This is a genomic window from Chitinophaga sp. W3I9 (assembly GCF_050434025.1).
Lineage (GTDB): Bacteria > Bacteroidota > Bacteroidia > Chitinophagales > Chitinophagaceae > Chitinophaga.
This window is the reverse complement of the sequence record NZ_JBNPWC010000001.1, coordinates 4924049-4981719: the sequence shown is the minus strand read 5'-3', so window position 1 is coordinate 4981719 and position 57671 is coordinate 4924049. Positions and strand designations below refer to the sequence as shown.

Here is a 57671-nt window from a genome sequence, read left to right as displayed (position 1 = left end):
CATAATTGGCGAGTTGTGATTTTCTTACAAAGTCGGCCAGGTTGGCTACTTCACCAAACCGTTTGGCAATCATGTTCCGGTAGTATTTTGTGGCGAGGTCATGTTCGGCCCAGTTGTCGTTGATCACTTCCCAGTCCTGCTGCGGCATCATGCCCTGCACGGACTCCATTGTTGGAATAGAGAAACTGCCGATTTCCGTTTTGAAAGATTCAGTGAAAACATAATACTCCGCCGGTTTGCGGGTGTAGTAAGGCCCGCCGGAGTGTACGCCGCGCCCGGAGGTAGAACTGGGCTGGTACAGCCGCAAGGGCTCCAGTTCAGCCATCAGGCTGCGAAGTGAATCGTCTATTACTTTAGGCGGGTTGCCTTCATTGCGGGCGCACCAAAGGATAATAGAAGGATGATTGCGGAAACGCAGCATTTTCTCCCGTACGTTGGCGAGGTACAAATTCACATCTGCGGGATCAGGTCCGTCGGAGGGGTTGGGCTGGAAAAATTCATCCCATACCATGAGGCCGTATTTATCGCAGAGGGCGTACAGGTCTTCGCTGGTGCTCTGGCCCACCCAGTTGCGGATGATATTGTAATGCGCCTGCTGATGCATGCGGATCTGTGTTTCCAGTCTCTCTTTTGGAATACGTTTCATCGCTTCATCCATACCCCAGTTGCCGCCTTTACAAAAAATCTTTACGCCATTCACGGAAATGGTGAGATCTTCTGAAGCCGGCGTGGTGTAACTGATTTCGCGGATGCCGAAATCCAATTGTTGTTCATCGGATATTTCTCCCCCGATGTTAAACTGTAGTTGCAGGGTATATAAATTTTGCGGACCGTAACCATTGGGCCACCAGAGTTTCGGCTGTTTTATTTTTAACTGCGGCAGTGTGGCGGGATCAAAGGTAATCCGCTGGCTGCTGTGTGGCGGCAATGCTACCGGCTTACTGAACACTACATTGCCAAAGGCGCCTTTCAATATGCCTTCCTGCGGCTGGTCTGTTATATTTTCTACGGTAGCGGCTATTTTAACATCAGCGGTATTTAATGCGGGTAATGGAAGATCGGTAGTTACCAATGGATCTTTTACAAGTACAGGACCGGTGGCATCGAGATATACGGATTGCCAGATGCCGGTGTTCCGGTCGCGGATAGCGGGTATCCAGTCCCAGCCCATAGAGCAGAGGAACGTAGGACCATCCAGAGCGGTGATGCCACCGTTTCTGCCCATGCCTTGTGCAATGGTATGCTCGTGTGGCACACCCGGATTGGGTTGCGGGGATACCAATACAGCTATGGCGGCGGTTGCTCCGGGCTTTACGGCCGCTGTGATATCAAAGATGCCCCTTGCAAAGGCGCCACGTATCTCCCCGGTATATTTCCCGTTTACCCACACCTGCGCAGTGTAGTTAATACCGTTGAAGTGCAGCCAGCAGTTTTTGTTTTTGTAAGATGATGGTATGGTTATTTCTGTGCGGTACCACCAGTTGGTGCGGCAAAGGGAATCAGGAATCCTGTCGGGGCGGTTATTTTCGCCATATAACGGTTCCGGGTATATGTTGTTATGTACCAGCGTGGTGAGCACTGTTCCCGGTACCACGGCGGGATACCAGCCATTAGCGGAGAAGCCGGGTTGTGCTATTGCTGCGCCCGGCTGCGGTATTTTTGAAGCGTTCTGCAGCCACCAGCCACCGACCGGCATCACCTGGGCAAAGAGGATTTGCGAAAAGAGCAATAACGCCACCATGGCCGGAAGGAAAGATCGGTTCATATTTAATCAGGGTAGAATTTTTAATGTCAGCTGTTTAACCTGGCTTTTGCTGTCTTCCAGGCTGTTATTAGTGGCCACAAAGGTGACCTGGTAAGTGCCTGCTTTGTTAAAAACGTATTTGAAGGTGGCCGACTTCAACGCAACTTCATTCTGTATCACCATACCTATATCGGGTTTGGTGGTTTTTAAGTCGATGGATGAAGTAATCAGCCAGTCGTCGTTGTCTTCATTATCAATATTGGTACCGGGATTGAACGTAATGGGATAACCGGTCCTGATAGGAATGCCGTTGCTGTTCCGGACACTGTCGGCCGCGGAAACGTTCCAGGTGCCCACGTTCCAGGCGTTGAAGCCAGTGTAGTTATTCTCCGCTGTTCCCGGTTCACTGTTGTTAAGCAAACTGGCCTGTACCCAGCCGGTGTTGGCAAAATTTGTAAACAGGGGCGTGGTACTGCTGTCGGGTAATAAATTATAGAGGGAAAAGCTTTGGATAACCCATTTTCTTTGCGGCATCACACCGGTCTTTTTGTTCAGCACGCGGAAAGCGATGTTCACTTTATCTGCCTTATTAAAATCTGATATATCGATAGAATCAGAAGTTGTAAAACCGGTGGACAATGACTTCGGCCATTTGCTGTTGCGATTGGTAATATTTGTCCAGGTGGCTTTTGTGATATGTGCGGCATCATATCCTTCCAGGTTGGTGGAGATCAGCAGCTGCAGTGAATCCGGGCAAGGCTTTGGTGGTACAGGGCCTTGCTGCATGGATGTTTGGAACACGAGTTTTTCCACGCCGGGCATCAACTTCCTGTCCCGGTTTTCATATGCTTTGCCGGTTTCGCCGGAAAAGAAAACAATGGCGCCGGCATTGCCGGAGAGATAAAAAGTAACAGTGTCGCCCGCCTGGTAGGCCAGCTGGTCGGTGTTTACGTTGAAGTCCGGTATGGTTGCTTCGTTTCTGCGGCAACCTGCAAACATAACAGCGGCGAGGAAATAATATATAATGGATCTCATACTATTTTGTTTAATCGGTTTTTATTGCCATCCGGGGTTTTGTGTTAATACCTGGTCCAGCACTATTTCATTGCCGGGGATTGGTAACAGTGAATACTTTTGCGGATCAACCAGGAAATTGGTCGCAGCCACACCAGCAGGCGTAACATAATTGGTAGGAGCGTAGTTGTCGTTGTTGGCAAGCACCTGTTGCATGGCCTGCGTCATTTTGCCCCAGCGTACCAGGTCCTGCCGGCGAACGCCTTCAAAGCAGAGTTCACGGGAGCGTTCATCCATAATATCCTGCATGGTAAATGTGGTTACATCAAAGCCTGGCGCAGGCGTGTTAGGCGGATATCCGTATGCCCGTCTTCTTACCTGGTTATAATATTCCACGGCCGTAGTGCCTGCGCTGCCATTGGCTTTCAGCTCAGCTTCCGCTGCCATCAGCAGCACATCTGCGTAACGCACAATGGGGAAGTTGCAGGAAGTATTGTTTTGGAGGCGGCTGGGTGGCAGGTTAATTTCGTATTCCCTTCTCCATTTACCCACACAGCGGTCGTATGTTGTTGGATAACCCGCACCGCCGGATATTACATTGATAGCCGTTACCTTTCCACTACTCACGGTGGCAGTGGCTACTGCTTCATTAGGCGTGGTAACAGAGGGGTTGGTAGACGAATTGGTACCGTAAGCAGTAAAACCGATGGTGGGAGGAGTCGTATAGCCGTTGCCGGGGTTGTCGATTACTACGGAAGTAATGGCGCCCTGTGCATCGGTGTAAGCAGTGGCCGCAGCGCCGGTACCCCCGCCACCGGTGATGTTCACGGTGAGCGTGTAGTAACGGGTGGTAGCAGCGCTTTTATACACATAAGGCGCAATGGCCCAATCCCTCCGCTGATCGCCGGAACCATAAAGATTGTATAAACCGGGCAAAACCCGGTAAGTGCCGGGAGAGTACCCGTTTACACCCGAAATGCCCGCATCGGGACAGTATACGCCCATTACTGCGCCCAGCTGCTGCGTAACAAGATACCCGGTGCCTGCATAGTTGCCGGTAACATTGGATTTGGATAAGAAAGCGGCGTCCCAGATGCTTTCCGAAGTGCCGTTATCATTCATGTTATTCTGCATCTTGTTGATGAAAATACGGGCATAGGCAGGGGTAGCGGGATAAAGCGGATGTGGTGAGCTGATTAAACTATGTACGTTTGAATTAATCAGCTTCTGCGCCCAGAACAGCGCATCTTTATAACGCGCCACGTCATTCATGGGATTGCCGGCCATAGAAAGATACACCCTTGCGAGAATGGCTTCCACGGCAGATTGTGTAACAATAGTGGGCGTGTTTACCTGCGACATTTTGGGCACCAGGCTGTCGGCTGCCACCATTTCTTTCACGATAAAAGCATAAATATCTTTTGATGGCGTACGCGGGAGATTGTAATTGGTGCCCAGGTCGGTAGCCAGCATTGTTTTAAGCGGCACGTCCCCGAAATGGGTCACCAGCAGGTAGAAATAATATGCCCGCAGGAACCTGGCCTGTCCTTTAATCTGCGAGCGTTTTGTTTCATCTATTTGTGGTTTGTCGGCCACATCGAGGATCACGTTGGCATCTTCAATACCCTTGTATAAGCTCCGCCATAACAGCAAAACATTCTGTTCAGTGTTACTGATATGATAAAACTCCGTGAGAGTGGTGCTGTAACTGGCGTTGTTACGGAAGCTTTCATCCGCACCGGCATTGATATATCCCCATAAACCAAAACCATACATCGGGTCTTGCTGGAGGATATTGTACATCCCGGCCACTTGTTCATCCAGTTGCGCTTCGGTGGTAAATGTGATAGGGCGGAAGGTGACAGGATCCAGGCTTACATCCATCTTACAGGAAGCTGCCAGTATGCATATGAGTGGAAGTAGTAATTGCTGAAAAGTTTTCATAACAACATTTTAAACATGGAATCAGAATGTAGCCGTAATACCAAAGCTGAGTGTAAAGGCGCGTGGATAAGCCGTATAATCGAGTCCGCCGGATAAGGCGGAGTAACTACTGCTGGGTTGAAGAAACGTATAGCCGGTGCCGCTGGTAGCGGTAACGCCGGGAGTGTTTCCCGGTGCATTGGCAGGGTTTTGCACCCTGAAAGAGGAAACCTCCGGATCAATGCCGGAGTAATGGGTGATGGTGAAAATATTCTGCGCTGCCACATATGCTTTCAAACCTTTAAAGCCTGCACGGCGGATCAATTCGGGTGGCAGGTCGTAACCCAGCGAAATTGTTTTGAGCCGCAGGAAGGAGCCATCTTCTATGTAGCGGGAGGTTACCTTTGGCGTAGTGCTGCCCGCATCGCCCCGGTTGTTATATTTTGCCCTTGGCACATCGTTAGTTGGATTATCGGGTGTCCAACGGTTAGCATATTCTGCAAACTGGTTGCCGTTCGGGAAATAACCTCCGGTGGAAGCAAAGGCCATCCTGTTGGCGTTTAGTATTTCATTGCCATAGCTCCATTGCAGGAAAATATTCAGGTAGAAATTTTTATAGTTAAAATTATTGGAGAACCCGCCGGTATGAATAGGAAGGGGGCTGCCCAACGTAGTTTGATCGTTGGCATCTACTATGCCATCGCCATTAATATCTTTGTATTTTGGATCGCCCGGCTGAATACCGGTGGCATAGCCAGGTACACCGTTTTTCAGGATGTAGGCGCCATTCCCTTGTTTAACAAAATCATCATACTGGTAAACGCCGGCCCACTTATAACCATAGAACTGGGAGATGGGGGCGTCCACTTTTGCAATCCAGGCAGTGGTGCTGTTGCCGCCGGGCAGGTTATAACCTGTTTGCATTACTTCAAAGCCATCATAAAATTTATCAATCTTTCCTTTGTTAAAACTGATGTTGAAGCTACTGCTCCAGTTGAAATTTTTTCCTTTAACATTAATGGTGTTGATGGTTAGTTCAAAACCTTTGTTGGTAATTTCCCCAGTGTTCTGGTATTGGGTATTGAAAGACGTGATACTGTAACCCGCGAAGTAAGGGATTTGCACCAGCAGCAGGAAGTTCTTTGTTTTCCGGTTGTAATAATCTGCATCCACGGAGATCCGGTCGTTGAAGAAGCTTAAGTTCAACCCGAGATCCAGTTCTGTAGTGGTTTCCCAGGTGAGGTTGGCATTGCCGTTTCCAAATGGCACAGTGCCTCTTGTATAGGAATTGTTGAAAGGGTAGGCGAACTGCGTACCACCAGCGAGGGTAGCCAGGTAGCTGAAGTCTCCCACCTTGTTGTTGCCTACGCTGCCATAACTGGCCCTGAACTTACCATCATTCAGTATGGATCGCAAGCCTGCTGCGAAGGGCTCTTCTGTAAACCTCCAGGCAAAAGCGCCGGAAGGGAAGTAGCCCCATTGCTTGCCTGCCGCAAACTTTGAAGAACCATCGGACCGCGCAGTGGCGGTGAACAGGTATTTATCTTCAAAAGCATAGTTCAGCCGGCCTAAAAAAGAAAACAGCTGCCAGCGCGAGCCGCCGGCATTGGGAGATGCGGCGGTGCCGCCGCCTATGCTTTTAATGCCCAGGTATTCGGTCGACTGTGGCACATTAATGGATCTGAAACCGGTATAATTGTTAGTGGCGTATTGATAAGTGAAACCTGCCAGCGCATCAATCATATGTTTTTTCCCGATAGTAGTTTTGTAGTTGAGAATATTTTCACTGAGATAATTACTGTTCAGCTGATTGTTGATAGTGCCGTTAATACCATTCACATTGGGCACTGCGCCTGCTTTGTTCTTGAATAAATTTCCCTGTTGTGTTTGTGAATTATAAAAGGTTTCCGATTTCAGGTTGGTGGCATTATAGCCGCCTGATATCTTCAGTCTGAATTTCTTCAGAAAAGTATATTCCAGGAAGGCATTAATAGTACCGGTGTTGTTGATGTTTTTCCGGTATTCATTCTGCGCCTGTAGCAGCGGGTTCACCAGGTTGTTTCCCAGGGTGGCATTGGAGGTGCCATTGTTGAAGTCTTCCAGCGCAAGACTGTCGATCACAGCGTTGAGCAGGTCCTGGTTACCTACGCCGGAAACGGGCCGGTATTGCCACATGCCCTGTACTACGCCGCCACTGAAAGATGCAGCGGGGATGGTGCCATAGGAAGAAGAATTGGAATACCCGGCGGTGATGCCCATCCGGAGATTTTTATTCAACCGTTGATCGAGCGTGAATTTGCCGTCATATCTTTTCAGGCCGGTATTGATAATGATTCCTTTCTGGTCGTAGTAGGAGCCACTGATGGAATACCGCGTGTCTGCGGTGCCTGCGCTGATATTCAGCGAATGGCTTTGGGTGAGTCCTGATTGCAGGAGGAGGTCCTGCCAGTCGTACCCGGGATTGTTTTTATAAGAGTCGAGCGTAATGCCTTTTGCAGGATCGAGGTAAATGCGTGCGTTGGTGTTAACGGGTGTGCCGGGCGTACTGGCCGCGCTGTCCAGTTCGAGCTGTAGTTTTACAAATTCGTAAGGACTAAGCATCTCCATTTTCTTCGTGATTTGCTGTATGCCCAGCGCATAGCTGTAAGTCACTCTTGGGGGACCTGGTTTTCCTCTTTTGGTGTTGATGATGATGACACCGTTGGCGCCTCTTGCGCCATAAATAGCAATAGAAGAAGCATCTTTCAATACTTCCAGGGAGGCGATATCATTGGGATTGATGGAATTGATATCCATATTTTCAATGGGGAAACCATCTATCACAAACAGGGGAGATCCGTCCTGGCTTACGGAGCTTCCTCTCACTACAATCCGGGAAGCAGCGCCTGGCTGTCCGTCGTTGGAGCTTACTTCCACGCCCGCAATGCGACCGGCCAGCGCCTGGTCAAAAGACGCTACGGGGGCTTTCTGCATATCCTCCACATTGGCTTTGCCCACTGAGCCCGTGAGGTCCCTGCGGGTGGTGGTGCCATATCCGATCACAATTACTTCATTGAGACCGCTGTTGGCAGGCTTTAGTTTTATGTCCTGGAAACGCATGTCTGTAAGTGGTACTTCCAGCGGTTCATAACCGACAAAGCCGATCTGTAAAATGCCGGCAGGTTCCGGCATGACGATGGAGAAGCTGCCGTTATCATCTGTCTGCGCCGCCGCGGTCGTATTTTTAATTCTCACGGATGCCCTGGCCAGGGGCTGGCCGGTGTCGTCTGTTACCCTGCCTTGCAGCTTTTCCTGTTTGGGGGAAGGAGCCGCAACATTGTCCTTTCTCTTCAGGATGATATAGGTATCGTTAAACGTCCACTCAATATTTTTATCTTTCAGCAGCGTATTAAGTACTGCCGGTAAATCGCTTTTGTTGAAGTCTACTTTTATTTTTTCCTTATCATTCAGGATAAGATTATTATAAAAAACAGTATAGCCGGTTTGCTGCCGGATGGCTTTGAATATATCTGCCAGGCTGATGGCGGCATTCCCGCTTTTCAGGGTTACCTGTTTTTGTCCCTGTGCAAAAACAACCGGCTGGTTAAGCCAAAAGAAGAGCACCAGTCCTTGCAGGAAAGGACTCCATTTGGGTGGAATTAGCTTCATAACGTAGCATTTGATATCTGTTAGAGACGTGATTTTATTTAAAACGGGTGAAGTGGGTCTGAGGAATCCTTCCGGGTCGCCATTTTTTCTGTTAGAAAATACAAAAAAATATAGGAGCCTATCTGTTATATTTACATACTGTAATATCTGAGTTTCAACATGAAAGTATTTCCTGAACTGTATACCAGTAGATTAAAACTGCGAAAAGTAGAAAGGGATGACCTGGGCGCCCTGTTAAAGTATGCCAATAACAAGAGGATCTCCGAAAACATATTAAATATCTCCTATCCTTATAAAGAGGAAGACGCTGCCTTTTGGATAGACCTTGCGCTAAAGGCATACGTGACCGGGGAACGGGTTGTTTTCGCGATTAATTTAAAAGAGCACAATGAATTCATTGGTGCAGTAGGATTGAGTATTGATACCCGTCATAACCATGCTGAAATGGGCTACTGGATCGGGGAACCATTCTGGGGAAAGGGACTCATGACGGAGGCGGTGAAGGAAGTCCTAAACTTTGGATTCAACACCTTGCACCTCCATAAAATTTATGCGACTGTTTTTCCAGATAACAGTGCATCAGAAAAGATTTTAATTAATAGCGGCCTGGTAAAAGAAGGGGAGCTGGTGGACCAATATAAAATTGGCGATGTTTATAAAACTGTTTTCCAATACCGGTTAATAAAGTATGAGTACGAAAAGTAAAGTGCATTCATAGTGCATGGCGAGTGCATGAGGAGTGCATTGGGAGTGCATGGGAACAGTATTAATAGTGCATGGATTACCCATGGTATACCCATGGATGAGGTACCCGGGAAGTATTCATGATATAACAAGGATACCAGGCTTATATTGGACAGACAAACTTAAATTGCCTTTAATGACCCATTTCCCAATAGACTATTTCCAGGTTGTATTACAGGAAAACATTCCTTTAAGCGAGGATGAGATAAAACATATTGACAAACAACGAAGTGAATTCTTTAAAGACGCCCCAGGTATTTTGATGACCGCCACACTTTTTATAATGGCGATCGCTTATTACTTTATACAACACGAAATTAATCTACAATATTACCATTACATTTTGTTTGTTTTTGCAGGAATAGCAATGTTCGGTCTTTTTTATTTATTTGTTTGGCTAACGTTCAGGAGTTTTAAAAACGATTGGAAGAAAGATATTATAAACGGGAAAAACAAATTGTCGAGTGTAATTATCAGCCGTCACAAAACAGAAAATGACGAATATATTGTGACCTTTGCAGGGCGGCATAAAGGTGAGAAATTCAGCCTGCCGGTTAAGAAAGCGGACTACTATCATTACCCAATAGGCACAAAAGTGCTCGTTTCCTATTTAAAATATAGCAAAGAAGTACTTGAAATTACGGAATTATAGCAAAGTATCAGTGACAACTTTAAGCACAAAAAACAGGACGATGCGTTTATTTTTTTGTTTCTTATTTCTTGTTACAATTAGCGTTGAAGCCCAGCATACTACATCAACAAAGGATTCGATTTACTCGAATAGACTGGGTGAACTACGTAAAATTGAGATTATTTTACCGGACAATTACGCAGCAGACACTACTCATTATGATGTGTGGTACGTGATTGATGGGGAGTGGAATACGCATACGTTTACGAATATCTTCAATTTCCTGGTGGCGATAAAGTTCGCTCCGCAGGCGATCATTGTGAATGTCCCCAACCGTTATGTCAACGGTTTCAACCTGCGCGACCGCGATTTCACCCCTATCCAATCGAAAGATGTGGACAGCTCGGGTGGTGCGGACAAATTTCTTGCCTTCTTTGAAAAAGAGCTGATGCCCTATATTAATCGCAAGTATCGCGTGAGTAGCGAGAGCGGGTTGTTCGGTACATCATTGGGTGGGGTATTTGCTTTTTACACCCTGCTTCAGCGGCCGGACTTGTTCCGTTTCTATACGCTCGGCGACCCGGCTTTCCAGTTCGGCGACCGGTACCTCGTGCGGATGGCAGCGCAAAAACTAAAGTCGGTTCAATTCCGCAACACCGCGCTGAATATCGGCGGCCGCAGTGGTTTTTCCTACGGCGACATGGCGCGTGATGCAATGGACAGCATACTGAAAGCGAATGCACCTTCAGGGCTGCACTGGCACTCGGCGCTCTACGACAATGAAACGCATGGCTCGAGCGTGTTCAAATCGAACTATGATGGACTTAAATATGCTTACCTGGGGTATTACGTTCGCAACGCCCGTTATCAACCGACCGGCGGCATTGTGGTGAAGGGCCGGTCGATCCGCCTGTTTTTGCCAACTGATAACGCTGAGATCCGCTATACGCAGGATGGTTCATTGCCCAACCGCAACAGTGCGCTGGTAGATGATCATTTGATCACAGATGATCCTTCAGGTATCCGGGCAATATCGTTTTCGCCGGGCGGGCGATACGACCATGAGCTGCCAATGAACCTGCGGACAGGTAACTATCTGACGCCGGAAAAAATGTTGCGTACCACCCGGCAATTGCCAAAGCTCGATCTGCAATCGAAACCTGTGGATGGGCAGCTGACCGGAGCCGTAGCTATTCCGCGTGATGGCTATTACGTATTTCAACTAACGCCTTCGGAAGGCACACAACTCTATCTTAATGATTCATTGCGGATTCAGTACAACCCGGCGGATGGTCATGCACGGCAAACGGTGATACTGCCACTGCGCAAAGGGAATTATATTTTAAAACTATTGCATCCCGCAAAAAAAGCGGATGATCCATCGCTGAACTTCGGACTCTATTACAGCGAAAACGGGCAGGACGACTGGTGGCGAAATCCGTTAGTGAAGTGGTGAGCACTACACGATCTCCCTCCTGCCGGTTTTTTTTGCATGGTCGATCGCCTGTTGCCCCTGTTGGGTCATAGCGCCTTTTTCAATCATTTTCCCGGCCCCATAGTGAGTTGGTTTGTTTTAACAAAAGTAAAAGGGAGATATGACAACCCATGTCAGCAGGAAATACATTTTTTTAAAAGTCCCGGATGGAGGTTACATATTCTTTAGTATATTGACTATCGACTTCTTCTTTCACTTTTTTAATCGTACATATGAAAAAAGTAACGGGCCTTGGAGGCGTTTTTTTTAAATGCGCTAATCCACAGGAAATGAACGAATGGTATGCCAAAAACCTTGGATTGACTACCAGCGAATACGGGACTACGTTTGAGTGGCGGGAGGCCGATAATCCATCGAAGAAAGGATCTACCTCCTGGTGTGCGTTTCCGCAGGATACGGCATATTTTAAGCCGTCGGCCAAGCCGTTTATGATTAATTACCGGGTGGAAAATCTCGTTGCGCTGGTAGCGGAACTGAAAAAGGAAAACGTGACCATTGTGGATGAGATTGCGGAATATGATTATGGCAAATTCGTTCATGTGCTCGATCCGGAAGGCAATATTATTGAACTTTGGGAACCAAAAGAGGATTCAGAATAATATCTCCTATGAATACCGGCTCCCGTATTATAACTTAAAGCAAACATTCCTTATATATGCACAAATGGTTGCTGCTACTGCTATTGACTCCTGCACTTGCTTTTTCGCAGGAGGACCGTAAACTTGAAAAAGGATTGAGAAATATTATCACCGGGTTTCACGGCGATGTGGGAATTTACGTAAAGAATCTGAAAACCGGCCGTTATGCCGCTATCAATGCCGATACTATTTTCCCCACGGCCAGCATTGTGAAAATTCCTATCCTGGTGGGCATGTTTGACAAAATAGAGAAAGGGGAGCTGAAATATCATCAGCCGCTGGTTTACCGCGATTCCATTAAGTATGGCGGATCGGGCCTGATGCAGTTCTTTAAAGACAGCACTTCAACGGAGGTGAGTGTATTGCTGGCGCTGATGATGTCTTACAGCGATAATACCGCATCCATCTGGAACCAGTCGCTGGCAGGAGGGGGGCAACGCATTAATGAGCTGATGGAGCAGTACGGGCTTGCGGTTACGCGGGTAAATTCACGTACCCCTGGCCGTTCAGAGATCTGGAAAGTATACGGCTGGGGCATGACTACCCCCCGCGAAATGGCCACCCTGCTGGTGAAGATCCGTAATGGTGAGGTGATCAGCAAGGCCGCTTCCGAACGCATGTACCGGTTAATGACCCACGGGTATTATGATGAAACCGGGTTGTCGGCTATTCCGCCGTATGTACAGGCCGCCCATAAAACCGGTTCACTGGATGAGTCCAGGTCAGAAGTGATCCTGGTAAATGAACCGCGGGGGGAGTATGTGTTTTATGTGGGCACCAAAAATAATAAAGATCAGCGCTGGACAGACGATAACGAAGCACAGGTGCTGATCAAGAACGTTTCCGCCTACCTGTGGAAGTATTTCAAACACTAATCTTTTAAAGATAATTAAGACTGTTCCTAAAAAATATCTATTTTTGTAGTGATTAACACAAAATTTGTATTGTATGAGGGGACGGCCAGCCATATATGATAATAAGGATGTTGTAGAGAAGGCACAGAAAGTGTTTTGGACAAAGGGATATACCGCTACATCTCTGGAAGATATACTCACGGCTATGGGAATAGGCAGCGGAAGCTTTTATAATGCCTTTAAAGGAGGAAAGAAAGAGCTGTTCCAAAAAGCCATCCAACAGCGCAGGGAAGCATTTAAGGAGTTTGAAACAGCGCTTAATCAAAGTGATGCGCCAATGGAGCTGATCAAAGACTTCTTCCGCAGCATGGCCCGGGTCGACCGGGAAACGCATCTGCAGGGCTGCATCATCGTTAACACGGTTGTGGAAATGGCCGCTCTTGACAAAGAGCTGGAAGAAGAAGCGGTAACCATTCTGAAAGAAGTAGAACAACTATACACCAAAGCCATCCGCCGCGCGCAAAAGAATGGCACTATGAAAAATCAAACCGACCCCGTGATCCTGGGCCGCTACCTGGTTACACTCTGGAACGGGTTGAACGTTACCAGGCGTATGTATCCTGATAATAAAATCCTCCTCAAACAGATTGAAATGCAGCTGGAAATCCTCCGCTGATTTTTTTGCTGATTTTTGTAGTGATCAACACAGAATAAAATATTTCGCCATTAAAATAATATAACAGGACGCTCATGGATTTACAATTAACATCAAAAACGGCTTTTGTCAGCGGATCTACACAAGGTATCGGCTTTGCCATTGCCAGGTTATTACTGCTCGAAGGAGCGACGGTCATTATCAACGGAAGAACGCCTGAAAAGACAGCTGGGGCAGTGAACAGACTGAAGGAAGAAATACCGGAAGCTAAGGTATCCGGCATAGCAGCTGACTTTGCCAGCGCCGCGGAGGTGAACCGGTTGTTGGATACGCTTCCTGGTATTGATATTTTAATTAACAACGTAGGAATATTTGAACTAAAGGAGTTTGCGGATATCACGGACGAAGACTGGCAGAAAATTTTTGAGATAAATGTATTGAGTGGTATCCGGCTATCGCGGCAGCTGCTTCCCAAAATGCTGGAGCGTAACTGGGGCAGGATTGTTTTTATCAGCAGCGAATCCGGTATTCATATCCCGGGAAATATGATCCACTACGGTACCACTAAAACTGCCATGCTGTCGGTGAGCCGTGGACTTGCAGCGTTAACTAAAAACACCGGGGTTACGATAAACGCTATTCTTGGCGGGCCCACCTATTCCGAAGGTGTGGCGAACGCAGTGGAACAAATTGCAGGTGCGCAAAACCTGGGCGTGGAAGCAGTGAAAACAGGTATTATTAAAACAATGAATCCAACCTCCTTATTACAGCGGTTCATTGAGCCTTCCGAAATCGCCAGCCTGGTGGCTTATCTTTCCAGTCCTTTGTCGGTAGCCACCAACGGAGCTGCGCTCCGCGCAGATGGAGGTGTGCTCAATACCATTGTGTAGTATTAGCCGGGCCGGATGCGCCATCCGGCCCGGCTTTTATAAAGCTGTTAAGCCCAGTTGCAATACTTCTTCCAAAAACGCTACCTGTCTTTCATTGATCAGCTTTGCCGCCTCCTCCGGCGTAAACCAACCGGCTTTGTCTATTTCAGGATAGGTTTTATATTTCCCGCTTCTCGGCGGCCATTCTATTTCAAACGTATTGCTCACTATTTTCGCAGGATCCAGGTTACCGGATGCAGCCCAGCAGTGTACCTGCTTGCCACCCTTTTGGGTGATGGAAGTCAGCCGGGTGAAAGGAGCGGCCGGCGTGTACCCCGTTTCTTCTTCAAACTCCCGGATAGCCGTATTCAACGGATCTTCTCCCGGCATAATTTCTCCTTTGGGAACCGTCCACCAGCCGGCGTCTTTTTTTGCGAAAAAAGGGCCACCAGGGTGTACCAGGAAAAACTCAGGTCCGACCCTGGCAGCACGGATGAGTAAAATACCGGCGCTTTGTTTCATTCGGTGAAAGATTGTTGGTTTCCAAACTTACAACAATACCCATACCGGACCGCAAAAAAGTACCCGCAAAACTACGGGGTATTGTTTATAATTGTTAAATTGACAGTTATATACAGTAACCCATCAGAAGAATCTGAAATAAATTACCACGTATGAAAAGCCTGTTTATTACGCTATGTCTTATCAGCCAGCTGGCCTTTGCACAAAAGCTGCCGGCGAAAAAAGAGACCCTGGCGGCAATGCGCCTCACCAATCAATATTTTATGCAGAAATGGCCCGATCCGGGCAAGCCTACCTTTACCAATAAAGAACGTCCCTCTAATTTGTGGACCCGGGCGGTTTATTATGAAGGACTCATGGCGCTGTACAATATCGACAAGCAAGCCGCTTACTATGATTATGCCGTGGCCTGGGGCAATAGTCATCAGTGGGGACTTTGGGGCGGCACACAAGTACGGAATGCGGATAATCAATGCTGCGGACAAACCTACATAGACCTGTACCTCATCGATAAAAAAGAAGAACGCATCAGGGATATTAAAGCCGCCATGGATAATATGAAAGCCTCCCCGGAAGTGGACGACTGGTGGTGGATCGATGCGCTGCAGATGGCCATGCCCGTGTTCGCCAGGCTAGGCGTGATTTATAAAGATACCAGCTATTTTAACCGGATGTATACCATGTACGCCTACACGAAATATAATCACGGCGGTAAGGGTTTGTATAACCCGGCAGATCACCTGTGGTGGAGAGACAAAGATTTTGTGCCTCCCTATACTGCACCGAATGGGGAAGACTGCTACTGGAGCAGGGGCAATGGCTGGGTGGTAGCTGCACTGGTGCGCACGCTGGATTTGCTTCCCACCAGCGATCCGCATTACAAGGAATACCTGCAGGACTACCAGGATATGTTAAAAGCCCTGGTCCCCATCCAACGCCCGGATGGCTTCTGGAATGTAAGTTTGCATGATGCGGATAACTACGGCGGAATGGAATTGACCGGCACCTCGCTATTCGTATACGGAATGGCCTGGGGCATCAATCATCAACTGATCGATAAGAAAACCTATCTGCCTATAGTCCGGAAAGCATGGAATGCCCTCCTGGAAAACTGTATCGATAAAGATGGACGATTAGGCTATGTGCAGGGCACCGGTAAGGAACCTAAAGACGGACAGCCTGTTACCTTTGATAAAGTACCCGACTTCGAAGATTATGGATTAGGCTGTTTCCTGTTAGCGGGCAGTGAAGTTTACAAACTGTGATTACCGGTGAAAAGTTTTTTCAAGGCTTCTGCCTTTCTTTAACCCGAAGTGCAGAAATAATAAGGCAATAGCCACCAACAGCACGCACAAACAAACAATGAGGCTCCAGTCCAGGTGAATATTCCCGGTGTGGTACAGGGATAGTATGGCCTCTATAGCTATACATAATACCGCGCCGCCAATAAACGTATAGGCGATCAGGTTAACGCCTTTGGAAACCGAATGCCGGATGATGCTTAGCAAAACGGCGGTAATACCACTGGCTGTCAATAGAGCAGGAATCGCTATGGGGGCCGCCCAGCTGAGTCCACCGGTTAGCGCATCTAATAATAACATAAGCACGGACGAGGTGATAAATCCTCCCAGCATACGGGCCGTGCTGCTGCCTGACCAAAAGGCAAAGAAGGAAACATAGGCGAAAATAGTAAGACAAACAGCCACCGGGTATTCCGACCAGGAAACGGTTTTGTTGATAATAAGATTAATCAGCAACGCAGCTACAATAGAGGAAATCAGCACCAGAGATACAATTTCCCACACCAGTTTCTTTTGTTGCTTTGTCAGCGTTTCAGCCGGGGTTGCTATTATTTTCCTGCCGTTGTCAACTGTTTCCTGCTTTTCGCTGTTGGTACCTGCTCCGGCGCCGCATAGCGGGCATATCAGCATATCGTCTTCCAGTATTACGCCACAGTTATTACAATACTTCATGAGTTTATTATTTTAACAGCGATATCCTGCTGCGCCATAAATGTCAGGAAATGTCTTTCCAGTTCTTTTGAGGTGGTGATATTGCCAAAACTTAATACGAGGTTGTCGCCGAACCCGGCAACACCGCAATTTACCTTCAATACTTTATTGGGCGGAGGGGCAATAAATACAAACTGCTCAATCAGGTGATTGGCGTCTGGTCCGAGGTCTATCTTTCCCAGGTTGGTGACTACGCCACTATATTGTTTTGTACCAACAATATACAGCCTGGAAAGGAAAAGCGATTTCAGGAAAAGCGGGATATTTTTCACCAGCGTATTGCGTTCACCACCCACATTGCGGGAAATCATTTTATTGATCAGCTTCTGGTCGGTTTCCAGTTGCATCTGGTGATATACGGTTTTAACGATCTCCTCAAATGTATAATGTCCCAGCCTGAGATCGATTTGCGGAAGTACATACAGTGAGAAGTTCCTCATCGACCGCGTGGGGTACAACTTACGTAGGTTCAGCGGAACTTCGATACGTAATATTTTCCTGTTGATATTCTTTTTTAAACGGGGTTGTTGTTCATGAATTTGCTGTAGTGCGTGAAGATAAACAGCGGTGAGATATACCGTGAGGCTCACTCCCAGCGCCTTTGCCTTTTTAGTAACCTGGGCTACGGGCATGATGGCGGTAAGCACACTGAACCTGGGTTTTCTTTTTAAAGAGAAGGGAACATGAAAGGCGCCGGGAGTTTTTATATGCGGCGCGTCTATTTTTTTAAAATACCTGCTATAGGCATCTTCGTATTCTTCCAGCGCCGGTGGTTGATCGGGATTGTAAAACACCGGTTTGTCTGCAAGTGGAATACAGCATTTTTCAAAATACACGAGTAATAATGTTTTCAGAAATTCAAACGCGCCGGTGCCGTCTGTCAGGATATGCGAAAATTCAACGCTGATCCTGTTTTTCTTTACCAGTATGCGAAACATCAGTTCCTTTTTCCGGAAGGCGCGGCAGGGTGTTTGCAGATCTGCTTCTACGGGAACCGGGCCCTGTTGTTGTTCGAGGTAATACCAGAAGAACCCTGTTTTAAGCCTTACTTTGTAATAAGGGAACCGGTTTTCAATTTCGTGAACGGCTTCCAGCATAGCCTTTGCCTTTATCCGGTCTTTTAACACCACCGCTACGCGGAAAACGGAGGTAAGCTCGTTATCCTTAATAGCCGGATAAATTTTTGCTGCATTATCCAGGCGGAGCCAGAAATCGTTTGTCTGAATATTAGGCATACCTTACTGGTTGTAAATATTATGATGCGAGGCAGCACCGTTGTTATATTTAAAACAGATCAATTTGGCCAGTATACACAGCAAATTATTTGCCCTTTTTCTCCGGTTAATCGGGAAGAAGCACTTTCTAAAAACACTGCTGGCCACAGGCAAGCAGAATTTTTACAGTAGTCCGGAGCCCACGGCTAAGGTCCACAAATTTTGCGTGGTAGCCAAACGGCAGCTAAACGGCCAGCCTGTTTTCACCCTGCAGTCCCGCACCGGGAAAGGGCGGAAGCATATACTGTATTTGCATGGAGGCGCTTATGTACAAAATTTTACATCGCACCATTGGTCTTTTATGGCCGAATTGGTAGCGGCCACGCATTGCACTATCTCAGCGCCGGATTACCCGCTGGCGCCTGACTTTACTTTTGAAGATACTTTTAAGATGGTGCTGGCCCTTTACAGGGAATTACTTGAAAAAGTAGCCAAAGAGGACCTGATCATCATGGGCGATTCTTCAGGAGGAGGGCTGGCACTGGCGCTATGCCAGTTATTGGTAAAGGAACAGCTGCCGCAGCCGGGACAGCTGATCCTGCTTTCGCCCTGGCTGGATATCAGTTTGAGTAACCCGGAGATACACGAAATCGTAACGCAGGATCCCTTTATGGGACTGGATGGACTTCTGCAGGCCGGCAGGATCTATGCGGGTAACGCACCGCTGGACCATTACCTGCTTAGCCCTATTTATGGCTCATTTAAGGGATTGGAAAACATCACTGTTTTTGCAGGATCCAGGGAAATACTGGTAGCCGATGCCCGTAAACTGAAAAAGATGATGGCCCCGGAAGTGTTGCAGTTTACGTATGTGGAATACCCCGGGATGGTACACGACTGGATGCTCATTAACTTACCTGAATCCAGGCAGGCACGTCAGCAAATTATTTCCGTTATTGAAACCGGTGGATTGTAAAGCTGCAACCGATCCCATAAAATAAATATATGACCCTTGCTGAAATAAGCGGCTAAAATTTCGTTACTTGACGGGGAATTTCAACGAAAACCGATAGAACCCATGCACGAAGACATTGCGTCGTATCAACCGGAAGTAGCCGTGAACCGGAGTTTGCACATCAGGATCTTTACCAATCTCACCTTTTGGGTGCTCATTGCCATTATCGCCGGCATATTATTAGGCACCCTGGCGCCGGCCACCGGTGTGAAGATGGAAATTATAGGAAAAACCTTTATCGATATTATCAAGCTGTTTATTGCACCCATTATATTCCTTACCATTGTTTTAGGGATCAGTGGAATGGAGAACCTGAAAAAAGTGGGTCGTATTGGTGTTAAATCACTGCTTTACTTTGAAGTAGTTTCCACCATATCCCTGGCCGCCGGCGTTTTGATGGCCTTATTGATCCGGCCGGGAAAAATTGATAAGTCGTCCCTGCAAATCGAAAATGCTTCCAAATACACTTCCGGTGCAGCAAAGAGTTTCGACTGGCTCACCTTCTTCCTGAATAACATGACGCTGCAGGTATTGGTGGCCGCCATCATCATCGGGGTATTGCTCAATTACTCGAAATACCGGCAGGTGATTATTAAGGCTCTGAGCAAACTTTCCAAACTGGTTTTCACAGCATTGAAATACGTGATGTACCTGGCTCCGCTGGGCGCTTTCGGGGGAATGGCCTACACCATTGGCAGGTTCGGTTTACATACGCTGGTGCCGCTGGCCAAATTGATGGGCACCGTATACCTCACGATGGCCGTTTTTATTTTCCTGGTGCTCGGTGGTATCCTGAAGTACTATAAAATGAGCATCTGGAGATTTCTGAAGTATATCAAAGAAGAACTGTTACTGGTACTTGGTACTTCCTCCTCAGAATCTGCGTTGCCTTCCATCATGCTGAAGCTGGAGAAGATGGGCTGCAGTAAATCCGTAGTGGGATTGGTAGTGCCAACCGGCTATTCCTTTAACCTGGACGGGACCTCTATTTACCTGTCGATGTCCGTTATTTTTATCGCGCAGCTGTATGATGTGCACCTGACTATCGGGGAAATTCTCACTATTATCGGAATATTGATGATCACCTCGAAAGGCGCCGCAGGCGTAACCGGCAGCGGCTTTATTGTACTGGCTTCAACACTCACCGCTATTCATAAAATTCCGGTAGAAGGTCTTGCTTTCCTGTTGGGGGTAGACAAGTTTATGAGTGAAGCACGTGCCATTACAAATATTATAGGGAACGGTGTTGCTACAATAGTAATTGCAAAAAGCGAAAAAGAATTTCATCCGCCGGCGGAAAAAGCGGGGGAGTATACGGGGGAAACATATTAAAAAGCAGCTGGCCCAATTTATGGCGCCGGCTGTTTTCATTTTTTACATCAACAATGCAAAATTCATTCGATAAAGCGCCATCCGCTGAATCAAATATCCTGATGCGGCAACGACCCCTGACATCAAATAGCCTCAGGGAGCGGATCTCAGCCTTTACCGGCTGGAAGTCTTGTCCGGGGTTGTCATTTACTGTTTGTACAAGGCTCTCCGTGCCATTGTTGCCTTCATAAAATGCGATCATACCCATTTGATAAATTTTGAGGGTGAATAGTAAATGTTTGAGGATCATCATACCAGCAATGAATGCTGGTCGGATACCAACTTAAGAAGAATGTTTAGTTATTAGTATTCCTAACAAAAAATTCATGTTTACATGTGTTTATTTTTTTGATAGAAATCACTTATTATCATTATTTTTAAGTTAAGTAATCGGATAGTAATGAAAAGAACTGAATGGTTCAACAGAACATTCCCTGTTATTGAAGACAACGGCCTGCTGCCTGCTATTATAGAACGGCTTAGCGGAACTCCTGCCCGCATAGAAGAGATCATCCGCACCACAGCTCCTGAATTACTCATTATAAAGCCAGGGGAGAAGTGGAGCATCAAGGAGGAAGCAGGACATCTTTCGGATATGGAACCGCTGTGGCTGGGTCGCCTGGAAGATCTTATCAACGGCGCCACAGAGCTGAGGGTAGCGGATTTAACTAACCAGAAAACACATGCTGCCAATCATAATGCAACACCCGCCAGCGTGTTGCTGCAACAGTTCCGTGGGCAGCGGCAACAGCTTGTCAGCAGGCTTTGGAGCCTGGAGGATGAGCACCTGGCAAAAACAGCGCTGCACCCACGCCTGAAAACGCCTATGCGGATCATTGACCTGGCCTATTTTGTGGCAGAGCATGATGATCATCATCTTGCAGGGATCAGGCAGTTGCTCGGATAACAGCGATTGTCAACTATATTTTCCAACCGGATAACATTACTACCGGTTACCCATAAACGTTAAAATGAATCCTATGCGTACATTATTATTGCTTACTTTTTTATTTCCGCTGTCACTCCTGGCCCAGGACCACTTTGAACTGAAAGGAAAGGTAGATAGCTTGCATAATGGCGATAAAATTTATCTTGTTTACCAGATAGAGGACCAGCGGATAACAGATTCCGCCATGGTAACAGATGGCCGGTTTGTTTTCAGGGGAAAACTGGAATACCCTGTTTATTCCGGGTTATTCCTCCGCAAAAATCCCTATGTGGAACAAATGGGAAGAGGTGAGCAAATAGACTACGTGCGCTTATACCTGGAGCCCGCGGTCTTTAACGTGGAAGCAAAGGATTCACTGAAAAACATCGTGATCAAAAACTCGCCTGTCAACGATCAGCAGGCCGTGCTCCGGTCGATGTTGAAAAAAAATGATGAGCAGTTTTCCGCTTTGCAGAAGGAATTTACAGCGATGCCGGAAGCACAGCAGAAGGATAAAAAAGTATACGATGCTTTCATGGCACGCGAAAGCCAGCTGCTTAAAGAGTCGTATGAGGTTTACCTGGAGTTTGCCCAAAAGTATCCAACATCTTATCTCAGCGTGGTGAGTCTCGTCCAGGCCGCCGCCCATCCGGGAATGGCAGCGGCAGCAGGGAAGGCGTATGAACGCCTGCCCGCTCATCTGAAAAATTCACCGCTCGGAAAAAGGATACCGGTTTTACTGGCCTCAAGGGCAAACACAGAAATGGGCAAGGTGGCGCCCGACTTTACACAACAATCTCCCGATGGCAAAGCAGTAAAGCTTTCTTCATTCAGGGGCAGCTATGTACTGCTCGATTTCTGGGCCAGCTGGTGTGGTCCCTGCCGGAAAGAAAACTCCAATGTGCTGAAAGCCTACAATAAATATAAAGAGAAAGGTTTCACCGTATTGGGCGTATCGCTCGATATGCCCGGCCAGAAGGACGCCTGGCTGAAAGCCATTGACAATGATCAGCTAACCTGGCCACAGGTATCGGACCTCAAAGGCTGGGATAACGAAGTGGCGCAGCAGTATGGGATCCGCGGTATCCCTGCTAATTTCCTCATTGATCCCAACGGAAAAATCATCGCACAAAATCTCAGGGAAGAGCATCTCCAGGAAGAATTGGCAAAAATCTTTAAAGAGAAATAAACAGGTACCGGAAAATCAATTTTGTACCTCGTCAGGATCCGCCGTTTCGTCCAGGTTATCTTTTTCGGAACCCCTGCGCAGCTGTACTTTTGGATTACCCTGTGTACCGGTAACGTTGAAGGGTATGCCAAAAATGCCAAATGGCGGCAGCCCCAGGCGGCCTTTCAGGTTCAGTTTTCCATCAAGACTAACCTGTCCCTCGAAACGCGGGCGGAAGCCGGCAACCCGCATTTTTGTCCTGGCAATGGTGATGATATTATTTTTGATAGACGACTTAATATCTACTTTAGAGAGATCAGGATCTTTCACCTCATCCTTGCCGGTAGAGCTGCTCACGGCATTGAATAATTTAAAGCCTTTCATCTTTATTTTCTTTACAGACAGCACGCCTTCTCCTTTCAGGGAAGGGTATACCGGGTGCATGTTTTCATCAAGCTTACCGCTAAGCTGGTAGTCGAGTCCCACCATGCCGCTGGCGCTGGAAGCAGAGGAGGCGATGTCATGAAAGATCTTTATTTCGTTATAGGCCCGTTTTATATCAAACTCTTTTGCGCTGATGTGATAATCGAACGTAGCTTTCTTAGGCTGAATACTTACATAGGTGGCTTCCATTTCAACGGGCGCACCAATAACAGAGAAGCCGGTTTTACTGAGGCGTACTTTGTTACTGTCTACATTAAGTTGTCCGCGGAAGCTGTCGATGGCAATGCCCTGGAAGTTTATTTTATTCACGGCTGCATTCAGCGCCAGCGATAGGTTGCCGGGCACCATGATAACGCCGGTGGAAGTAGTGGTGGGATTAGCGCTGGTTTTGGTGTCGCCGTTCACCATCAGTTCATCCACCAGGATGTAATTGCTTTTCAGGTCGAACGTGCCGTGCAGCGTTTGATTTTTCGATATTGCATAGCCTATTACGTTGCTGAGGAATCCGTTCAGCGTAATAGCCGATTTGCCATAGCTGGCATTGAACTGATCGAACCACATTTTATCCTGGTGGAAACGGAAAACGCCGTTTTTAATATGGAATGGCAGCGGGAACAATTCAGCTGTTAGTATAATATTCTTCACTACCAGCGAGCCTTTATTATTCAATTTGCCGTATCTGCCGGCGGTGGCGTCGCTTTGTGTGCCACGAAGCGAGAGGTCAGTTTTTATAAAGCCCTGCACGTCGTAGCCCTGCAGGGCAAACACCTTGTATATTTTACCAAGGTCGATGATCCCATTGGACGTAATGTTATACCGGAGATCATCGAAGTTATTGAGATCCGCTTTCAGCATGAAGGGTTGTCCTTCAAACTCAAAGGCCACTGGTTTAAGATCTACCTCCAGGGAACGCATGGTGCCGGTGGTATTGGTAATGGTGGCATCCACATTTATTTTCTCGACCGGGTGGGGATAATACTTCGTTTGTACGGTACCGTTATTCATGGCCAGCTTGGCGGTAGTAACCGGGAACAGTCGTTTGGCGGGCACGTAGCTGCCTTTGGTAACGATGTTGACATTCAGATCACCGGTTACGTCGAGACTGTCCATTTTATAGAATTGCTTGATATCGCCGAGGTGTAATACGGATGCAAGCTGTGCATCCACTACCGGTTCCTGTGCATTGTGAAGCCGGAAGAAGCCTTTGATATAGTTGCTCAGCATCTCTGCGTTGATATCGGCAATGTTGAGGTACGTATGTGCGTAGTCGTTATCCGGGCAGCCGGCGTCTACATTAAAGCTGATATTATTAAGCGCCTGCGGCATGGACGTAAATTTGAAGTAGCCATTCCGCAGGTTGGACTTTAGGCTGAATGCCGGGATGCTGGTAATCACGGTATCTGCCTGCTTCCGGAGGCCGCGGTATACAACGCCTTTGGCATATTTGCCGTCGGCCTGCAGGTGTGCCTGCAGCCTGCCTTTCATATCAAAGGACTTGCCGCCTGTGGCTTTGTTCCATTTTTCCAGGTCAATGTCAGTATTCAGCTTTATGTGAATGTCAGGAGTGGCAAGCCCTTGTATACGGATCACAGAGCTGAAATAATCTTTATCAATGTTAAAGAAGATAGAATCCACATTGATATAAAGGCTGTCCAGGTTGAGCTGTGGCAACCTCGACTGGAAATTGAGGAAGAGGTTCTTTATCGGTGCAGGGGCTTTGTCGTTTGTAATGACGCCTTCCCGTACTTTCATGTTAAAGGTTACACCGGGCATGGTGTTGGTTTCGGCGATGTATTGCCCGATCAGGCTGGCATTCACATCAGCTGTTCCCTGTATGTCTGTTTTATCCATCCAGGTAACATATTCCGCGGGTAATGCACTGAAAATAGCATGCAGGCTGGATTCCATTGAACTCAGACGGAAGTCCATCCGGTAGCCGTTCTTCAGGAATCCGAAAGAGCCGTTCAACCGTACCGGCAGCTCATTCAGTTTCAGGTCATTCTTTTCAAAAATCAGGTCCAGGGAATTGGTGTTGATCTTGGTGATCAGTTCCCCGTTTAATTTCTTCGACAGGATATAGGAAGTGCCGGCATAGGTAAGATCAAAGGCCCCGATACGTACCCGTGAGTGCAGGTCGAACTGCGCTTTACTCAGATCGCCTTTACCGGTATAGTTCACATCTTTGGCCTGGATGTACATGGGCAGCGACCGGTCATCATAAATGATGTTGCAGTTTTCCAGTTGTATGCGTTCTATTTTAAGGGACGCACTGCCGCTGTCTGCCTGGCTGGCAGCGCTGGCCGGCGCCGATTTGTACACATTATAGTTGGGATGCCCTTCCGCATCCGTCAATACGTGAATATCGCCACGGGTCAGGTAAATTTCATCGATGTTGATGGCGCTGGAAAAGATGCTGGCCAGGTTTACACCAAGGGCCACTTCGTTCGCAGCTATCAGTGTGTCCTGTTTAAAAGGAGCGGCGCCCTTCAGGCTGAAATCGTAGAGCGTGAGCGTCAGCGAGGGGAAGTGATTGAAAAACGACAGCCGTGCCCGGGAGAAGTTCAGATCCCCGGTAATACTGTTATTGGTCCAGGTTTTTATCTTATTGGAAATGGCCGTTGGGAAAAGAACGGGCAGCAAAAACAATAAAAGAAAGATGGCAGCAATTGATATTGAAATAATTTTCAATGTCTTGATAGCTGTTTTTTTTACGATAGCATTGCGCATAGCATTCCGGATATATAGAGGTTATTATCTATATGCGCAATCCCCCATTGTCCTGTATAGGAGAAAGAATATTATACCCAACAACCTCATATGGTTACGGGCTAAAGATAGTTATTTTTTATGAGCCCGCTTGAATTGGGCGATAGTGCGGAAACAAATCGGCGCTCCTTGGTGAGGGAGCGCCGGAATGGAATTATCCTTTTAATATCTTCGCTTTCTCCTCATCAAATTCTGCGGCCGAAAGAATGCCGGCATCCAGCAGTTCTTTGAGATCGAGCAAAGCTTGTTTTTTATCTGCCATGCTTTTTCCTGCAGGCGCTTCCGCTACAGGTACTTCGTTTTTCACTTCTTTTGCCTGGGGCGAATTATAGCTGAGCAGCAGCGCGGCAATTTCGTTGTATCCCTTGATGGATGCATAGTCAATGGCCTTTTGCTCTTTGGTATTGACCACCGATACATCTGCCTGTTGTTCCAGCAGGTATTTTACGATATCCTTTTTACCATTGGAGGCGGCGTAATGCAGCGCTGTATTTCCCGATTCATCCTGGATATTTACATGGGCGCCGCGTTCCAGCAACAGCTTCACCATGCTGAGATGGCCGTTCTTAGCGGCTACATGTAACAGGCTTTCGCCACCGTAGCTGTAGGTGTGATTGAGCGTAAAGGCACTGTCCATAGAAAGACTGGAAGCGCTTTCCACCCAATCCAGGTAAGTGTTCATACTGGCGGTGTCTGCGGAAAGCGGCTGACTGAAATTAACATCAATGCCCTTATCGAGGAACAGGGTGACGATCTCTTTCTGATTATTGGCGCAGGCGTACCATATCGGGGACAAACCATTTTTCGACGTGATCAGCACATCCGCGCCGTGCTGTACCAGCAGGTTGGTGAGTGCCCGGTTGGTATCATAACAGGCAATCAGCAGCGCCGATTCCCCCGCATGATTGGTATGATTTACGTTGGCATTATTTTGAATCAGGCAATCGGCCATTGCCAGGTTTTTGGAGCGCACTGCCACTATAAGGGGGCTATCGCCGGCTTTATTGGTGGTGTTCACATCCGCACCATGATCAATGAGGGTTTGCACCACTTCTTTATTGCGCCAGGCGGAAGCAATGAGTAAAGGCGTTTCGGCCTCGTTGTTTTCCAGGTCCACTGTAACGCCTTTTTCGAGCAATTTTTCTATCAGTTCCTTCTGACCGGTTTTAGCAGTCAGATGTAACAGGCTGTTTCCCTGGAGATCGTTGATATCTGTACGCGCGCCTTTTTCCAGCAGGAACAGCGCGGTTTGTTTTTGTTTTTGCAGACAGGAGAAGTAAAAAGGCGTTTCCCCGTTATGGTCTTCGTAGTCGAGATCTGCCCCGGCATCCAGCAATAGTTTTGCAATATCCAGGTATCCGTGATGTGCAGCGTAATGCAGCGCGGTCCTTCCTTTTTCATCGGTATAGGCAACATCTACTTCGTTATTGGCAAGTAAAATTTCGGCTATTTTACGTTTGCCACTTTCACAGGCAATTATAAAAGACATGGACATAGTACTACGCTTTATTTTTTAAAAGTAACTCTACTGTTTTTGATTTCAGGTTGTCCTGGCTGGCCAGGTCAATAGGTCGCTGATCAAGATCATTGGTAGCATTTACATCTGCTCCGTGTTCTATCAGCAGTTTTACTTTGCGGTAAAGTTGCCTGGCTGCTTCCTGCTCATAGTTTACGTTATAGGCGCACACTTTATGAAGGAGCGTGTTGCCTTCATCATCCCGCCGGTCCAGTTCTACCGCACCTGTTTCCAGTATGGCCTCTAAAATATCTGCGGGGCGTTCCGCCACCCAGTCCAGTGCGGCTTTGTCTTTGGCGTAATAAGGAGAAGTCTGGTAAATATCTGCGCCATCACGGATCAGCGCTTTTAACAGCTGCACTTCAGATGGAGAACCCTGCCGGCGCATACGCATAGCGCCACTAAAAACGGTTTCCCCGTTTTTGTTGACAATATCGAAATCCACGGGGGCATATGCGGCCAGCTTTTCATATTTTTCCACACTGCATACCTGGTGTACGATGGCTGCATAGAAAGCCGTTTCATCGTCTTTTCCCGGCTGGTTCAGGTCAGCCCCGTTTTGCAGTAGTAGGTCGATATACTTTTCCTGCCATTTACTAATAGCCAGGTGCAGCGGCGTTTCTTTCACGATATTTCCTGCATTGGGATCCAATCCTTCTCCAATCAGGTACTCGAGGTAAACCACGCCTTTATCTTCTTTGATTGTATACTCCCGTACAATTTTATACAGGTAGTTTTGATCGTAATTATCTTTGTAATGAATATCACAGCCTGCTGCTACCAGTATTTTAATGTGTTCAATGGGAGCGGAGTTGTCGAAGGCAATGCTCAATAAGGTTTTATCCTGGAGCGCATCGTTGATATTATCCAGTTTCCCGGTGAAGGAAGTAAGAAAATCCAGGTCTGCCGGCTCAGTGCCCAGGTGCCTGAACAGGCTCGGGAAGATCGTCTCATCAAATTTTTCGTACTCGTAAATATCCGTTTCTATGATACGGTCTTTTACCAGTGCGTCGATCAGCTCAAAAGCTTTTGCCCTGATCAGGGTATCATAGATTTGTTTTTTGTCATAGGATGAAAGGTCTTTGGGTAATTTTTCACCTTGATCGATCCGTTCTTTTGCTGCTGACAGGTTGCCTCTTTTCAGTGCATCTGTCAGTGGGTTTACTTCGTACATAAGCCTGGTTTACTTTTTTTTGGGTCCTTTGGGTCAATTTTCCTGCCAAATATACGATAGGATTGGTAATAGCAAAGGGGTTTGACACCGGCATAATCAAAACATAGAAAATTGTTAATAATTGAGGCCACCCTTGCTTATGTTTCTATCCTGTCTTAGATTGAGATGGAAATGAGTAAATTTTTACAAAGGATATTTATATTGATAGTATTGGTCTCGCTTCACCTGGTGTCTGCCGGGCAGGTGCGGGTCCGTGGCACTGTATACGATCGTACGGCCCGTTTCGGTATGGCGGGCGTAAGTGTGATGAGCAACTCGGGAGCCGGCACGGTTACAGATTCCGCTGGTCATTACAGTATTATATTGCCGGCCAATGATTCTATCAGCTTTTCCTACCAGGGGAAAGCGACGATGAAGTTTGCTGTAAAAGAGATCCCGGTTAACCGCACTTTCGATATGAGCCTGCATGTAAGTATTCATTCATTACGGGAAGTGGAAGTATCTGCCGCACGGCCGCGCAGTTACGGGCAGGATTCGGCGGAGTTCCGCAACGAATACCGCAAAGTGTTCGACTATTCACCGGATTATCTTACCAGTGGCGGCAATGGAATGGGCGCCGGCATTAACCTGGACGCGCTTTTCAGCATGAAGAAAATTAAACGGATGGAGAACTTCCGGCGTTTCCTGGAACGCGAGGAACGGGAGAAATACATTGATCACCGCTTTAATAAAACACTGGTAAAGAAGATCACCGGGCTGGAATCACCGGCACTGGAGGTTTTTATGGTGGAATACAGACCCAGCTATGAACTGCTGCTGAGTTTTGAAACCGACTACCTGTACTATAAGTACCTGAAAGAGTGCGGTAAATATTTTTCCGAGAAATGGGAAATAGCACATCCGGTTAACAAGAGCCGCAGGAATAATATTCTTTTTCAATGACGGGCGACAACTAACACCGTTAGTTATCGCCCTGTAAGTATCTTATTCATATCCATTCTTCAGCACCAACACCGCTCCGGGAGTTGCCGTTAGGGAAAGGAATCCATCTCCCGGATTATTTATTACAAATCCTTTATTGCTGGCAGCAAAGAAAGTTTTAAACGGCAACTTTAAGCGGGTTTTTCCGCCTTTTTCCGCTACAATCTTTACTTCGTCCACCTGGCCGCCATCTTTTCTGGCACTTACCAGGAAAGCCCCTTCTGCGCGCAATTGCTCAAATGATACGTTCGTCCATGCGGCTGGTATGGCGGGCATGATCTCTATAAAGCCTGCATAGCTTTGCAGCAGCATCTCCTGTAATCCTGCGGCAAAGGCAAAATTACCTTCCAGCGTAAACGGCCGGTACTGGAATTTCGACAGTCCCGATTTTGTCTGATCGCCGTTCAGGTGGAAGCTGTTCACAGAACAGAAGGCCTGGGCAAAGGTCTGGAGGTCTTTTGCTGCTCCTGCGCCATTTTTTGCGCGTGCTTTAAGATTGCCCATCCAGGCATAGGAGTAGCCGCACCAGTAATCCGGCCCGATACTGTCCGCCAGGTGAATGGTGTTGTTGATGATCGCCTGCGCGTTCGCGCCATCTTCCCATTTGATCAGCCCCAGCGGGTGAATGGCCATCATGTGGGAGAAGTGGCGGTGCGACTGGTTATACGCCATGCTGGGGGCAAACATCAGTTCCTTGCCGGGAGAGAGGGCGAAGTCCCCAAATTGGGAAAGTATTTTGTTCCAGTGCGCGGCCTCGTCGCTCAATCCCAGCACCGTAGCCAGTTCCGCGGCTTTGCTGAAAGTGAATTTCATAAGAGCCAGGTCATAGTTGGTATTTTGCAGGAACCAGGCGTCCAGGCTATTATCATTTATTTCAGGGCTTGAGCTTATTTTCAGGGCACGGTGCCCGTTGCTGTCTTTGACTGTGATATTTTCCAGGAATGCGGCCGTATTTTTTATCCAGGGATACGCTTTTGTTTTCAGGAACTGCTTATCCATGCTGTAACGCCATTGCAGGTAATAGTGCTGGGCCAGCCACGACGACACGGTGGGGGAGAGCGAGTACTGGATCCATCCGCCCATTTCAGTACCATCCAGCGTGGTAACGCCTGGCACGGCTAAACCATCTGCATTGAAGTACATTTTTGTGTAGCGTTTATAATTCGCTTTGTTGGCTTCAAGGTGATTAATATATCCCATTGCTTCGTCGAGGTGGTTGGCGCTGTAAGAAGGCCAGTAACTGAGTTGGGTGTTGAGATCGTGGTGGTAGTCGCCTTTCCAGGGAGCAATGCGGCCGTTGTCGGCAGTCCATACGGCCTGCAGGGAAATGGGCGGCGCATTTTTTCTTGCGGCGGAGCCAAACTTATATTGTTCGAGGTACCATTGTTTTTCGAGTAAGGTGTCCGGCACATGAATAGCAGATTGCTGCCAGAAGTGTTGCCACCAGCCGGTATGCGCTGCCAGTTCCCCGTTGAAATTATTGCCGGCGGCTTTGGCCGTTACTTTTGAAGCCGGTTCATTAACCGCTTTGCCGGGATATTGCGAGGAAATACTCCATACGCCTTCTATCGTAGTAGCGTTTATTTTTTTCCAGCGCACATTGATTTCATAGGTAAATCCACCCCAGCCTTCCTGCTGATAGGTAATGCTGTTGCCGGTTTGCCGGATGCGGCCTTGTTTGTAGCCGAGCCGGGACAGGTCATCGCCGCCCACAGGATCGCCTGCATTTTTCACTGCACCCTGGTATTGCGGCGCCAGCAGCTGTGGCACGAAATCAGCGCTTACATTTTCAAAACGAAACCATCCCACCGGCTTTACAGCGTCTACAAAAGTTTTCATGCGCACGCCACCAGCCCAGGTTACTTCGCATAGCGCTGTAGACAGTGTAAGATGAACAGATTGCACGGCGCCCCAGTTCCGCGTATCAAATTCCAGTGCGCCGCCGGGTATTTTGGAAGGCGCGGCTTCCCGGTCGTAGGGTGCATCCAGGTATTCCTGTACGGGTTTGTAGTCTTTTTTATTGACCTGGTCTATCACCCACTGATAGCTGAACTCTTTGCGATGAAACCCTTTCATGGGCCGCATATCCCAGAGGTCGGCCCTGTCCAGCGATATTCTCAGGTGATCGTCTTTTTGCCAGACAAGCGCGCCCAGCCAACCATTGCCCAGGGGGATGGCTTCATCCCAGCGGGTGGCCAGCTGATTAAATTGCAGATCGTGTTGGGAAGATTGGCCCGCGCTGGTCAATGCCAGCAGGGAAAGCGACAGTGCCGCAAAGAGTTTGTTCATCTGTTCTGTTTAATAATAGAATGCTATAGCACAAACAATTTAATACTTTAAACTAAAAAAGCAAAGTGACCTTCGTCCCGAAAGCCGCTTTGCTTGTTATAGCTGCAGATGATAAGTTTACACTTCCGAGCTGTCGATCACCGGGGCGCCGGCTATCTTCTCCATCACCGATGGCGGTAAATACGGACGGCCTCCGGAAGCCGGAATACAGGTGCCTGTAAAAACCGCTTTCGTCATCACCTTCCCATTCAGGAGGATGGATTGTTTGAAATGCAGTCGCGGCCCGCCCGACGGATCGGCAAATAAAGTACAGGTAACCGTGAACTGATCTCCTTTTTTCAGGGATCTTAAAAACTGGATCTTGTAACCAGATAAAACCATATAAACACCATTCCTGGCCTGTTCCTCAAAATCAAAGCCCAGTATTTCCCTGATGTAGTCGTGGCGGCAATACTCCATATAGAAAGGATAATATAACCCATCCATAATATTCTGAACATCTATATGCTCTTCTTTTGCAACGTATTCCTTTGTGTATTCCATTATCTGTTTAAATTTGGTTATTTTACAACTGTGCATTCAACGCGCTGTTGCCCACCCAAAATAGTATTAAATTGTGAATCCTAAATAATGATGACCATATTGAAATTGAAATGCTTTATCACCATTGCGCTGTTAACTACCATCATCCACGCTGCCCATGCGCAAACCGATAAGTGGACCGGCATCTGGAAAGCGGCCCTTCATCCCTGGGGACTGCGAACACCCATCACCATGCAGCTGCATATTGGCGAGGCACAGCAAGGCGTGCTGTATCCGGCGGTGATCACTTTACAATACGGGGAGTTTACCGGTATTTATGAACTGCTGCTGGCAAAGAAAAACGACGGACAGTTGGGAATAGGCCGCAATAAATATCCATTAAAGGAAACGCCGTATAAACTCGGTATCTGGATGTGGTATCTCAATGGCACTTTGGATTACAAGGACAACAGTATTTCGCTGAGCCGCATGTGGATCAACAAAGCCAGTTTCTGGATGCGGGGATTAGATGAAGGCGATGAGATTTATGAACAATCCAAAGTGGCGCTGCGCGACTTCCTCTACCGCGGCGATTTTAAACTGACTAAAGCCGGGAATAAGCCATTGCCCGATTCCAGCCTGCAACGGATTATGCACCCCGAAACCAGCCAGATCTATTTCGGCATCTACGACAGTATTGTTGCAAAAGACAGCGAAATTCCCCTCGAAATAGAAGACCAGGAAAAGTATGATGAAGATACCATAACGCTGCTTCACAATGGAAACGTCATTTTCGCCAGGGAACAGATCAATGATCACAACCGTCACCTCAAAGCGCGGCTGGACACCGGCCGGAACTACTTTGTTCTTTTTGCAGATAACTATGGGGGGCTTCCGCCCAACACCGGCCGTATTCGTACTACCATTAACGGTAGACCCTACGGATTTGATTTCAGCGACCGCTCCAATGCCTGGGCAACTTTCCTGGTAGCAAACATCTACCGTTCTTCTGCTGATAATAATGTGGATACCATTACCAGTAATGTGATCAAAAGAACAGCGGTGCCGGTAGCTACTATACCGGTTCGCACGGCTGATATTATTTTGGAACTGAAAGATACCCGGATGGAGGACGGCGACAGCATTTCGCTGCGGTTAAACGGCCAGTGGGTGGTTACCGGCTTCCCGGTGAAGAAAGCCATACAGCAAATTGCTATCCGGCTGCAGCCGGGAGAGAATATATTATTGTTTACCGCCGACAACCTTGGATCTATTCCGCCTAATACTGCGGAGCTGCGCATACGGTTTGGAAAGGAATCAAAAACGCTGAACCTTAGTACCGATATGAAGAGGAATAACGAAATCCGGCTGGTGCTGGAGTAAATGCAATCAGGAGAGCTTCATCAGCAGGCTTAGCCCGATGCCTGAAATGAAGCACCGCTCTTTATTGTTTCCAAGCAGTTGTTGTGTCCAGTCGACAAAGCCGCCATCTGCAATTTCTATTTCGTTACCATCCAGTTGTACTACCGCTTTAAATTGTATGCCTTTATAATAATTATTTTCCGCGGGGGCATCGTCTGAAATTATTTTGTACGGGAGATGGGAAGAAAGATAGTTCATTAAAGCATCCGTCAGTGCGCGGCAGTTTTTGTAACCGGACCGGGGTTGTATTTTAAAGTAGATATCAGTTATGTTGAACAGGGTATGCAGCAGGTAATAAATATGTTTCATCTGCTCTGCACAGGTGGTTAGTTCAAAATCAAAATTGCCGGTATCCTTTCCTGCGGCTACCATACAGGCAATTTTGAAGTGCGGCGTATAGCCTTTGCCGGGAGGAAGCTGCATGGCCCTGATATGCCGGTGAACGGTACAAAAACGCAGCCGTTCACCGGGAGCCGTGGCTATGCCACGCTGCTTCAGATCTGCAATATGAAGGGCAAGTGAATTGGTAGCATCTGCGAGCACTTCCGTGTGCCGGAGTGCGGTGATGATCTTTTTCTGGCTAACGGTGCCCACTGCCGCGCAACTGCCAAACTGCGCTACCGGCGACAACTCTACAGGTTCATATTGCTGTTGCCTTAAAAAGCGAAGGAGCTGCAGTTCCTTTTCCAGCATATCAATCATGTCGGTGTCGGCCGGTTGCACGTAGATGTTTTGCCGGTATTGTTGCAGCAACGCCGCCGGTTGTATGTCTTCCGACTTTTGTTGATACACTTCCAGCAGCAGGGACGACAGCTCTGAGCTGCTGATTTGTCCGCGCAGCAATTGTACTAAGTTGGGTATGCCCGTTTTCCGGTCTGTTTTTTTTGAGATAAAGTCCTCCATATATGCTGACAGGTATTGATGGATTACCATCAAATTTACGCCATATCTGCATATAATGCGGCCAGCCTGGTATGTGTGTTCCAGAATGGGGGAGGTGTTACGCCTTCGAGGTTGGCGATTAAAATATCCAGGTGTGTATGCCATCCACCGCCTACGCTGCTGCGGGTTTTAACGTCGTCGGCCAGTTTGCGGTGTGTAAGGGTTAATAATACGCGGTCATCTTTCTCCGCTAATTCCATTGTAACTTCCGATCCGCCTTCCCAGGTAAACGCCAGCAGGCGTGGCGATTCTACCTTTAATACCGTGCCTGTGAAATGATGACCATCTTTCATGTCGCGGTATTTTTCAGGAATATTATCCGGAAGCGGACTAAGTTCCTGGTGGAGGAAATGCAAATGAACTTTGCCTCCTTCAAATAACTCCATTTCGCCGCTGGCAAGCCATTTGCCGCGTTTTTCGGATTCGGTGAGATAGGCCCATACTTTTTCAATGGGACCGGGCAAATTGCGCTCAAAGCGAATGGTGCCGGGAGAGAGGATCTGTCCTGTTTTTTCCATGTCCTTTAGTTTAAAAGGTTGATAGTTATTTTAGTGTGCTGCCACACCTTTTGGAAATTTGTCTGCTATGAGGTTCAGGTTAATATTGTGTTCGAGGTAAGCTTTCAGGCCATCGAGCACGGTGGTGAAGCCGCCGGTGCTGCCATTGATTTCACGCAGCAGCTCATCGCCGGTTTTATCAAAGCCATAATTCTTAATCACAACGTAAGTCGAATGATCATCTACCGCCTGAAAGTTGAAGTCGATCGTGGTTGCCGGCTCATTCCAGGTTACCGTTATCTTTTTGTTAGGTATGATCTCTTTTACGTTTACTTTAGAAGACACCTGGTACATCTCCCATTCCCAGGTCACCGTTTTCCCCACCGCTAATTTGTCGCTGCCTTTTGTAAACCAGAAGTGCTTCGTAACATCAGGGTCAATAAAGGCATTAAATACCGTTGATACCGGTTTGCGTATCAGCATCTGGGCTTCTACCCAGGGTGTTTCATTGCTTGCCATCGTGTATCGTTTTTTATGATGAATAAACAGCTAGGATCCTGGTTCGTTTAATAGTTGCTCCAGCGTGTCGAGCCGGCTTGTCCAGAAACGGCGGTATTGTTCCGCCCACTGTGCTACTTCTTCCAATGCTTCAAAGCTCGCCGTGCAATGCCTTTCTCTTCCCTGTTTTACAATGATCACCAGTCCGCATTCCGTGAGGATGCGCATGTGCTTTGATATGGCCGGCTGGCTCATGTTAAAGTTGTCTGCCACCGTGTTGAGGGTGAGCGTTTGCTGTGCCAGCAGGCCTATGATGGCGCGCCTTGTAGGGTCTGCGATCGCCTGGAACACGTCTCTTCTCGCTTTCATTCCTTATAATTAAAATACTAAACCATTTGGTTTAGTAAAAGTATATATAACCATTTGGTTTAGCAAATATTTTTTTGGGGGAAGGGTAAGGGCATAAAAAAAGGTGGCTTTACCAGCCACCTTCCATTTTTTAGTTGTGTTTATTTTATTGTTGTCAGAAATGCCCTAGTGTATGCAGGAATGTACTGCGTCCGCCACTTTCAGGAAGCGCTTTCTCCGCCACTTTCGGCGAAGTGCCATCTTCATCATAACCGATACGGCCGGAGCCTTCGGGAATAAAAATACCGGTTCCACCAAGACTGTTATCTACATTGATAATCGCTACCCGCACGTTTTTCAGGTCCTGGCCTTCTTTGGTGCCCGTGAAAATAAGGGCGAATACAGCGGAGTAAGTACCAATGGTGGCTTTCACTTTGCCATATACTGTAAAGTTGTTACCGGAGCCGGAAACAGCAGTGGCAATACTGGTGTCGGCGTAGCTGATGAAATTTTTACCGATCAGCTTAATGCTGTAATCTGTTGTACTTTGTTCCGAAAGAGATACCAGCCCATCTCTGAAATATGTTCCGGGACGGTCGCCCGCAATATTACTGGTATCCAGTTTATGCGGTGCAATCTTGTAGCTGCCTTCTACATTGGGAGGGTTCACGCCCTGGTGAATATCCAGTCCCATCAGTTTTAAAGTGTCAAGATATTTCTGCGGAATGATGTCCGCAATTTTCTTTGTCAGGATTTCTTCATTGCTGGGGCCTTTTGCTTTATCGTCTTTACTGCAGGAAAACAAAACAATGGAAATCAGAAAGCTGAAAATAAGTGTACGTTTCATAATTAAGAAGATGGTTCCACCGCAAAATTACCCTACACCTGTTTATGTTTATATACCCGGAACCAGGTATTTTTTAATTCGTGGTAAATGGGTAAGCCCCCGCTTCACCAGTAACCCAAAGGTTAGTGGTAACCTTTAGCATACTCCGGGTAAAGCGAATGTAAAGATGGATAGTTTTGCAATATCAATATCAGCAAAAAATAACGACATGAAAAAGATACTGGAAATAATTTCGAGCGCACGGGGTAGTGCTTCCAACAGCACCCAACTGACCAACACCATCATTGAAAAATTAAAAGCGCAGTATCCCGGCAGCACGGTTACACAACGGGATCTTGTACAGAAAAAGTATCCGCACCTGGAAGAGTCGCACCTCACTGCATTTTTCGCTCCTCCGGAAAACGAAAGCGAAGCATATAAGACGGCCATACAGCATTCTAATGAAGCCATTGCAGAGTTGGAAGCAGCAGATATCATCGTGATAGGGGTGCCTATCTATAATTTTCATATCCCTTCTGCGCTGAAAGCCTGGATTGATCACGTTGTGCGCGCAGGCAAAACATTCAGTTATGGTAACGGGCAACCTGAAGGACTGTTAAAAAATAAAAAGGTATACCTGGCCATCGCATCCGGTGGAGTATACTCAGAAGGGCCGATGAAGGCGATGGATTTTGCAGAACCGTATCTCAAATGGATCTTTGGATTTATTGGAGTGCATGATGTCACCACCTTCCGTGTGGAAGGCGTGAGTTCGCCGACGCTGCGCGAAACTGCCTTACAGAAAGGACAGGAGAGTGTGGTTGTCTGAAAATAATAAAAAAGCGGCCGGAAGTGATCTCATCTGCCGGCCGTTTTTATTTCCCATATGCTAACTCTGCTTACGGGTTCATTCTTTTGAACATCCCCTGTATCTCAACCGGTGTTGCTTTCGACAGCATTTCACTATATCCAAACGTCAGTTCATTTTTGCCTTCTTCCAGTTGTTGAAATATTGCCTTAATAAAATCAGCTACAGAAGGATGCTCGCTGTGCAACCCTTTACCACCCAGGTCAGTGTTGAGCGCAGGAGGGATCAGTTCAATGATCTCTATATTGCGTGCTTTCAGCAAATGCCTCAGTGAAATAGTAAACGAATGGAAAAAAGCTTTGGTAGCGCAATAAACGGGCACTTTGGTGAGTGGTACAAATGCCAGCCCGGAAGTTACATTGATAACGGTATCCAACGATTGGAGCCCGGCAAAGAGAGAGACCAGATGTAACGGCGCCAGCACATTTATTTGAATTTCATTCCTTGCTTTATCATAAAAGTCCTTGTCTGAAATATCCATCTTATAAGCTTCCTTATAATCTGCCATTGGATAAGTTTTACTAATGTAAACATCCATCCCTTTTATTACCTCCAATTGTTCCGGAGAAGTCACAGCCCACAGACTTCGGGAACTTTTTCCCGGTCACCACTTTAACTTCACCCATAATGATCTTCCAGTCGGGCGGATTAATACCAACAGCCTTTACTTTAACCAGTATTTGTTCCTTACCGATAATGGAGCTCACCCTTTTTTAAATGAACCGGTTTAAACAGTTGGAGAAAGTGTTCATACTCCTCCCTGGATATTTTGACATAGGAGCAGATATGTGTATAAAGTATATCGGTATTCATTTTAATTAAGATTTATAAAACACTTTGTATCCGAAGCTACCGCAAGTATCTTTCCGGGAACTTATTACCGGTTGTAATCAGAAATAATGGTAAATGAAACAGGAATATGTATAAGCACCTGCCTTTTTTTGAGGCCGGAATTTGTGTTATGTGAAAATTACGTATTTATACGTAGGGTATGGTAAATAGGAATCATAACTTAACTGAAGTTGAAGTGCCGGAATAATTTTCCTGTAATGCTTTGTGGTGGCTTGTTTAATATGAATGGTAAATGTAGTTTACCGGCAACCTGGAAGCGTATTTCCCGCAGGGGGATATTTTAAAAAAGAATAATTTAGGGAGATGATTGAAGATGCTTGCTGGTATTGTGTTCTGTGGTGTGTTGCCGCAAAATACAGTTGCGTGAAAATTACATCTTAAAAAAATATTTATTTCCCAATTAAAAAATGTTCTTTAACTTAGTTAACAAGAACGTTTTGAAAGACATAGAAGAGACAGGTAATTGAAACCCCAAATTTACTGAACCCCAAATCCCCTCGTCATTCGTGATAAGTAACGCGCTTACATTGATACGTGATCATTTGCAGGCATTCTTTGCGCTCAGAGGATTCCCTGCCAATAGTGTGATCGTTGAAAACATTGGTTTGCTGGAAACAACGCATGCCAATAACTTCAATGGTAATGTTATTATCTCCCTTGTAAATGTAGAAGAGGAGAGTACCCTTAAAAACAGCAAGGCGTATACCACGTGGCCGGATAACCGCGCCCGGTACCAGCACCCGCCGGTGTACCTCAACCTGTACGTGCTGTTCACCGCCGTGCTTTTTGGAGACGCCACGCACGACTACTACGAAGAAGCGCTGCACCGGTTGTCGGCAGTAATCAGTTTTTTCCAGGCACAGAAGACTTTCAAGAATGCTGATGGCTCGCTGGACCTCACCCTGGAATTGTACACACTAACATTCGAACAGATTAACCATCTCTGGGCATCGCTCGGCGGACGCCAGGTCCCCTTTGTGATGTATAAGGTAAGACTCGTTGCTATCACGGAAAATGCTGTACTCAGAGTAGTACCGCTGATAGAGGAAATAGAAGACACACAACACCCTACTTCTTAAAGTTTTTATGTCTGTTATTTACAAGATATTGTTTGAAGTGCAGTTGCTGCACGAATACTATCTGCAAAACAGTAAAGGAATTTCCTTTTTTGAGCAGGCCACCGATCAGCAACGTGCAGATTTCCTGATGGAAAAGCTGCGGCAGGACCAGTACCGGTTACTGCGCGACTGGGACATTCAGCCCCTGCCGGCTACCGCCGTACTGATGAAAAACTATCACCTCCGGTTACTGCCTACTGCTACAGGTTTCAAAGGAGCCATAGAAGTGAAGAAGGTGATGCAGGGAACCACACTCGCATACACGCCCTTTGTGCCAATCCCCCCGGATACGGCCTTCCGGTTTGCGTTGGTGCCCCGGAGTGCAGGCGCACTGGCCTTTACCAGCATGCGGATGCGCCGTGCGCTGCCAGCGCAATACTATTTCTCCAACGATAACACCGATAACACTAAAACATTTCCATCGCTCTCTGTTCCGGTTCCGGTAAATGATAATACCCGGCAATATGAACAGGGAGAACTCGCCAGGGTAGGCGCCGATATATCCGAGTATCTCAACAAACCGGGTACACCCGCCAATGATCCTTCGCAATGGCGCAAAATTAAAGGCAGCGGATTTGTACATGAAGGCGACCGGCTGTTATTGCCTTTCTCCTTCCAGTATTTCTTTCCGCCCGCCGCACCGGTGACCGCCGGAACCGCCGTGCTGGAGAGCATTGCAGGTAATCCTTCTTTGCAGCAATCCTTTACTTCCACCAGTATTTTATCACAGGTGAAACTCGATTTCTCCGGGCCGCTGCCGGATAAAACCCTGCTCCCTGATGGCTGGTATAACCTCAAAGTAACAGGCAGCAATAACTTCGCTGCGCAGCACCTGGTATATGTGAGTAGAAATGACCTGTACAGGGCAGGCAATATCGGGGTGGTGGATCTTCTCGTAAATACCACCGGTGGCGACTTTGCCATGCTGGACGCCGATGGTACCCTCAAAACAAAACTGCAACAGAACGGTACAAAAATTCCCCATACGATTTACGAATTGCGCTTTAAAAGCAGGAATTCCTATTGGCGCTATTCCCCCCAATACGGGCAAACGCTGGTGTTCAGTAACCATGCCAACACACTGCTCTCCGTAGCAGACGACAACGGCGCACGCACCACCAAGGAGCCCTGGCCGTTTTCATTCAATAACCGGTTGTTCCCCGTTACAGAAAACAATATTACTAACTACGAACAACTGTTACCCAATCCAAGGGGACTTTCCATCACCAGTGATGCCGATCAGCGGCTGTACGCGGATGTGGTAGTGCTGCTCTCAAAAATATTTCCGCAAGGGCCTTAAGTTCAGCGTATGATCTATTCAAACAACAATTAAAAACAGTTAAAACCCCAAACATATGGCAGAATATAAAACTCCCGGCGTCTACATCGAGGAGATCGTAAAATTTCCCCCCTCCATAGCCTCTGTTGAAACAGCTATTCCGGCTTTCATCGGCTATACGGAATCTGCTCAGAACAAAGTGCCAGGCGATCTGGTGATGGTTCCTACACGTATCACTTCCATGCTCGACTACAACCGTATCTTCGGTGGCCCGCAGCAGGAAGAAGAAAGTATTACGGTGAACATCGACAGCTCCCAGCCACAGGCAGTGATCAAAGCAGTGATAGATCCGTTAAAAGCATCCAAATACCTGATGGCTTACCAGCTGCAAATGTTTTTCAACAACGGCGGCGGCCCTTGCTACATTGTTTCCACAGGCGATTACAGCACCGGTGGCGTGATTTCCCTTACCACGCTCACCGACGGACTGAATGCCGTGGAAAAGATTGATGAAGTAACGCTCATCCTCTTCCCCGATGCCATCAACCTCACAGATGCCGCTTCCTATTACACGCTGCATAAGTCGGCATTGGATCAGTGCAGCCTGCTGAAAGACCGATTCACCGTTTTTGATATATGGATGGACCCCGCCATAGGCCCTGCTGAAAGCATCATCGATCATAACGTTACCCTGTTCAGGGACGCTGGTTTTGGTGAGATAGAAACCAAAAAATATGGCGCCGTTTATTTTCCGCGCGTGAACACCCAGCTGTCCTACGCATACGACGAAGCTACGGTACAGGTGGTGCAAACCGGCGGCGATGGCTCTCTCAACGGTACCCTCGCGGCATTGAAAGGAATCAACAATGCTTATTACTACCAGGCATTAAATGCCATTACACAGATAAGAATGCTGCTGCCATCATCTGCTGCGGTAGTAGGTAAATACGCTGAAACAGACAACAGCCGCGGCGTATGGAAAGCCCCTGCCAACATCGGCATTGATTACGCCGTAAGCCCTGAAGTGATTGTTACCAAACGCGAACAGGACGACCTGAACGTGGATGTACGCGACGGTAAATCCGTTAACGTGATCCGGTTCTTCCCCGGCCGCGGTCCTGCGATCATCTGGGGCGCCCGCACACTGGCAGGTAACGACAACGAATGGCGCTACATCTCCGTTCGCCGCTTCTTTAACATGGTAGAAGAATCTGTGAAAAATGCCACCCAGCAGTTTGTGTTTGAACCAAACGACCTGAACACCTGGGTACGCGTAAAATCTATGATAGAAAACTACCTCACACAGCAATGGAAGGCCGGCGCATTAATGGGCACCACCACCAGGGAAGCCTATTTTGTAAAGGTTGGACTTGGTGAAACCATGACAGAGCTGGATGTATGGGAAGGACGTATGATCGTTGAGATAGGAATGGCAGTGGTACGCCCTGCAGAATTCATCATCCTGCGCTTCAGCCACAAAATGCTGCAGGAATCTTAATCCTTTTACATTCAGACCAAATAAACTGAATACTGTATGAACACAATGAACCCCACGACATCAACGGCCAGCAATGGCTGCGGTGACTCCACCAATAAAACCCAGCAATACATCGATAACAACAAACGCGGGATCTGCAGCGCCTTCTCAGATTCGCTGAATGTATTGCGTATGCGGGAGGGCGAGTACAAAGGCAATAAGCCGGTGTACAAATACAAACAGTGTTTCTTTATCAAAGCAGAAGAAACCTGGCGCTTTTACCGCTCCATCGACCTGTGCGCCACATTACCCGCCCAGAAAGACGCAGACCTGATAAAAGAAAAACTGAGCAAGGCAAACGACGTGAATAAAGCCATTGCCGCCGCTCTCGCCATTGTTGCCAAAAATATCCAGGATGCCAAGCAAAAGTTTGCCCTGCTGAGTGAAGCAGCCCATAAGCTGAACAACAAAGCAGAAGACAACTGCAACAAAGCACAGCGTGCGGCACTGGGTAAACTGAAAGCCGGCAGCAAGGATTTCAAAACCTGCTTCGATAACATCGTAGACGGTTCACAGGAAATGTACGCCTCTGAAGGCGGTTGCGGCGACGGCGAAACCGTTAGCATCAACAAGCTGCACTGCGCCATTGGCGACGTTTCCGGCATACAATCGTTTACCAGCCTGGAAAACGTGATCGCCCTGCACAAAGATCTCGCAGATGCAATCAAAACCTTCCGGGATGATGTACTGCAGAATATCAAAACAGGAGAGGAAGATCAGAAGAAAACCTACGGCGAACTGGGCGATGCAAAGATCCAGAAAGTAACAATCCGCGAAACACTCTGGTCGGCCAGAACCCAGACACAGGGAATCGACGATATCCGCGAATTCCTTTGCACACTGCCCTGCGGCGATTTACCTACTATCAAATCCATCTGCGAACAGGCACAGGGGAATTACTGCAACAGCAACGGCAATGGCGGACACTGTGATGACTGATTCCCATCCCGCAGAAAATAAATATTCCTGATCACAAAAAAATATTCACCATGAATTGCGATAAAGTGTATGACCCCTTTATAGAAAGTGAAGACTCCTGTTGCGCTACCATCCCCGGCAGCAACGAAACGGAGTGCGGCTGTGTGGATGACTGGAAAAAAGAACTGAAAGCAAAAGGCAGCCTGTATCAGCAGAAAGCAGCCGAAGCCGCCAAGAAAAAAGAAGAACTCGCCCGCGCACTCGACTGGCGCAATAAAGTAAAGCTCTACTTCGATAACGTACAGAAAAGTGCCGAGAAAGCAGACGCCATCACCAGCAAAGTAAAAGTAGTGCTGGACATCCTGGAAAAACTCTGCAAAAGCACCGGCTTCTCTGTAACCGCCATCGAAATCTTCTTCTGTATGACCAAAGAGTTATATACAAAAGTGGATGAAGTAGCAGCCTGCTACAATAATATTTCCAAAGCCATCGACTGCTCCAACGACCAGGTGCTGAAAAAAGGCGGTATCACCGACGCCTGGGTAGACTATGGCAAAAAACTCCAGGACGTGATCACCATCGGCAATGATATTTTCAATAATATCGTGATTGCCCTGAAAGCGGCTACCATCCTCGATGAAACGATCTGCGAAAAGGACTACGGCATCAAGTCGGCCATCGCTGGTATCGGCTGCATCTTTAATCCTCCCGCCAACGGTAATTCAGGCAACGGTGGTATCAAAGCCGGGGAAGATGACAGCATGGAAATATGCTGCACCGACAAACTGGTATGCCCCGTATTCCCGCTCAAAAATGATCATTACTATACGCTTACTGAAAAGCATCTTACCAATGCGGATACCCGGCTGGCGGCCATTAAACCGGAATACGATAAAGTAAGCCAGGAAGCAAACCGCCTGCAGGCATGTACGGATAGTCTTACCAAAGCTATCAAACAGGCCCAGGAAGCCAAAGCCTGTAAATAACGGCGCCTGACCAATAAGCACTGTTCAAATTTTTATCATCTTTTTAAATTTAAAGATATGCCCGCAAAAGGAACATACCCGTTACCCAAATTTCATTTCCTGGTAGAATGGGGAAAAGACGTACGCCTTGGATTCACTGAAGTTTCCGGCCTCGACTTTGAAACAGAAGTGATCGAATACCGGGAAGGTAACAGCAAGAAATACAATAAAAGCAAACAGCCAGGGCTTACCAAGTATGCCAATATCAGCCTGAAACGCGGCATATTTGAAGGCGACTACGACTTCTACAAAGCCTGGCGCGAAACCTACTATTTCCAGGAAGGCAACAAAGCCGGTAGCAAATACCGCCGCGATGTAACCATCAAACTGCTCAATGAAAGCCATGAGCCGGTGATCACCTGGAAAGTACTGAACGCATGGCCTTCTAAAATAACTTCCACTGATCTGAAAGCCGACGCGAACGAAGTAGCCATTGAAACAATGGAACTGGTGCACGAAGGGCTGGAGATCATGAACGTAGACTAACATGGCACAAGCAGTGATAAAGCCCGATAACTTCTGGCAAACGGTAGGCTTCCATTTCTCTGTCACCTTTTTTGGATTACCCAAAAACAGCGGTGGCAAAGATTCCGGTTCGGATCTCGATATCCGCTTTCAGAGCGTCACTGGCCTGGAAGCCAGCATCGGTACCGAACAGGTAAAGGAAGGCGGGGAGAACAGGTTTGAGCACAACATCCCCGTACGGCGCACCTATTCGCCGCTGATACTGAAAAGGGGACTGCTCCGGCCGGATGATTCTTCCTTGTCGGCCTGGTGCCGCAGGGCGCTGGAAGACCAGCAGATCAAGCCTTTGCAACTGGTAAAGGTGGCGCTGCTGGATGAGGAACACAACATCCTCATGTACTGGAACCTCGCCTGGGTATGGCCCCGCAGCTGGAAGCTGGGAGAGTTACACGCAGAACGCAGCGAAGTGCTGATAGAAACACTGGAACTGAACTATAACCGGTTTGAATTTAAAAACAGCTGAGTCATGCCCATAGAAATCCGTGAACTGATCATCAAGGCTGAAGTAGCGCCGGATAACGCCTCTGGCGGATCGGCAGGCAGCAATACCACCGCGGCCGGCGATGGCAGCCATGCAACAGAAGCCATGATCGCGTTGTGCGTGGAAAAAGTATTACAGGCACTGAAAGAAAAAAATGAACGATGACAGACGCAAAAGTGGAAAAGATCTACATCCTCACGTATTCCGACAGGTTGCAGCAGCAACTGGATAACAACCACAAATTTACCGTCCCGGTAAATGCGGAAACTTATACCCGGTCGCTGAAGGTAGACTATGACATCCGCCGTGAGCCAGGCAGCCAGAAAACGGAAGCGCGTTTTATTTCTACCATCCCGGAAGAGCTGAAGCTCGACTTTGTACTCGACGGTACCAACACCATAGAAGGATACGGTTATCCCGGTATGGATGTACAGGCGCAGGTAAAGCTGCTGCTGGATACCGTGTACTACATGGATGGGGAAACACACCGGCCACGTTTTCTGAAAGTATTCTGGGGCAAACAGATCGCATTTCCCTGCGTCATGTCCAACCTCGACCTGAACTACGTGTTGTTTAATGCAGACGGAAGCCCGCTCCGGGTAAAAGTCAGCGCTACCTTTCTCAACTACCGCGCAAGGGAAGCTAATGAAAGGGAGCAAAGCAAAGCTTCGCCTGATCTTACACACCACCGCGTTTTTAAACAGGGCGACCGGCTGGATCTTTTCAGTTTTAAAATCTACCAGGAACCTAAGTACATGTTACAGGTAGCCCGGCAAAATAACCTCACCTCTTTCAAAAGAGTACCGGTTGGCAAAGAGATCTATTTCCCTCCATTCGATAAAAGTGAAGTATCATGAACGAAACAGGAATACCCAATACTTCTGCACATGATGTAGCGAGTTACAACATCCTGTTGAACGGTACCACACCGCTGAATCCCGTGTACGAGGTACTTTCGCTCACACTTACACAGGTGGTGAATAAAATTCCGATGGCAAAGATCGTGTTACGAGATGGCGCCGCCGCCGACCAGGACTTTGCTATCAGCAACACCGGCGACCTGCTGCCCGGTACCAAACTCACCATCAAAATCGGCCGCGATGGCTCCAATAAAGTATTATTCAAAGGCGTCATCGTACATCAGGGCATCAAATTCCGCCAGGATGGCAACCCCGTGCTCACGGTGGAATGCCGCGATGAAACCGTGAAAATGGCCATCGGCAGGCATAGCCGGTACTATGAAAAAGTAAAGGACAGCGAGGTGATAGAACAGCTCATCAGAGGATACAGCAGTTTAAGCGCAGACGTGGAGGCAACAACTGTTCAGCACAAAGAACTGGTACAGCACCACAGCACCGACTGGGACTTCCTCCTGCTTCGCGCAGAAGCCAATGGCAAACTGGTGATCGCCGACCAGGGAAAAGTAAAGGTAAAGAAACCGGATACCACTGCATCGGCTGTATTACAGCTCACCTATGGCGCCTCCCTGATGGAACTGGAAGCAGAAATGGATGCCCGCTACCAATGGAGTTCCGTACACGCCAGCGCCTGGGACTACACCGGCCAGCAGTTATACGAGGCAGAAACTTCTTCGGCCGATTATACAGAGCAGGGCAATGTTTCCGGCAGCACACTGGCAGACGTGATCGGGTTGCAACACTATGAACTGGCACACAGCGGCCGCCGTGCAGCGGAGGAACTGCAGCAGCTCACCAATGCCGCCATGCTGAAAAGCAGGCTGGCAAAGATCCGCGGCAGGGCAAAGTTCCTCGGCTTCTCTGGCGTGGCCCCCGGCGATATGGTTACGCTCCAGGGCATCGGCAACCGGTATAACGGCAACGCTTTTGTAACCGGTGTGCGGCATGAAGTAGCACACGGCAGCTGGGACACTCATATCCAGTTCGGACTGGAACCCGACTGGCTCGCGGAAGCTTATAAAGATATTTCAGATATTCCCGCAGCAGGAATGCTGCCCGCTATCCACGGCCTCCAGATCGGGAAAGTGGTACAGCTTCAGAATGATCCCGACGGCGAACACCGCATCCTGGTAAAGATACCGGTGATAGACAACGCCGCCCGCGGCATCTGGGTAAGAGTCGCCAGCCTCGATGCAGGGAATAACCGCGGCGCTTTCTTCCGCCCGGAAATTGACGATGAAGTGATCGTGGGCTTTATCAACGATGATCCCCGTGACGCTATTGTGCTGGGAATGCTTAACAGCAGTGCAAAACCGGCACCCATCACCGCGCAGGACGCCAATGATGAAAAAGGATTTGTGACAAGAAGCGGCATGCGTATTCACTTCAACGACAGTACGAAAACAATCACTATAGATACCCCCGCAGGAAATAGTATTACGATCGATGAAGCGAGTACCAGCATCAAATTGAAAGACCAGAACAGCAACACGGTCACGATGGATACTTCCGGTATCAAACTGGAAAGCCCCATGAACGTGGAGTTGAAAGCAGGCGTAAACCTGGTGCTGTCGGCCGGCGCGGCCTTGTCGATAGGAGGCGCCAGCATTTCCGCAGCAGCAGATGGCGCAGTGGAATTGAAAGGAGCGATCGCAAAATTATCTTCCCAGGGTATCACAGAAATAACAGGTTCTTTAGTAAAAATAAATTAACCGGCAAACCCCAAAATGAACAACAATTGCCGGTCACTTAAATTGTTAATCTCATGCCTCCTGCAGCACGCATCAGCGACTTTCACACCTGCCCCCTGTTTTCGGGACCGGTACCTCATGTGGGCGGTCCGGTGGTAGGACCAGGCGTAGCCACGGTGATGATTGCCGGTATCCCGGCAGCCGTTACCGGCGATATCTGCACCTGCGTGGGCCCGCCGGATGCGATCGTGAAAGGATCTGCCACGGTGATGATAGGAGGGCGGCCCGCCGCAAGAATGGGCGACCTCACAGCACATGGCGGCGTAATTGTAATGGGAGCTCCCACAGTGATTATTGGCGGTTAAAAAAATATTCAGAAACATGTTACAAAATGATCCCCGTTCATTCCTCGGCACCGGCTGGAAATTCCCGCCAACATTTGATCTGCAGAGCGGAGCAGTGGAACTGGTAAGCAACGAAGCCGATATCAAAGAAAGCCTCGACATATTGCTGTCTACCAGTTTGGGAGAAAGAGTGATGCAACCCCGCTACGGATGCGACCTGCAGGACTATATTTTTGAACCGCTCAATGCTACTATGATCGGCTTCCTGCGCGACCTCGTGGAAAATGCCATTCTCTTCTATGAACCCCGCATCAAAGTAGAAGAAATAGGCGTGGTGCCTATGGATAGCCCCGACCTGATAGAAGGAAGGTTTACTATCTCTATCGACTATACGATTGCAAGTACTAATTCAAGGTACAATTATGTGTATGATTTCTATTTGCTGGAAGCAGCGCAAAAACCCTGACAGGCGCCTCCGCTGCAGGGTCATCAATTAATCAGTTAAATCATGATCGTACATCCTTTTCAATATGAACCAGGCATCAGTCAGCGCAACCGGCTACTACCGGCCCTGGATGCTGCCTCCGCACCAATAGACGGGAGAAAGCTCGCGGACCTGCTCCATTATTTCGTACAAATGGCGCCGCAGATCAATTACTATCAATATAAAGACGCGTACCTGATCAACGACTGGCAGCCTTTCTTCCGGAACAGCCTCCCTTTCCTGCTGGCGCAGCTGACTAAAACAAATATCAGCCAGCTGAAAGATAATTTTGAAGGATATGTAAAACAGGTACATGAACGACCCGCAAAAGATACGCTTCAACTCCTGATCAATTTTTTATATGATGATGTAATCGTTCCCATTGCACAGTGGCAGGTAGCTTTTCAGGGTACCGGGCTGCCAATGGAACGTAGTATAGAAGCCATTATTCAGCAAAAGCTCCGTACACCGCTGTCACGGTTTATCCAGTTCACCAACGGCGCTGTGAAATGGTTTTGTGTTCGTCCCCTCGATCTTTCACAAATTAAAAATGAAGAAATATGGGGCATCGATCCGCTGTTCGCTTACCTGGAATGGAATGAAAGTTTTCATTACGCCGCCACCTCCCGCGAAAAAGCACTACTGCTGTTGCAGGCCTACCAGTCCATCTTTCAGCCATTCCTGGATGCTATTGCCGCTGTTGCCACACTGGCGCCGGACAGTATCTCAGAAAGCCTGCAACCACTGAATGAAGCCTATAAAAAGAATCATACGCCGCACCTGGGTCTGCTCTTTGCATTCCTGTACCTCTTCTCACACGTACAGCAACAGCTGAACGGATTCACACAAAAACACCTCGATTTCTTCTTTCAACAGGTATTAAAATTGGTACCAAAACCCCTCACGCCGGATAAGGCGCACGTGATGTTTGAAGTACAGCAACCCTTTCAGCAATACCTGCTTCCTAAAGGAACCGCACTGCGCGATGGAAAGGACAGCCTGAAAACAGATGTTATCTTCCGGCTTGAAGATGAAATAGTGGTGGATAATGCCGCTATCTCCAGTTTACTTACCTTGTATGTAAACCCCGTAATTGCCTTCAAAAGAACGATGGCAGACGGCAACCAGCTTTGTTATAAAAGGAATTTTATTGAAGGATTGTATATCGCCACCAAAGCCAATATGGCGGATGGGGTAGATAAACCCTTCCAGGAAAATATGCCAAAGAACTGGTTTACCGCCGGTTCCCGCTACAGTAAATTTATTGCGCCGGGCAAAGTACAACCGGTGCAACATCCTTATGCCCGTCTCGGATTTATGCTGGCTTCGCCGGTATTATTGCTGCAGGAAGGTACCCGGAATATCACGGTAGATATTGAGTGCGTGCTTTCTGAAAACTGCGACGATAATGTTTTGCTGCAGGATATCGATTACTTCGATGCATTGAAAATAATCCTGAAAAATAAATACACCTACCTGTCGGATGACCTCATTGCGAAAGCAGAAGAAATGGGTGTGGATGCCGCTACCATCAACATACTGCGGGATGCGCTTACGGATGTAAGATATGCCTCAGATGGCACACATGCGGTGTTAACAGACAACGGCGTAACCCCTGATGCGCCTTTGGCAAACATCAACACATTACCGGCGGCAGTAAAAGAACTGTTCAAACCTCGCAGCGTATTGCAGTTGTTTTTCAGCGGTGCAGAAGAATGGATTGCACCGCCAAAGCTCGCAGATATTACAATTGTTCCTTCCGGCAGCGGCTATAAATTAACACTTCAGATAGCGCTTCCGCCGGAAGTGCCTGCAGTTACTTTTTATGATAAGAAAGTGCTCAATGGCAACTACAATACCACGTTGCCGGTATTGCGTGTGGAGGTGGATCAGCAGGTGAAGCTAAGCCTGGATGATATACTGATCGAGAAAGTAGGCGGCGATTGCGGCCAGTGCCAACTGGAACGCCAGCCAAAGAATACGGTGACGGCTATTGCATTGTATCATTTTCTGCGCGACTTCCGCATCCGGAATGTATCTATTAAAGTAGATGTTTGCGGGGTTAAAAATGTAATCGTGCAGAATGATGAAACCGTGCAGGATGTTAACTCGCCTGTTTATCCCTTTGGCACCCGGCCTGCGCTGATTGATTTTGAAATACTGAAAGGTAAAAAGGAATTTTCCAACACCGCCAAAGGCCCCAGTTTTTATATCGGCTCCACAGAGATCTTCGGGAAAAAATGGGATAAGGTATATGTGAATATGAACTGGAAAGACAAACCGGCCAGCTTTGAAGGATACTATGCAGGCTACGTCCAGGGCGGGTTAGCGGAAACCGACTTCAAGATTAATAAGTATGTTTTGCAGGATGGAAAATGGTTTAAGGAGAATGCTTCGGCAGAAGAACTGTTCACTAAAAATGTGGATGTTCCCTGCGATCCGCAGAAGATATACGATTATTCCATTGCATTCGATCAGCCAACAGCTTTAGGGTTCAAGGATCAGTTCAGTCTTACCAGCGAAAAGGTAGCCCGGTACAATGCCGATACCCGTAATTACTTCGCCAAAATAACCCTCGCCCGCCAGGACTTTATGCATAAGGATTATGCATTTGTACTTGCCCGTCAGATGACCGCATTTAACCGCCTGCTGGACGATCCGAAAGATCCGAAGAACAGGATCGATACCGCCGCTTACTACAATTCAGTGGGTTCCCCGGTAGTATTCAATTTAAAAGAATTAAAACAACTGGTTCAGGATACTTATGCAGATGCATTAAATCTTAATAAATATATCCAGGGGCCCAGTGGCCTCGATGGCAGGATTCCATCAGACAGCATGTCGCCGCCCTGGGCATGGACGCCCACCCCGGCGGAAGCATTAACGATCCGCTACATTTCAAGAGGCCCCAATCCACCGGACTTCCCCACACGCGGCGGTTTTTTCCAGGGATTTGAAGGACTCACCGAGCTGGCAAAAGATATCAAGGAAAAATTGGAGGATATCCAGGTATCCGTGGTAGACACCAACACCCTGTCGGCCATCATCCCCAATGAACCCTGGACGCCGGTGATCAGCCAGATCTCTATCGACTACAGCGCTACTGCTATAAAGGAAGATGTGCAGCTGCTGCACCTGTATCCTTTTGAAAATACTTTTAAGGAAGAAGTGCTGGACCTGGAACCCTCGCTGTTACCGGTATTCTGCGACGAAGGCACTTTGTTTGTTGGGCTTGACCGTTTGCAGCCATATGGCAACCTGAACCTCCTGTTCCAGTTGGCAGAAGCTACGGCCGACTCGGAGTCAAAGAAAGCGGAAGTGGAATGGTTTTACCTGTGCAGCAATGTCTGGAAGCCGCTTCGCAAAGGATTTGAAGTGCTCAATGACGATACCGACGGATTAACCCGCTCCGGCATCATTAAAATAGCCGTGCCCGGCGATATTAATATAGTCAATACCGTTATGCCCGCCGGCACTTACTGGCTGAAAGCCGCCATCCCCGAAAACGTGGCCGCTGTGTGTGAAACCATTGGCGTGCATACACAGGCCGCACTGGCCACATTCACCGTGCTGCCGGAAAATGATCCGATGCGCCTGGGAGATGTATTAAAAGCCGGCAGCATTAGCAAATTGGCGGAAGCAGATGCACATATCAAAACAGTGACCCAGCTGTATGACGCTTTCAACGGACGGTTACCGGAAGCCGCAGGGCATTTCTATGTACGCGTGAGCGAACAGCTGCGGCACAAAGGACGCGCTATCCAGTCGTTTGATTTTGAAAGACTGGTACTCGAAGAGTTTCCACAGCTGTATAAAGTGAAATGCGTAAACCATACGCTGGGCCTCGGCGCCAAAGTGTACCAGCAAGACCTGGTCGCCGCCGGCGGTTATGTGGTAGTGGCGGTAATTCCGGATCTGCGCCAGCTGGCAGCAGGCAATCTCATGGAACCCAAAGCGCCGTTAAGCCTGCTGGAAAAGATTCACACCTTCCTCAAACAACGTTCATCTCCTTTTGTACGGCTGAAAGTCACCAATCCAAGATATGAAAGAGTGATGGTCGACATCTCCATTCAATTATATAAAGGGAAAGATGAAAAATATTATACCGAAAAACTGAAAACAGACCTGCAGGAATTTTTCGCCCCCTGGGCGATAGGAAAACTGGATAAACTGTCGTTCGGACAAATCGTGCACCAGGCAGACGTTGTACGGTTTGTGGAGCAACTGGATTATGTGGACTATGTAGAGTGCCTTACCATGCAGCATGAGCTGGAAACAGCGCCATCGCAGCATATGGAACCGCATACGCCGCGTTCCATCCTGGTAAGCGGTAACATTACCGTGAGTACACAGAAGGACGCAGTGGTTTGCCCCGATGTGGTAACACGCATCCCTGAACGGGAAACAGACTGTAATATTCCGGAACCCCTGATCCCGCCATGTAATAATACACGGCAGGAACCGCCGTCAATGCCGCAGGACCCTATCATTAATTAACTACATCGTTATGGCTGAGGACACAAATACCAAGAACGTGATCATTAAAAATGATCCTGCTTTTCCACCGGAACTGGATTTCGAAAAGTTGCGGAGTGAAGGCATCGACTACCTGGGAAAACTCTCCGGCAAAATATGGACCGACCACAACGCGCACGATCCGGGCATCACCATCCTGGAAGTGTTGTGTTACTCCCTGCTGGATATGGGCTACCGTACCAGTTTGCCATTGGAAGACCTGCTCACCATGAACCCTGCGGGAACCGGGAAAGAAGATAATTTCTTTACGCCGGCAAAGATCCTCACGGTTAACCCGCTTACTATCACCGACTACCGCAAACTGCTCACCGATATCGATGGCGTAAGGAACGCATGGCTGGAAATTGCTACCAACATTCCGCCGGAAGTACACTGGTTTGGCGATGAAGGCCTGGAGTGCCGCAGCCGCAACCCGCAGCTGGCGGCTACCAATGAAGATATTTCCCTGCTGGAACTGAATGGGCTTTATAATATTTTCATTGAACCGGAAACGCTGCCGGACGACAGCCAGGAAAGAGCAAAAGCGCTGGCCGACCTGAAAGAACGCATTCGCAAGGCATTAATGGCGCACCGCAATTTGTGTGAAGACTTTTATAGGATCACCATTCTGTGCCATGAAGAAATTGGCGTATGCACAGAAATCCAGCTCGAGGAAAATGCAGATGTAACCACTGTGCTCAACGAACTGGTACTTCAGCTTTATCACCTCTTTTCTCCCCGCGTTACTTTTTATACCCTGCAACAGATGCTGGAAGAAAAGAAGGTAACGATGGAAGAAATTTTTGCGGGAAGAGCCTATTCAGCCGGGAGCCATGGTTTCATTGACACCGCCGAACTGGAAGCGATCAAACCCCTCCGCGAAATCCGCGTATCAGATGTATATCACGTAATGTTCGAAGTGCCGGGAGTATCCACCATTTCCGGTCTTAGTATAGCCGGCTATGTTACAGGCGACCATACGCCCGTTGCCAGCACAAACGGCACCGCCTGGATACTGCCTTTGCTGGATGGCCACCTGCCGCTGCTGTCGCTGGTATACAGCCGCTTTGTGTTTAAACGCGGCAGCGCCACCTTCACTTTTGATGGCACCAACCTGCAGCAATATTTAAACGCTTCCCTGCTCAACGGCACCAAAGTGTGGTACGACCAGTCATCCGCATATCTTGATCATGCGGTGCCTTCTGGTTTTTACCGGGAAGACCTGGGCAACTACTATTCCCTGCAACGTGATTTTCCACGGGTATACGGCATTGGCAACGGGGAGCTGGGTAACGATGCGTCGCCGCAGCGCAAAGTGCAGGCATGGCAGCTGAAAGGCTTCCTGCTGTTCTTTGATCAGCTGTTATCCAATTACCTGGCGCAGCTGCAACACCTGCGCGACCTGTTCTCTATGTCGCCGGATGCGCCGGCACAAACGTATTTCAGCGGCGCTGTTACCGACGTTCCGGACCTCGACAAACTCCTGCGTTTTCAGCAGGGCGGCTTTTATGCTGACCTGGGCTGGAAACAGCATGATACGCTCATGCTGCCGGTTGGAAAAGAACTGCTCAATGAACTGCATACAGGCGTTACCGTTAAGAAAGATGTGATCCAGCGCTGGCGTAACAAATACTACAGCTTCGATTATCTTTCTGCACGGAATACCGCGGTGGAACAGCTGCTGCTGGATATGAGCCACCAGGATAATACCACTAACATTACCACTTATCTTTATGGCGATGGGTGCTGGTGCTTTGTGATAGCCACTCCCGGAAGGGAATATGTATTGCTCGGCTGCCGCTATTATCCCTCCCAGCAAAAAGCAAAGGAAGCTGCGCAATCCGCCATCTTCCTGGCAGCATACCCGGAAAATCTCCGGTCGTTCGGATTTAAAAATGCAGCTAACAAAGAGCAGTATGCCTTCGACGTGGTATTCAGCCTGGCCGACTACCAGGGCTACCTGCAAAAGATTGTGGAAGACAAAGCCCTGTATCAGCAGCGCCGCGAAACCATGCTCAATCACCTGCTCAGCCGCTTCGCAGAAACTTTTACCGATTATGCATTGGTGTTATATGGCATCAGCGACCGGCAGAAGGCTGCAGAGAAGGGTTTGCGCGCCAAAGCAAAATTTCTTTCTTCCTATGATAAATTAAGCAGGAACCGCGGTAAGGCTTACGACTACCGCGTTAATAAATGGAATACGGCCAATACTTCCGGCTACGAACAACGGGTAAGTGCATTAGCTGGCATAGAGAAAACTGACCGTCATTACCTGTGCCCTTTTATTGTTGGACCTTATGAAACATTTTTTTATGCAGAAATAAAAGATGCAGATAGCCAGGTGCTGTTCAGAACAAGTAACTACGTTACAAAGGAAGATGCATCTGCGGCATTGGTGCATCTTGCGCAACAATTAAAACACCCGGAGCATCTTATCCGCACAGATGATCCCGTGCAGGGAAAATTTGGCTTGCAGGTGCCTTTGCTGGCAGGCAACGCATACCTGGCATCTCCGGCCACTACGCCGGAAGAGCGGGAGGCACGCCTGTTACAGTTACAGGAACATTTTACGCAACAGCCGCTGAATGGTACCGTGGAAATCAGCCGGTATGATCATTTTATTGAAGTGACCAGCCCCGACGGGAAACCGCTGCTACATTCAAACCAGGCATTCCCCGATCAGCAGAAGGCCATTGCAGCTACCGACGATTTACTGGCAGCAGTACAGGAAGACGACTGGAGCATTCCACCAACAGAAGATTTGCCGGCATTGCAGTTGTTACCCGTAAATGCCACCCACACTACCTTTATCAATCTTGCTGCCTTCCAGGCAGATAATATCCAGCAGAAAGGCGGAAAATTACAAGTGCAGATCAGCATCGAAGAAGATGCGTTTATTATGTTTACTTCGGCATCGGCGGTGAAAAATGAACAGCAGGCAACCGAAGAATTTCACCTGCTCCTGCAACTGGCGGCCACTCCCGCAGGCTACCTGGTGCGGCAAACCGCCGATGGCAGGTATGAAGTAGTGTTGGTAGAACGCAGCAACGTAAAAGCCATGCACCCGGCCTTATTTGATGAAGAGCTGCAGGCAGATAATACCGTATTGCATATACAACAGCTTATAAAGGCGCAGTTATACCAGGTATCTTATTCCAGGCAGCCTGCTGCATGGAAATACAAAGTGCAGTTGCAGGGCATGGAAGGAAAGCCGTACCTGTTCAACAGCGAAGAAGAATATGCCACAGAAGAGCTGGCAAAAACAGAGATGGATACTTTCACTGCATCGCTGGACCAGCTGGAACTGAAAGCAGAAAAGGGCGCCAAACCCGTTTTACTGCATGCCGGCCTGAATAAGAAGATCATCCTGCCCACGGCAACAGCAGCCGGTAAACTGCAGAATGCTTTGTCACTCGCGCAGCTGAGAACCGGCGCCGCTCCTGCCGATATCGATTCCTATATTCATAGCACAACAGCCAGCGCGGAAGGCGCCTTTGTATACCGCGTAATCAATAAAACCGGTTGCTTTGCCAGGTTCCCTAAAACCTTTGCTGCCAAAGCCCCGGCAACCGACCGCCTGGCCGCCTTGCGCAGCCGCAACCAGCAGGGAATCGATTACCTGGAAATATGTATGGGGGGAGAAGAAGTGGTTACCTGCGTGAAAAATCCGCAAACACAGGCAATTAACTACTATTATGTGATCCGCGGCATTGAGAAGAACTATCATTCACCTATCTATCCAAAAACAGAAACGGAATACTTTCGCAGTTACAAGGCTTACAAATCTGCTGCGGAAGCATTAACCGCCTTCCGGCAGCAATACCTGCAACTGGTACATCTGGCAGGCAACCCCGCAGCCTGGGGTACCAGCATTATCCTGGAAGGAGACCCGGTAACGGATACAATTCCATTGGCTATTGTGCCCACAGACACGATTACACAATTCGGCGGAAAAGCGCCGCTGCTGGACGTTGTACCGCATATCATGCGAAGCTTCCCTTATCATTGGCTGAGCAATGTGCAGCAACTACGGATAAGCCTGTACGATATTACCAAAAGGGAAAAGATCTGGAAACTCTGCAATGGCTTTGCAGATATGGCCGCCGCCAGCGAAGCGCTGAAATTATTCCTGGCATTGGCCCGGTACGCCGGTAACAGCGGCGTACGGCTCAATGAAACCAGTTGCCGCTACCAGGTGGTCATGAATGAAGTGCTGCTGGAAAGTGTACAACAGTATAATTCTTTGGAAGATGCCTGGGGCAGCGCTACGAAAAACGCCAATGGAGATTACGTGTACACCGGGCTGGAACTATTGCTCGATGCTACCCGCCATGGCAACAGCGCGTATTATGGATATGTAAAAGATGATGGCTGCTATAGTTTTAACGCCGTGAAGAAAGGCTACCGGCTGGCAGTACATCCCTATGAATACAACACAGAAGAAATC

General features: G+C 48.0%; 48 protein-coding genes (2 of these 48 running past the window's edge). 29 read left to right on the top strand and 19 right to left on the bottom strand.

All coding sequences use genetic code 11. The annotated features are described in order from the left end of the window. The 4 genes in view from QFZ51_RS20405 to QFZ51_RS20390 are tightly spaced (at most 21 nt apart) and all read right to left on the bottom strand, a layout consistent with a single transcriptional unit that may run on beyond the window. Positions 1–1765, bottom strand: partial view of a glycoside hydrolase family 2 protein gene (locus QFZ51_RS20405; protein WP_429048400.1) — the 5' portion only. It extends 872 nt beyond the left edge of the window; 1765 of the gene's 2637 nt are visible here — the first part of the coding sequence; it begins with the start codon at positions 1763–1765; its stop codon lies beyond the left edge, outside the window. Between the two features lie 6 nt (positions 1766–1771). Next, positions 1772–2779, bottom strand: a complete 1008-nt coding sequence (locus QFZ51_RS20400; protein ID WP_429048398.1) for a DUF5017 domain-containing protein — start codon at positions 2777–2779, stop codon at positions 1772–1774. A gap of 21 nt (positions 2780–2800) precedes the next feature. After that, complete coding sequence (locus QFZ51_RS20395; RefSeq protein WP_429048396.1) at positions 2801–4702, bottom strand: RagB/SusD family nutrient uptake outer membrane protein; 1902 nt, start codon at positions 4700–4702, stop codon at positions 2801–2803. 21 nt (positions 4703–4723) lie between these two features. Continuing rightward, complete coding sequence (locus tag QFZ51_RS20390; RefSeq protein WP_429048394.1) at positions 4724–8329, bottom strand: SusC/RagA family TonB-linked outer membrane protein; 3606 nt, start codon at positions 8327–8329, stop codon at positions 4724–4726. A 159-nt stretch (positions 8330–8488) separates the two neighbouring features. Between QFZ51_RS20390 and QFZ51_RS20385 the strand changes: the two genes are divergently transcribed. The 7 genes from QFZ51_RS20385 to QFZ51_RS20355 all read left to right on the top strand — a co-directional run bounded on the left by QFZ51_RS20385 (position 8489) and on the right by QFZ51_RS20355 (position 14236). Continuing rightward, entirely contained in the window at positions 8489–9034 is a 546-nt protein-coding gene (locus QFZ51_RS20385; RefSeq protein ID WP_429048392.1) for a GNAT family N-acetyltransferase, read from the top strand. A gap of 49 nt (positions 9035–9083) precedes the next feature. After that, entirely contained in the window at positions 9084–9725 is a 642-nt protein-coding gene (locus QFZ51_RS20380) for a hypothetical protein (protein WP_429048390.1), read from the top strand. A 40-nt stretch (positions 9726–9765) separates the two neighbouring features. Beyond that, positions 9766–11160, top strand: coding sequence for an alpha/beta hydrolase-fold protein (locus QFZ51_RS20375; RefSeq protein WP_429051593.1), 1395 nt, complete (start codon positions 9766–9768; stop codon positions 11158–11160). Between the two features lie 251 nt (positions 11161–11411). Next, positions 11412–11798 (top strand): VOC family protein, encoded by a 387-nt coding sequence (locus QFZ51_RS20370; protein WP_429048388.1) that lies wholly within the window; start codon positions 11412–11414, stop codon positions 11796–11798. 56 nt (positions 11799–11854) lie between these two features. After that, positions 11855–12712, top strand: coding sequence for a serine hydrolase (locus QFZ51_RS20365; RefSeq protein WP_429048386.1), 858 nt, complete (start codon positions 11855–11857; stop codon positions 12710–12712). A gap of 73 nt (positions 12713–12785) precedes the next feature. Next, complete coding sequence (locus tag QFZ51_RS20360; RefSeq protein ID WP_429048385.1) at positions 12786–13367, top strand: TetR/AcrR family transcriptional regulator; 582 nt, start codon at positions 12786–12788, stop codon at positions 13365–13367. Positions 13368–13441: 74 nt separating this feature from the next. Then, on the top strand, positions 13442–14236 hold the full coding sequence (locus QFZ51_RS20355) for an SDR family NAD(P)-dependent oxidoreductase (protein WP_429048383.1): 795 nt from the start codon (positions 13442–13444) through the stop codon (positions 14234–14236). Positions 14237–14272: 36 nt separating this feature from the next. On the opposite strand, the gene QFZ51_RS20350 is transcribed toward QFZ51_RS20355, so the two are convergent. After that, positions 14273–14737, bottom strand: coding sequence for an NUDIX domain-containing protein (locus QFZ51_RS20350; RefSeq protein ID WP_429048381.1), 465 nt, complete (start codon positions 14735–14737; stop codon positions 14273–14275). 152 nt (positions 14738–14889) lie between these two features. On the opposite strand from QFZ51_RS20350, the gene QFZ51_RS20345 reads away from it, so the two are divergent. Next, the gene (locus tag QFZ51_RS20345) at positions 14890–16002 is read left to right on the top strand and encodes a glycoside hydrolase family 88/105 protein (protein WP_429048379.1); all 1113 of its coding nucleotides are present in this window, start codon (positions 14890–14892) and stop codon (positions 16000–16002) included. Here QFZ51_RS20345 and QFZ51_RS20340 read toward each other — a convergent pair whose 3' ends face one another. Together QFZ51_RS20340 and QFZ51_RS20335 are read right to left on the bottom strand one after the other, a co-directional pair. Then, the gene (locus tag QFZ51_RS20340; RefSeq protein WP_429048378.1) at positions 16003–16710 is read right to left on the bottom strand and encodes a DUF6320 domain-containing protein; all 708 of its coding nucleotides are present in this window, start codon (positions 16708–16710) and stop codon (positions 16003–16005) included. It lies immediately after the preceding gene. After that, complete coding sequence (locus QFZ51_RS20335) at positions 16707–17984, bottom strand: hypothetical protein (RefSeq protein WP_429048376.1); 1278 nt, start codon at positions 17982–17984, stop codon at positions 16707–16709. Before QFZ51_RS20335 ends, QFZ51_RS20340 begins: the two co-directional genes overlap by 4 nt. Before the next feature lie 64 nt (positions 17985–18048). Between QFZ51_RS20335 and QFZ51_RS20330 the strand changes: the two genes are divergently transcribed. The 4 genes from QFZ51_RS20330 to QFZ51_RS20315 all read left to right on the top strand — a co-directional run bounded on the left by QFZ51_RS20330 (position 18049) and on the right by QFZ51_RS20315 (position 22466). Then, the gene (locus QFZ51_RS20330) at positions 18049–18939 is read left to right on the top strand and encodes an alpha/beta hydrolase (RefSeq protein ID WP_429048374.1); all 891 of its coding nucleotides are present in this window, start codon (positions 18049–18051) and stop codon (positions 18937–18939) included. Between the two features lie 102 nt (positions 18940–19041). Continuing rightward, a complete protein-coding gene (locus tag QFZ51_RS20325; protein ID WP_429048373.1) occupies positions 19042–20310 on the top strand; it encodes a cation:dicarboxylate symporter family transporter in 1269 nt (422 codons plus the stop codon). A gap of 439 nt (positions 20311–20749) precedes the next feature. After that, entirely contained in the window at positions 20750–21256 is a 507-nt protein-coding gene (locus QFZ51_RS20320; RefSeq protein WP_429048372.1) for a DinB family protein, read from the top strand. Positions 21257–21329: 73 nt separating this feature from the next. After that, complete coding sequence (locus QFZ51_RS20315) at positions 21330–22466, top strand: redoxin domain-containing protein (protein WP_429048370.1); 1137 nt, start codon at positions 21330–21332, stop codon at positions 22464–22466. A gap of 15 nt (positions 22467–22481) precedes the next feature. On the opposite strand, the gene QFZ51_RS20310 is transcribed toward QFZ51_RS20315, so the two are convergent. From QFZ51_RS20310 to QFZ51_RS20300, 3 genes are all read right to left on the bottom strand, one after another. After that, positions 22482–25616, bottom strand: a complete 3135-nt coding sequence (locus tag QFZ51_RS20310; protein ID WP_429048369.1) for an AsmA family protein — start codon at positions 25614–25616, stop codon at positions 22482–22484. A 193-nt stretch (positions 25617–25809) separates the two neighbouring features. After that, positions 25810–27144 carry an ankyrin repeat domain-containing protein gene (locus tag QFZ51_RS20305; protein ID WP_429048367.1) on the bottom strand — a complete coding sequence of 445 codons (1335 nt, stop codon included), beginning with the start codon at positions 27142–27144 and terminating at the stop codon, positions 25810–25812. A 10-nt stretch (positions 27145–27154) separates the two neighbouring features. After that, positions 27155–28345: a hypothetical protein gene (locus QFZ51_RS20300; RefSeq protein ID WP_429048366.1), complete on the bottom strand. Its 1191-nt coding sequence runs from the start codon at positions 28343–28345 to the stop codon at positions 27155–27157. A 171-nt stretch (positions 28346–28516) separates the two neighbouring features. Here QFZ51_RS20300 and QFZ51_RS20295 point away from each other — a divergent pair, with 171 nt between their 5' ends. Continuing rightward, positions 28517–29287, top strand: a complete 771-nt coding sequence (locus QFZ51_RS20295; protein WP_370910722.1) for a carboxypeptidase-like regulatory domain-containing protein — start codon at positions 28517–28519, stop codon at positions 29285–29287. A gap of 42 nt (positions 29288–29329) precedes the next feature. Here QFZ51_RS20295 and QFZ51_RS20290 read toward each other — a convergent pair whose 3' ends face one another. Together QFZ51_RS20290 and QFZ51_RS20285 are read right to left on the bottom strand one after the other, a co-directional pair. Continuing rightward, the gene (locus QFZ51_RS20290; RefSeq protein ID WP_429048364.1) at positions 29330–31615 is read right to left on the bottom strand and encodes a glycosyl hydrolase family 95 catalytic domain-containing protein; all 2286 of its coding nucleotides are present in this window, start codon (positions 31613–31615) and stop codon (positions 29330–29332) included. A gap of 117 nt (positions 31616–31732) precedes the next feature. Beyond that, on the bottom strand, positions 31733–32158 hold the full coding sequence (locus QFZ51_RS20285) for an acyl-CoA thioesterase (protein WP_370910724.1): 426 nt from the start codon (positions 32156–32158) through the stop codon (positions 31733–31735). Between the two features lie 87 nt (positions 32159–32245). Between QFZ51_RS20285 and QFZ51_RS20280 the strand changes: the two genes are divergently transcribed. Beyond that, complete coding sequence (locus tag QFZ51_RS20280) at positions 32246–33520, top strand: hypothetical protein (protein WP_429048362.1); 1275 nt, start codon at positions 32246–32248, stop codon at positions 33518–33520. Positions 33521–33526: 6 nt separating this feature from the next. Here the strand turns inward: QFZ51_RS20280 and QFZ51_RS20275 are convergent, their stop codons facing one another. From QFZ51_RS20275 to QFZ51_RS20255, 5 genes are all read right to left on the bottom strand, one after another. Continuing rightward, positions 33527–34462 carry a hypothetical protein gene (locus QFZ51_RS20275; RefSeq protein ID WP_429048361.1) on the bottom strand — a complete coding sequence of 312 codons (936 nt, stop codon included), beginning with the start codon at positions 34460–34462 and terminating at the stop codon, positions 33527–33529. A 35-nt stretch (positions 34463–34497) separates the two neighbouring features. Then, positions 34498–35019 (bottom strand): SRPBCC family protein, encoded by a 522-nt coding sequence (locus QFZ51_RS20270; RefSeq protein ID WP_429048359.1) that lies wholly within the window; start codon positions 35017–35019, stop codon positions 34498–34500. Positions 35020–35049: 30 nt separating this feature from the next. Beyond that, positions 35050–35517 carry an SRPBCC family protein gene (locus QFZ51_RS20265; protein WP_429048357.1) on the bottom strand — a complete coding sequence of 156 codons (468 nt, stop codon included), beginning with the start codon at positions 35515–35517 and terminating at the stop codon, positions 35050–35052. 30 nt (positions 35518–35547) lie between these two features. After that, the gene (locus QFZ51_RS20260; protein ID WP_429048355.1) at positions 35548–35865 is read right to left on the bottom strand and encodes an ArsR/SmtB family transcription factor; all 318 of its coding nucleotides are present in this window, start codon (positions 35863–35865) and stop codon (positions 35548–35550) included. A 154-nt stretch (positions 35866–36019) separates the two neighbouring features. After that, positions 36020–36691, bottom strand: coding sequence for a hypothetical protein (locus tag QFZ51_RS20255; RefSeq protein WP_429048353.1), 672 nt, complete (start codon positions 36689–36691; stop codon positions 36020–36022). Positions 36692–36899: 208 nt separating this feature from the next. On the opposite strand from QFZ51_RS20255, the gene QFZ51_RS20250 reads away from it, so the two are divergent. Further along, positions 36900–37499, top strand: coding sequence for an FMN-dependent NADH-azoreductase (locus tag QFZ51_RS20250; protein WP_429048352.1), 600 nt, complete (start codon positions 36900–36902; stop codon positions 37497–37499). A gap of 70 nt (positions 37500–37569) precedes the next feature. Here the strand turns inward: QFZ51_RS20250 and QFZ51_RS20245 are convergent, their stop codons facing one another. After that, on the bottom strand, positions 37570–38046 hold the full coding sequence (locus tag QFZ51_RS20245) for an SDR family NAD(P)-dependent oxidoreductase (protein WP_429048350.1): 477 nt from the start codon (positions 38044–38046) through the stop codon (positions 37570–37572). A 13-nt stretch (positions 38047–38059) separates the two neighbouring features. Further along, positions 38060–38245 (bottom strand): alcohol dehydrogenase catalytic domain-containing protein, encoded by a 186-nt coding sequence (locus QFZ51_RS20240; RefSeq protein ID WP_429048348.1) that lies wholly within the window; start codon positions 38243–38245, stop codon positions 38060–38062. A gap of 651 nt (positions 38246–38896) precedes the next feature. Between QFZ51_RS20240 and QFZ51_RS20235 the strand changes: the two genes are divergently transcribed. The 14 genes in view from QFZ51_RS20235 to QFZ51_RS20170 are tightly spaced (at most 57 nt apart) and all read left to right on the top strand, a layout consistent with a single transcriptional unit that may run on beyond the window. Next, entirely contained in the window at positions 38897–39469 is a 573-nt protein-coding gene (locus QFZ51_RS20235; protein ID WP_079472176.1) for a DUF4255 domain-containing protein, read from the top strand. A gap of 7 nt (positions 39470–39476) precedes the next feature. Next, positions 39477–40808, top strand: a complete 1332-nt coding sequence (locus tag QFZ51_RS20230) for a hypothetical protein (RefSeq protein WP_429048347.1) — start codon at positions 39477–39479, stop codon at positions 40806–40808. A 55-nt stretch (positions 40809–40863) separates the two neighbouring features. Next, positions 40864–42285 carry a phage tail sheath family protein gene (locus QFZ51_RS20225; RefSeq protein WP_370910740.1) on the top strand — a complete coding sequence of 474 codons (1422 nt, stop codon included), beginning with the start codon at positions 40864–40866 and terminating at the stop codon, positions 42283–42285. Positions 42286–42321: 36 nt separating this feature from the next. Then, the gene (locus QFZ51_RS20220) at positions 42322–43263 is read left to right on the top strand and encodes a hypothetical protein (protein ID WP_429048345.1); all 942 of its coding nucleotides are present in this window, start codon (positions 42322–42324) and stop codon (positions 43261–43263) included. Between the two features lie 50 nt (positions 43264–43313). After that, positions 43314–44228 carry a hypothetical protein gene (locus QFZ51_RS20215; protein WP_429048343.1) on the top strand — a complete coding sequence of 305 codons (915 nt, stop codon included), beginning with the start codon at positions 43314–43316 and terminating at the stop codon, positions 44226–44228. Between the two features lie 57 nt (positions 44229–44285). Beyond that, positions 44286–44753 carry a phage tail protein gene (locus tag QFZ51_RS20210; RefSeq protein ID WP_370910743.1) on the top strand — a complete coding sequence of 156 codons (468 nt, stop codon included), beginning with the start codon at positions 44286–44288 and terminating at the stop codon, positions 44751–44753. Between the two features lies 1 nt (position 44754). Beyond that, positions 44755–45255, top strand: a complete 501-nt coding sequence (locus QFZ51_RS20205) for a phage tail protein (protein ID WP_370910744.1) — start codon at positions 44755–44757, stop codon at positions 45253–45255. A gap of 3 nt (positions 45256–45258) precedes the next feature. Further along, positions 45259–45438 carry a DUF5908 family protein gene (locus tag QFZ51_RS20200; RefSeq protein WP_429048341.1) on the top strand — a complete coding sequence of 60 codons (180 nt, stop codon included), beginning with the start codon at positions 45259–45261 and terminating at the stop codon, positions 45436–45438. Beyond that, a complete protein-coding gene (locus QFZ51_RS20195; protein ID WP_429048340.1) occupies positions 45435–46130 on the top strand; it encodes a hypothetical protein in 696 nt (231 codons plus the stop codon). The genes QFZ51_RS20200 and QFZ51_RS20195 overlap by 4 nt, the downstream gene beginning before the upstream one ends. Then, a complete protein-coding gene (gene vgrG, locus QFZ51_RS20190; protein WP_429048339.1) occupies positions 46127–47902 on the top strand; it encodes a type VI secretion system tip protein VgrG in 1776 nt (591 codons plus the stop codon). Before QFZ51_RS20195 ends, vgrG begins: the two co-directional genes overlap by 4 nt. A 53-nt stretch (positions 47903–47955) precedes the next feature. Next, positions 47956–48246 carry a PAAR domain-containing protein gene (locus QFZ51_RS20185; RefSeq protein WP_370910748.1) on the top strand — a complete coding sequence of 97 codons (291 nt, stop codon included), beginning with the start codon at positions 47956–47958 and terminating at the stop codon, positions 48244–48246. Between the two features lie 16 nt (positions 48247–48262). Then, positions 48263–48691, top strand: a complete 429-nt coding sequence (locus tag QFZ51_RS20180; RefSeq protein WP_429048337.1) for a GPW/gp25 family protein — start codon at positions 48263–48265, stop codon at positions 48689–48691. 42 nt (positions 48692–48733) lie between these two features. Beyond that, entirely contained in the window at positions 48734–53206 is a 4473-nt protein-coding gene (locus QFZ51_RS20175) for a hypothetical protein (protein WP_429048335.1), read from the top strand. 10 nt (positions 53207–53216) lie between these two features. Beyond that, positions 53217–57671 carry the 5' portion of a hypothetical protein gene (locus tag QFZ51_RS20170; RefSeq protein WP_429048334.1) on the top strand. 1980 nt of this gene lie beyond the right edge of the window, so 4455 of the gene's 6435 nt are visible here — the first part of the coding sequence; the start codon lies at positions 53217–53219; its stop codon lies beyond the right edge, outside the window.

What these genes read in the sequence shown, in the direction of transcription:
- QFZ51_RS20285 (WP_370910724.1), bottom strand. Translation starts at nt 32,158, where the DNA reads ATGGAATACACAAAGGAATACGTTGCAAAAGAAGAGCATATAGATGTT.
- QFZ51_RS20390 (WP_429048394.1), bottom strand. Translation starts at nt 8,329, where the DNA reads ATGAAGCTAATTCCACCCAAATGGAGTCCTTTCCTGCAAGGACTGGTG.
- QFZ51_RS20335 (WP_429048376.1), bottom strand. Translation starts at nt 17,984, where the DNA reads ATGCCTAATATTCAGACAAACGATTTCTGGCTCCGCCTGGATAATGCA.
- QFZ51_RS20260 (WP_429048355.1), bottom strand. Translation starts at nt 35,865, where the DNA reads ATGAAAGCGAGAAGAGACGTGTTCCAGGCGATCGCAGACCCTACAAGG.
- QFZ51_RS20370 (WP_429048388.1), top strand. Translation starts at nt 11,412, where the DNA reads ATGAAAAAAGTAACGGGCCTTGGAGGCGTTTTTTTTAAATGCGCTAAT.
- QFZ51_RS20270 (WP_429048359.1), bottom strand. Translation starts at nt 35,019, where the DNA reads ATGGAAAAAACAGGACAGATCCTCTCTCCCGGCACCATTCGCTTTGAG.
- QFZ51_RS20380 (WP_429048390.1), top strand. Translation starts at nt 9,084, where the DNA reads ATGGGAACAGTATTAATAGTGCATGGATTACCCATGGTATACCCATGG.
- QFZ51_RS20360 (WP_429048385.1), top strand. Translation starts at nt 12,786, where the DNA reads ATGAGGGGACGGCCAGCCATATATGATAATAAGGATGTTGTAGAGAAG.
- QFZ51_RS20175 (WP_429048335.1), top strand. Translation starts at nt 48,734, where the DNA reads ATGATCGTACATCCTTTTCAATATGAACCAGGCATCAGTCAGCGCAAC.
- QFZ51_RS20200 (WP_429048341.1), top strand. Translation starts at nt 45,259, where the DNA reads ATGCCCATAGAAATCCGTGAACTGATCATCAAGGCTGAAGTAGCGCCG.
- QFZ51_RS20205 (WP_370910744.1), top strand. Translation starts at nt 44,755, where the DNA reads ATGGCACAAGCAGTGATAAAGCCCGATAACTTCTGGCAAACGGTAGGC.
- vgrG (WP_429048339.1), top strand. Translation starts at nt 46,127, where the DNA reads ATGAACGAAACAGGAATACCCAATACTTCTGCACATGATGTAGCGAGT.
- QFZ51_RS20245 (WP_429048350.1), bottom strand. Translation starts at nt 38,046, where the DNA reads ATGGCAGATTATAAGGAAGCTTATAAGATGGATATTTCAGACAAGGAC.
- QFZ51_RS20345 (WP_429048379.1), top strand. Translation starts at nt 14,890, where the DNA reads ATGAAAAGCCTGTTTATTACGCTATGTCTTATCAGCCAGCTGGCCTTT.
- QFZ51_RS20210 (WP_370910743.1), top strand. Translation starts at nt 44,286, where the DNA reads ATGCCCGCAAAAGGAACATACCCGTTACCCAAATTTCATTTCCTGGTA.
- QFZ51_RS20400 (WP_429048398.1), bottom strand. Translation starts at nt 2,779, where the DNA reads ATGAGATCCATTATATATTATTTCCTCGCCGCTGTTATGTTTGCAGGT.
- QFZ51_RS20300 (WP_429048366.1), bottom strand. Translation starts at nt 28,345, where the DNA reads ATGTACGAAGTAAACCCACTGACAGATGCACTGAAAAGAGGCAACCTG.
- QFZ51_RS20215 (WP_429048343.1), top strand. Translation starts at nt 43,314, where the DNA reads ATGAATTGCGATAAAGTGTATGACCCCTTTATAGAAAGTGAAGACTCC.
- QFZ51_RS20225 (WP_370910740.1), top strand. Translation starts at nt 40,864, where the DNA reads ATGGCAGAATATAAAACTCCCGGCGTCTACATCGAGGAGATCGTAAAA.
- QFZ51_RS20310 (WP_429048369.1), bottom strand. Translation starts at nt 25,616, where the DNA reads ATGCGCAATGCTATCGTAAAAAAAACAGCTATCAAGACATTGAAAATT.
- QFZ51_RS20365 (WP_429048386.1), top strand. Translation starts at nt 11,855, where the DNA reads ATGCACAAATGGTTGCTGCTACTGCTATTGACTCCTGCACTTGCTTTT.
- QFZ51_RS20375 (WP_429051593.1), top strand. Translation starts at nt 9,766, where the DNA reads ATGCGTTTATTTTTTTGTTTCTTATTTCTTGTTACAATTAGCGTTGAA.
- QFZ51_RS20340 (WP_429048378.1), bottom strand. Translation starts at nt 16,710, where the DNA reads ATGAAGTATTGTAATAACTGTGGCGTAATACTGGAAGACGATATGCTG.
- QFZ51_RS20195 (WP_429048340.1), top strand. Translation starts at nt 45,435, where the DNA reads ATGACAGACGCAAAAGTGGAAAAGATCTACATCCTCACGTATTCCGAC.
- QFZ51_RS20280 (WP_429048362.1), top strand. Translation starts at nt 32,246, where the DNA reads ATGATGACCATATTGAAATTGAAATGCTTTATCACCATTGCGCTGTTA.
- QFZ51_RS20255 (WP_429048353.1), bottom strand. Translation starts at nt 36,691, where the DNA reads ATGAAACGTACACTTATTTTCAGCTTTCTGATTTCCATTGTTTTGTTT.
- QFZ51_RS20230 (WP_429048347.1), top strand. Translation starts at nt 39,477, where the DNA reads ATGTCTGTTATTTACAAGATATTGTTTGAAGTGCAGTTGCTGCACGAA.
- QFZ51_RS20250 (WP_429048352.1), top strand. Translation starts at nt 36,900, where the DNA reads ATGAAAAAGATACTGGAAATAATTTCGAGCGCACGGGGTAGTGCTTCC.
- QFZ51_RS20265 (WP_429048357.1), bottom strand. Translation starts at nt 35,517, where the DNA reads ATGGCAAGCAATGAAACACCCTGGGTAGAAGCCCAGATGCTGATACGC.
- QFZ51_RS20185 (WP_370910748.1), top strand. Translation starts at nt 47,956, where the DNA reads ATGCCTCCTGCAGCACGCATCAGCGACTTTCACACCTGCCCCCTGTTT.
- QFZ51_RS20355 (WP_429048383.1), top strand. Translation starts at nt 13,442, where the DNA reads ATGGATTTACAATTAACATCAAAAACGGCTTTTGTCAGCGGATCTACA.
- QFZ51_RS20290 (WP_429048364.1), bottom strand. Translation starts at nt 31,615, where the DNA reads ATGAACAAACTCTTTGCGGCACTGTCGCTTTCCCTGCTGGCATTGACC.
- QFZ51_RS20305 (WP_429048367.1), bottom strand. Translation starts at nt 27,144, where the DNA reads ATGTCTTTTATAATTGCCTGTGAAAGTGGCAAACGTAAAATAGCCGAA.
- QFZ51_RS20180 (WP_429048337.1), top strand. Translation starts at nt 48,263, where the DNA reads ATGTTACAAAATGATCCCCGTTCATTCCTCGGCACCGGCTGGAAATTC.
- QFZ51_RS20275 (WP_429048361.1), bottom strand. Translation starts at nt 34,462, where the DNA reads ATGGAGGACTTTATCTCAAAAAAAACAGACCGGAAAACGGGCATACCC.
- QFZ51_RS20220 (WP_429048345.1), top strand. Translation starts at nt 42,322, where the DNA reads ATGAACACAATGAACCCCACGACATCAACGGCCAGCAATGGCTGCGGT.
- QFZ51_RS20385 (WP_429048392.1), top strand. Translation starts at nt 8,489, where the DNA reads ATGAAAGTATTTCCTGAACTGTATACCAGTAGATTAAAACTGCGAAAA.
- QFZ51_RS20395 (WP_429048396.1), bottom strand. Translation starts at nt 4,702, where the DNA reads ATGAAAACTTTTCAGCAATTACTACTTCCACTCATATGCATACTGGCA.
- QFZ51_RS20315 (WP_429048370.1), top strand. Translation starts at nt 21,330, where the DNA reads ATGCGTACATTATTATTGCTTACTTTTTTATTTCCGCTGTCACTCCTG.
- QFZ51_RS20320 (WP_429048372.1), top strand. Translation starts at nt 20,750, where the DNA reads ATGAAAAGAACTGAATGGTTCAACAGAACATTCCCTGTTATTGAAGAC.
- QFZ51_RS20325 (WP_429048373.1), top strand. Translation starts at nt 19,042, where the DNA reads ATGCACGAAGACATTGCGTCGTATCAACCGGAAGTAGCCGTGAACCGG.
- QFZ51_RS20295 (WP_370910722.1), top strand. Translation starts at nt 28,517, where the DNA reads ATGAGTAAATTTTTACAAAGGATATTTATATTGATAGTATTGGTCTCG.
- QFZ51_RS20350 (WP_429048381.1), bottom strand. Translation starts at nt 14,737, where the DNA reads ATGAAACAAAGCGCCGGTATTTTACTCATCCGTGCTGCCAGGGTCGGA.